The organism is Parabacteroides sp. CAG:2 (assembly GCF_000436315.1).
Taxonomy (GTDB): Bacteria; Bacteroidota; Bacteroidia; order Bacteroidales; family Tannerellaceae; genus Parabacteroides; species Parabacteroides distasonis.
Window position 1 is genome coordinate 1 of the sequence record NZ_FR885323.1, and the last position, 57,537, is coordinate 57,537.

At 43.4% G+C, this 57,537-nt stretch carries 48 protein-coding genes, 1 tRNA gene and 1 pseudogene; 31 read left to right on the forward strand and 19 right to left on the reverse strand.

Features of this window, described 5'->3' with window-relative positions; translation table 11 throughout:
* Positions 1-246 precede the first annotated feature (246 nt).
* Together QVP94_RS15435 and QVP94_RS15440 are read right to left on the reverse strand one after the other, a co-directional pair.
* Positions 247-567 carry a T9SS type A sorting domain-containing protein gene (locus QVP94_RS15435; RefSeq protein ID WP_005861068.1) on the reverse strand — a complete coding sequence of 107 codons (321 nt, stop codon included), beginning with the start codon at positions 565-567 and terminating at the stop codon, positions 247-249.
* 86 nt (positions 568-653) lie between these two features.
* Complete coding sequence (locus tag QVP94_RS15440; RefSeq protein ID WP_005861069.1) at positions 654-1,568, reverse strand: ribonuclease Z; 915 nt, start codon at positions 1,566-1,568, stop codon at positions 654-656.
* Between the two features lie 324 nt (positions 1,569-1,892).
* Between QVP94_RS15440 and QVP94_RS15445 the strand changes: the two genes are divergently transcribed.
* On the forward strand, positions 1,893-3,479 hold the full coding sequence (locus QVP94_RS15445) for a M28 family peptidase (RefSeq protein WP_022192940.1): 1,587 nt from the start codon (positions 1,893-1,895) through the stop codon (positions 3,477-3,479).
* Positions 3,480-3,610: 131 nt separating this feature from the next.
* On the opposite strand, the gene QVP94_RS15450 is transcribed toward QVP94_RS15445, so the two are convergent.
* The 3 genes from QVP94_RS15450 to QVP94_RS15460 are packed head-to-tail and all read right to left on the reverse strand — an operon-like array spanning position 3,611 to position 6,600.
* A complete protein-coding gene (locus tag QVP94_RS15450; protein ID WP_005861074.1) occupies positions 3,611-4,762 on the reverse strand; it encodes a cytochrome d ubiquinol oxidase subunit II in 1,152 nt (383 codons plus the stop codon).
* Between the two features lie 40 nt (positions 4,763-4,802).
* Positions 4,803-6,359 (reverse strand): cytochrome ubiquinol oxidase subunit I, encoded by a 1,557-nt coding sequence (locus QVP94_RS15455; RefSeq protein ID WP_005861076.1) that lies wholly within the window; start codon positions 6,357-6,359, stop codon positions 4,803-4,805.
* Positions 6,360-6,372: 13 nt separating this feature from the next.
* Positions 6,373-6,600, reverse strand: a complete 228-nt coding sequence (locus tag QVP94_RS15460) for a DUF4492 domain-containing protein (protein ID WP_005861078.1) — start codon at positions 6,598-6,600, stop codon at positions 6,373-6,375.
* A gap of 291 nt (positions 6,601-6,891) precedes the next feature.
* Between QVP94_RS15460 and QVP94_RS15465 the strand changes: the two genes are divergently transcribed.
* From QVP94_RS15465 to QVP94_RS15495, 7 genes are all read left to right on the forward strand, one after another.
* Positions 6,892-8,382, forward strand: a complete 1,491-nt coding sequence (locus QVP94_RS15465; RefSeq protein ID WP_005861079.1) for a glycoside 3-dehydrogenase — start codon at positions 6,892-6,894, stop codon at positions 8,380-8,382.
* Between the two features lie 22 nt (positions 8,383-8,404).
* Positions 8,405-9,259, forward strand: a complete 855-nt coding sequence (locus QVP94_RS15470) for a 3-keto-disaccharide hydrolase (protein ID WP_005861081.1) — start codon at positions 8,405-8,407, stop codon at positions 9,257-9,259.
* Between the two features lie 117 nt (positions 9,260-9,376).
* Positions 9,377-9,883 (forward strand): DoxX family membrane protein, encoded by a 507-nt coding sequence (locus QVP94_RS15475; RefSeq protein WP_005861083.1) that lies wholly within the window; start codon positions 9,377-9,379, stop codon positions 9,881-9,883.
* Between the two features lie 5 nt (positions 9,884-9,888).
* On the forward strand, positions 9,889-11,547 hold the full coding sequence (locus QVP94_RS15480; RefSeq protein WP_005861085.1) for a Gfo/Idh/MocA family protein: 1,659 nt from the start codon (positions 9,889-9,891) through the stop codon (positions 11,545-11,547).
* Positions 11,548-11,724: 177 nt separating this feature from the next.
* Positions 11,725-12,132, forward strand: coding sequence for a DUF6249 domain-containing protein (locus tag QVP94_RS15485; RefSeq protein WP_005861087.1), 408 nt, complete (start codon positions 11,725-11,727; stop codon positions 12,130-12,132).
* A gap of 10 nt (positions 12,133-12,142) precedes the next feature.
* On the forward strand, positions 12,143-12,706 hold the full coding sequence (locus QVP94_RS15490; RefSeq protein ID WP_022192941.1) for an RNA polymerase sigma factor: 564 nt from the start codon (positions 12,143-12,145) through the stop codon (positions 12,704-12,706).
* Between the two features lie 2 nt (positions 12,707-12,708).
* Positions 12,709-13,086 carry a hypothetical protein gene (locus tag QVP94_RS15495; RefSeq protein WP_226769929.1) on the forward strand — a complete coding sequence of 126 codons (378 nt, stop codon included), beginning with the start codon at positions 12,709-12,711 and terminating at the stop codon, positions 13,084-13,086.
* A gap of 46 nt (positions 13,087-13,132) precedes the next feature.
* Here QVP94_RS15495 and QVP94_RS15500 read toward each other — a convergent pair whose 3' ends face one another.
* From QVP94_RS15500 to QVP94_RS15530, 7 genes are all read right to left on the reverse strand, one after another.
* Positions 13,133-14,218: a DUF4097 family beta strand repeat-containing protein gene (locus tag QVP94_RS15500; RefSeq protein ID WP_005861094.1), complete on the reverse strand. Its 1,086-nt coding sequence runs from the start codon at positions 14,216-14,218 to the stop codon at positions 13,133-13,135.
* Positions 14,219-14,243: 25 nt separating this feature from the next.
* A complete protein-coding gene (locus QVP94_RS15505) occupies positions 14,244-14,780 on the reverse strand; it encodes a hypothetical protein (RefSeq protein WP_022192942.1) in 537 nt (178 codons plus the stop codon).
* A gap of 2 nt (positions 14,781-14,782) precedes the next feature.
* Entirely contained in the window at positions 14,783-15,313 is a 531-nt protein-coding gene (locus tag QVP94_RS15510; RefSeq protein ID WP_022192943.1) for an RNA polymerase sigma factor, read from the reverse strand.
* Positions 15,314-15,445: 132 nt separating this feature from the next.
* Positions 15,446-16,207: a NigD1/NigD2 family lipoprotein gene (locus tag QVP94_RS15515; protein ID WP_022192944.1), complete on the reverse strand. Its 762-nt coding sequence runs from the start codon at positions 16,205-16,207 to the stop codon at positions 15,446-15,448.
* Between the two features lie 94 nt (positions 16,208-16,301).
* Positions 16,302-17,435 (reverse strand): lipid-A-disaccharide synthase, encoded by a 1,134-nt coding sequence (gene lpxB, locus QVP94_RS15520; RefSeq protein ID WP_022192945.1) that lies wholly within the window; start codon positions 17,433-17,435, stop codon positions 16,302-16,304.
* Between the two features lie 24 nt (positions 17,436-17,459).
* On the reverse strand, positions 17,460-18,227 hold the full coding sequence (gene surE, locus QVP94_RS15525) for a 5'/3'-nucleotidase SurE (RefSeq protein ID WP_022192946.1): 768 nt from the start codon (positions 18,225-18,227) through the stop codon (positions 17,460-17,462).
* Positions 18,228-18,352: 125 nt separating this feature from the next.
* Positions 18,353-19,270 (reverse strand): Rpn family recombination-promoting nuclease/putative transposase, encoded by a 918-nt coding sequence (locus QVP94_RS15530; protein WP_022192947.1) that lies wholly within the window; start codon positions 19,268-19,270, stop codon positions 18,353-18,355.
* Between the two features lie 1,040 nt (positions 19,271-20,310).
* On the opposite strand from QVP94_RS15530, the gene QVP94_RS15535 reads away from it, so the two are divergent.
* The 6 genes from QVP94_RS15535 (at position 20,311) to QVP94_RS15560 (ending at position 27,954) form a co-directional block, all read left to right on the forward strand.
* A complete protein-coding gene (locus tag QVP94_RS15535) occupies positions 20,311-23,832 on the forward strand; it encodes a DUF6383 domain-containing protein (RefSeq protein WP_005861108.1) in 3,522 nt (1,173 codons plus the stop codon).
* 223 nt (positions 23,833-24,055) lie between these two features.
* Positions 24,056-25,315, forward strand: coding sequence for a sialidase family protein (locus tag QVP94_RS15540; RefSeq protein ID WP_009276435.1), 1,260 nt, complete (start codon positions 24,056-24,058; stop codon positions 25,313-25,315).
* An 11-nt stretch (positions 25,316-25,326) separates the two neighbouring features.
* Entirely contained in the window at positions 25,327-26,148 is an 822-nt protein-coding gene (locus tag QVP94_RS15545) for a 3-deoxy-manno-octulosonate cytidylyltransferase family protein (RefSeq protein ID WP_005861112.1), read from the forward strand.
* Positions 26,126-26,794: an AAA family ATPase gene (locus tag QVP94_RS15550; protein WP_005861113.1), complete on the forward strand. Its 669-nt coding sequence runs from the start codon at positions 26,126-26,128 to the stop codon at positions 26,792-26,794. The genes QVP94_RS15545 and QVP94_RS15550 overlap by 23 nt, the downstream gene beginning before the upstream one ends.
* Complete coding sequence (locus QVP94_RS15555; protein WP_005861115.1) at positions 26,770-27,465, forward strand: histidine phosphatase family protein; 696 nt, start codon at positions 26,770-26,772, stop codon at positions 27,463-27,465. Before QVP94_RS15550 ends, QVP94_RS15555 begins: the two co-directional genes overlap by 25 nt.
* Before the next feature lie 6 nt (positions 27,466-27,471).
* Positions 27,472-27,954 (forward strand): hypothetical protein, encoded by a 483-nt coding sequence (locus QVP94_RS15560; RefSeq protein ID WP_005861117.1) that lies wholly within the window; start codon positions 27,472-27,474, stop codon positions 27,952-27,954.
* A gap of 74 nt (positions 27,955-28,028) precedes the next feature.
* On the opposite strand, the gene QVP94_RS15565 is transcribed toward QVP94_RS15560, so the two are convergent.
* A complete protein-coding gene (locus QVP94_RS15565) occupies positions 28,029-28,553 on the reverse strand; it encodes a GNAT family N-acetyltransferase (protein ID WP_005861120.1) in 525 nt (174 codons plus the stop codon).
* 71 nt (positions 28,554-28,624) lie between these two features.
* Here QVP94_RS15565 and QVP94_RS15570 point away from each other — a divergent pair, with 71 nt between their 5' ends.
* The 11 genes and pseudogenes from QVP94_RS15570 (at position 28,625) to QVP94_RS15615 (ending at position 40,421) form a co-directional block, all read left to right on the forward strand.
* On the forward strand, positions 28,625-31,315 hold the full coding sequence (locus QVP94_RS15570) for a LamG-like jellyroll fold domain-containing protein (protein WP_130882454.1): 2,691 nt from the start codon (positions 28,625-28,627) through the stop codon (positions 31,313-31,315).
* Between the two features lie 435 nt (positions 31,316-31,750).
* Positions 31,751-32,053, forward strand: a complete 303-nt coding sequence (locus QVP94_RS15575; protein ID WP_288213296.1) for a hypothetical protein — start codon at positions 31,751-31,753, stop codon at positions 32,051-32,053.
* A pseudogene (locus QVP94_RS19350) lies at positions 32,043-32,195 on the forward strand (DUF6383 domain-containing protein); the annotation flags it as partial. The gene QVP94_RS15575 and the pseudogene QVP94_RS19350, both read left to right, overlap by 11 nt.
* 1,080 nt (positions 32,196-33,275) lie before the next feature.
* A complete protein-coding gene (locus QVP94_RS15580; RefSeq protein ID WP_005861253.1) occupies positions 33,276-33,695 on the forward strand; it encodes a DUF6575 domain-containing protein in 420 nt (139 codons plus the stop codon).
* A gap of 196 nt (positions 33,696-33,891) precedes the next feature.
* Positions 33,892-34,671 carry a ParA family protein gene (locus QVP94_RS15585; protein ID WP_005861254.1) on the forward strand — a complete coding sequence of 260 codons (780 nt, stop codon included), beginning with the start codon at positions 33,892-33,894 and terminating at the stop codon, positions 34,669-34,671.
* Positions 34,659-35,546, forward strand: coding sequence for a ParB/RepB/Spo0J family partition protein (locus QVP94_RS15590; protein ID WP_005861256.1), 888 nt, complete (start codon positions 34,659-34,661; stop codon positions 35,544-35,546). Before QVP94_RS15585 ends, QVP94_RS15590 begins: the two co-directional genes overlap by 13 nt.
* Entirely contained in the window at positions 35,543-36,253 is a 711-nt protein-coding gene (locus tag QVP94_RS15595; RefSeq protein ID WP_005866821.1) for a DUF5683 domain-containing protein, read from the forward strand. The genes QVP94_RS15590 and QVP94_RS15595 overlap by 4 nt, the downstream gene beginning before the upstream one ends.
* A gap of 5 nt (positions 36,254-36,258) precedes the next feature.
* A complete protein-coding gene (locus tag QVP94_RS15600; RefSeq protein ID WP_005861261.1) occupies positions 36,259-37,815 on the forward strand; it encodes a lytic transglycosylase domain-containing protein in 1,557 nt (518 codons plus the stop codon).
* Between the two features lie 67 nt (positions 37,816-37,882).
* Positions 37,883-38,941 carry a sensor histidine kinase gene (locus QVP94_RS15605; RefSeq protein ID WP_008780692.1) on the forward strand — a complete coding sequence of 353 codons (1,059 nt, stop codon included), beginning with the start codon at positions 37,883-37,885 and terminating at the stop codon, positions 38,939-38,941.
* A 6-nt stretch (positions 38,942-38,947) separates the two neighbouring features.
* Complete coding sequence (locus QVP94_RS15610) at positions 38,948-39,703, forward strand: LytR/AlgR family response regulator transcription factor (RefSeq protein WP_005861264.1); 756 nt, start codon at positions 38,948-38,950, stop codon at positions 39,701-39,703.
* Between the two features lie 319 nt (positions 39,704-40,022).
* Complete coding sequence (locus QVP94_RS15615; protein WP_005861266.1) at positions 40,023-40,421, forward strand: hypothetical protein; 399 nt, start codon at positions 40,023-40,025, stop codon at positions 40,419-40,421.
* Positions 40,422-40,523: 102 nt separating this feature from the next.
* On the opposite strand, the gene QVP94_RS15620 is transcribed toward QVP94_RS15615, so the two are convergent.
* On the reverse strand, positions 40,524-41,813 hold the full coding sequence (locus tag QVP94_RS15620) for an O-acetylhomoserine aminocarboxypropyltransferase/cysteine synthase family protein (protein ID WP_005861268.1): 1,290 nt from the start codon (positions 41,811-41,813) through the stop codon (positions 40,524-40,526).
* 168 nt (positions 41,814-41,981) lie between these two features.
* On the opposite strand from QVP94_RS15620, the gene QVP94_RS15625 reads away from it, so the two are divergent.
* Together QVP94_RS15625 and QVP94_RS15630 are read left to right on the forward strand one after the other, a co-directional pair.
* Positions 41,982-42,452, forward strand: a complete 471-nt coding sequence (locus QVP94_RS15625; protein ID WP_005861270.1) for an Lrp/AsnC family transcriptional regulator — start codon at positions 41,982-41,984, stop codon at positions 42,450-42,452.
* A 97-nt stretch (positions 42,453-42,549) separates the two neighbouring features.
* Positions 42,550-44,835 (forward strand): RelA/SpoT family protein, encoded by a 2,286-nt coding sequence (locus QVP94_RS15630; protein ID WP_005861271.1) that lies wholly within the window; start codon positions 42,550-42,552, stop codon positions 44,833-44,835.
* A gap of 45 nt (positions 44,836-44,880) precedes the next feature.
* Here the strand turns inward: QVP94_RS15630 and QVP94_RS15635 are convergent, their stop codons facing one another.
* The 4 genes from QVP94_RS15635 to QVP94_RS15650 form a co-directional block, all read right to left on the reverse strand.
* Positions 44,881-45,831 (reverse strand): calcium/sodium antiporter, encoded by a 951-nt coding sequence (locus QVP94_RS15635; protein WP_005861273.1) that lies wholly within the window; start codon positions 45,829-45,831, stop codon positions 44,881-44,883.
* Positions 45,832-45,837: 6 nt separating this feature from the next.
* Positions 45,838-46,239, reverse strand: a complete 402-nt coding sequence (locus QVP94_RS15640; protein WP_005861275.1) for a DUF3127 domain-containing protein — start codon at positions 46,237-46,239, stop codon at positions 45,838-45,840.
* Between the two features lie 79 nt (positions 46,240-46,318).
* The gene (locus QVP94_RS15645) at positions 46,319-46,675 is read right to left on the reverse strand and encodes a MerR family transcriptional regulator (RefSeq protein WP_005861277.1); all 357 of its coding nucleotides are present in this window, start codon (positions 46,673-46,675) and stop codon (positions 46,319-46,321) included.
* A 14-nt stretch (positions 46,676-46,689) separates the two neighbouring features.
* The gene (locus tag QVP94_RS15650) at positions 46,690-47,673 is read right to left on the reverse strand and encodes a M23 family metallopeptidase (RefSeq protein WP_005861279.1); all 984 of its coding nucleotides are present in this window, start codon (positions 47,671-47,673) and stop codon (positions 46,690-46,692) included.
* A 98-nt stretch (positions 47,674-47,771) separates the two neighbouring features.
* Between QVP94_RS15650 and alaS the strand changes: the two genes are divergently transcribed.
* The 4 genes from alaS (at position 47,772) to QVP94_RS15670 (ending at position 55,646) form a co-directional block, all read left to right on the forward strand.
* The gene (alaS, locus tag QVP94_RS15655) at positions 47,772-50,393 is read left to right on the forward strand and encodes an alanine--tRNA ligase (protein ID WP_005861281.1); all 2,622 of its coding nucleotides are present in this window, start codon (positions 47,772-47,774) and stop codon (positions 50,391-50,393) included.
* A gap of 154 nt (positions 50,394-50,547) precedes the next feature.
* Positions 50,548-51,609 (forward strand): 3-dehydroquinate synthase, encoded by a 1,062-nt coding sequence (gene aroB, locus QVP94_RS15660; protein ID WP_022192950.1) that lies wholly within the window; start codon positions 50,548-50,550, stop codon positions 51,607-51,609.
* Between the two features lie 36 nt (positions 51,610-51,645).
* Positions 51,646-51,720 (forward strand) — tRNA-Pro (locus QVP94_RS15665).
* Positions 51,721-52,586: 866 nt separating this feature from the next.
* Positions 52,587-55,646, forward strand: a complete 3,060-nt coding sequence (locus tag QVP94_RS15670) for a DUF6383 domain-containing protein (protein ID WP_022192951.1) — start codon at positions 52,587-52,589, stop codon at positions 55,644-55,646.
* A 759-nt stretch (positions 55,647-56,405) separates the two neighbouring features.
* On the opposite strand, the gene QVP94_RS15675 is transcribed toward QVP94_RS15670, so the two are convergent.
* A partial coding sequence (locus tag QVP94_RS15675; RefSeq protein ID WP_288213297.1) for an ATP-binding protein occupies positions 56,406-57,537 on the reverse strand: 1,132 nt, incomplete at its 5' end.

The window sequence follows — 57,537 nt, forward strand, 5'->3', positions numbered from 1 at the left end:
GAAGAGGCTGTTAAGGTAGTCGTAAAATAAGACTAACCGATGGACTAAACGAATAGAGGCGGGGAGACCCGCCTTTATGTAATATATAATTAAATAACTATGCCACAAAATAAAGTATCCCGTGACGGGTGAACACGTGGCATATTAATACTAAAGTAATTAAAAGTTCTTCCGCAGGTATCCTCGTGAGAAGAGAAAGCGGATCAAAAAACAAGCCCCGTGGGATTTATCCTATGGGGCTTTTATTTATCGTATCGCCACCTTGCGTACCGTATCGCCAATGCGGATGATATAATATCCCTTTGCGATATCTACGACATATTCGGCGGTGGACTGCTTGACTTCGATTTCTTTCACCTTGATGCCTACGACACTGTAGATTTCCAAGATACTCCCGACAGGAGCGTTCTCTACCTTGATGCGATTCTCGTAGGCCGTGATTTCGATAGGAGAGGGATCTTCTTGCCTAGAAGCAAATGTCTTGACTCCCGATTTATTAGCTTGTGCGTAAACCGGATAACTTGCGGAGAATGCAAGTGCCAAAGCGATGATATGTATAAGCTTCATTTACTTGTCCCTAAATTCGTACAAATGTAGAAAGTTTTCCGCATATTAGAAAGTAATTAGCTTTATTTCGTAAAACGGATGTATGATTATACGCTAAGCCTCATACCTTCCTCTCCTAAGATCGTGCCGGGAAATATCTTGTCTGCTTCTTTCTTTAACGGTGCCATATCCTCGTAACGAGCCGAGTAATGACCGATAACCAATCGCTTCACTTGGGCTTTATAAGCAATCTCGGCCGCTTGGCGGGCGGTAGAGTGGAAGGTCTCTTTCGCACGTGCGGCGTCACATTCAGCGAAAGTCGCCTCGTGGTATAATAAATCCACCCCTTCAATGATGGGGATTATAGATGGGTGAAAAGCTGTATCCGAGCAATAAGCATACCGTTTGGGAGCGACGGCAGGGCGGGTTAAGCGGGCATTCGGGATTACCTCTCCTTCCGGGGTGACGAAATCAGCGCCCCTTTTGATCTCTTGCATCATACGGACGGGAACTTGATAGAAATCTGTCATCTCCCGGATGATATGCGCTTCTTTGGCTTTCTCGGCGAATAAATAGCCACAACAGGGTATACGGTGCTTTAACGGAATGGAATAAACGCTTAAGGAGCGATCTTCCATAACCAACGAATGAGTTGTCGGGTCGATTAAGTTAAAACGGATCTCATAAGGCAACCCTTTACAAAAGATATCAAGTATCGGACGCATATAGCTCTCGATCTCTTTCGGCCCATGAATAACAAGTTCTCCATTACGTCCCAACATACCTAATGTAGAGATCAATCCCGGTAGCCCGAAGCAATGATCTCCGTGTAGGTGGGAGATGAAGATATGATTTAAACGACTGAATTTTATACGCATACGACGCATTTGCACTTGCGTGCCTTCTCCGCAGTCGATCATGTATAGTTTATCTCGTAAATCTACTATTTGAGAGGTCGCCAGATGGCGTGTCGTGGGCAATGCGGAACCGCATCCCAATATGTTTATATCAAAATCAGCCATTTGTTGTCTATGGGAATAATTGAGTGCAAAGATAATACAAAAGCATTTCTGTTCTGTGAAAAATAACAAAAAAACAAAGTGTAATGTATGCAGGATGAGGTGGATTCCATATATTTGTTTGCTGTCCTTCGGGAAAGCGAATATACAGTCGGTAAATAGACTTAAGATATTTTTTTCTAAGCCTTAACTAACTTTTTCTTTTTGTTTAAAACGGTTAAATGTAGAAACGGCCAAGCGTGAGCTTCGCCGTTTCCTTTTTTTATTGTTATTTTGAAATCTAAATACCTATATCTAATAAATTATGTCATTTAACAATCTACGATTATGAACAAGAATTTTATCTCTGTTTTCTTCCTGATGCTCGCTATGGGCGTATCTGTTATGGCCCAGAGTTATGAGGAAGATTTGGCTTTTTTTAAGGAACGAGTAAAGACTTTAGGCTCGGATGAGTTCGGAGGGCGTAAGCCTTTGACCGAGTATGAGACGAAAACAATCCATTACATCGCTGATGAATTTAAGAAACTAGGTCTTCAACCTGCTAATGGCGATAGTTATTTCCAGCCGGTGAAGGAAATATCTACTTTTACCCGTCCGGTAAAGGATAAGATCACGGTGAAATGCGCGAAAGGGTCTATGGATTTGAAGTTCTCGGATGATATTGTCGTTTGGACGAACCGGGGAACTGAGCAGGTAGTTATCCCTACTACGGACTATGTGTTCTGTGGGTTTGGCATTAATGCGCCGGAATATGGATGGAACGATTATGCGAATGTAGACGTGAAGGGGAAAATCGTTATCGCTATGGTGAATGATCCCGGTTTTTATGATACGTCTTTGTTCCGTGGAAAGAACATGACTTATTATGGCCGTTGGACTTATAAGTTCGAGGAGGCGCAACGCCAAGGTGCCGCAGGTTTATTGGTTCTTCATAACGAGGCGGCCGCTTCGTATGGTTGGAAGGTCTGTCAGGCTTCTCACGTGCAGACAAATATCGCTCTTTGCTCGGAGACAATGAATGCGGAAGCTTTGGGCATGAAGGGATGGCTCTCGGAGGAGGCTTGCAAGAAAATGTTCGCCCTTAGCGGATTGAATTTTGATGAGACGATTGCCGCGGCGAAGAAACCGGGTTTCAAGAGTTTTACGATGAAGGCGAAAAGTAAGGTTATATTAAATGTAAAGATGACTGTAGGCGAGTCTCATAACGTGGCGGCTGTTTTACCGGGCACGGACCTGAAAGACGAATACTTGGTTTTTACCGCTCACTGGGATCATTTTGGGATCGGCACGCCGATAGATGGGGACAGTATCTATAATGGCGCTAGCGATAATGCTTCGGGCGTGGCAACCTTAATGTTATTAGCTAAGAAATATCAATCATTGCCTGTTCATTCCCGTCGTTCCATCGTATTCGTGGCGGTGACTTCCGAGGAATGTGGCTTATTAGGTTCTCAGTACTATTGTGAGCATCCTTTGTTCCCTTTATCTAAAACGGCTATTAACTTGAACTTTGACGGCACGGCTCCGCGTGAGCGTACCCATGATATTTCTCTCCGGGCTGCGGGTAAGACGGATACGGATGCCTTGGTGATCGCTATGGCCTCGGCACAAGGACGGACCGTGAAGGTTATTACCGAAGATCCTGCGGGTGGTTATTTCCGTTCCGATCATTTTAATTTCGTGAAAAAAGGCGTACCTACGATTTTAGTTGGTGGCGGTAAGGATTACGTGGATAAAGCACGCCATGAGGCTAAACCGAAAGTTTACCGGTATCACCAACCGAATGATGAGTATGATGAATCTTGGTGGGATTTTGATGGGGCTATGGAAGATATGAACTTAATGTTTAGTATCGGTTTAGTTATCGCCAACAATGATGAGATGCCTAAGTGGACAAAAGAGGCGGACTTCTAAAGGCAATAGATTAATGTGCCAATGTAGCAATATGCCAATATGCTAATGTGTCAATTAAGATACTATCACTTGTATTCTCACTTGACATTGACATATTGGCACATTGGCATATTATTTAATTTGCACATTATTTAATAGGTATGACCTCCTTCTTGCATTTCCTTACTATTGATCTTATGTAGATCAAGCGCTCTCCAAGCATAGAAAATGTAGGCTAATACGAATGGAACGAGAATAGATACATAGCTCATTACTTTCAACGTGAATGGGCTTGAGCAACTATTCTGGATCGTCAATGAACTTTGTAGATCCGCCAAAGATGGGTAGTAAGCCGTATTATTCCATCCTGCGCAAAGTAATAAAGCTAATACGGTCAAGACAGTCCCTGCTCCCGCAAACCAGATGCCTTTTCTCCAAGTCTTCGAGAATATCGTTTTCCCTATGCCGAATAGCACGCCAACCACGCCAATCAATAATACGGCTAACACGATTGGCATCTCGATCAGGTTCATAAAATACTTATACGGTTGCATAAATACTTCTCCGGTATCCGGATTTACGGCAAAACCGTCCACCAACAATAAACGGATCAAGAATGTCAAGAAAAAGACGAGGAACAAGATTGTCTCCGGTATCAATTGTTTCCGGCTTTTAGCGACAATCTCCGGATCATCGATATTGTTGATAAAATAGAGTAGGGCCAGAGCTCGTGCCAAGAAGAAAACTGCCAGTCCTAGGCACAAATTCCAAAATACCAAAGCCGCCTCTAATCCATGCCAAGGATTGGCCCACGTGGAAATGACGGGCATGGCTACATCAGTCAACTGTTCTTTGTTAACAATAAATTCAGCGCCGTTAAAGAAGGTCGCTACAGCGGTTCCGAGTAAGATCGGACCTGCTATACCATTGATCATAAGAAATACTTGATACGTCTTTTTCCCGAGTAGGTTGCCTTTTTTCGCTTGATACTCGTAAGATACAGCTTGTATCACGAAGCAAAGCAAGATCAGCATCCATACCCAATAGGCTCCGCCGAAGCTTGTGGAATAAAATAAAGGGAAAGAGGCGAAGAAAGCACCTCCGAAAGTGACCAACGTAGTGAAAGTAAACTCCCACTTACGCCCGGTCGAGTTCAATAACATTTTTTGCTGTATCTCCGTCTTGCCGATAGTGAAGAGTAGAGATTGGCCTCCTTGTACAAAAAGAAGGAATACTAATAGCGCTCCGAGTAGAGATACCAGAAACCACCAGTAATGTTGTAACAATATATATGTACTATCCATAGGACTTTCTATTTAAGAATTGATATTTGAAAATTGAAAATTAGTGGGCGGCAGCTTCCGGCCCTTTCTTGATGGCCTTAACCATGATTCCAATCTCTGCGATCAGCAGGATCGTAAATAAGATAAGGAACAGGTAGAAAGTGGTCTGTACCGAGGATGGGTTTAACTTGGATATCGAAGCGCTGGTCGGCAAGATATCCTGTATAGCCCAAGGTTGACGTCCTACCTCCGCTACGATCCAACCGGCTTGTCCCGCTATATATCCTAAAGGTATAGACCATAGGCCCACGTATTGCAACCAACGTGTATTAGCGATTTTCCCTTTTTTATCCCATATCAACGTAATAATGAATAGTAAGATGAAGAAACAACCAAGGATCACCATCACACGGAAAGAATAGAATGTCAATCCTACATGCGGGATTAACTCTGCCGGATCCTTAATATAACCATATCCGAAATAGGGGAAATTCTCTTCCAAGGTTACCCTGTATTGTGCGGCTGCTGCGGTATCTTTATCTTTAACCGCTTTGCGATAATCAGCTAACGCTTTGATGGCGGTTTTACCTTTCTCTATTTTTTCTTTGGCGGAGAGCGCTACCGTTCCTTTATTGGTCGTATAACCTCCCTCTATTAAGTTTACGATTCCCGGAACGTATGCGTTCATGTCACGTTCTGCTAAGAAGGAGAGGAGTTTGGGGAACTTAATGTCAAAAATAAATGCGTTCTGGTTATCCAGATAACTCGTCTTTGCCGGATTTAAGATGCCGATACCTACGAGTCCTACTCCGTTGCCACCCTCATAAAGACCTTCCATGGCGGCTAGTTTCATCGGCTGCTTTTGAGCGACTTGGTAAGCGGAGCCATCACCCGTCCAGATAATAAGGATGGAGGCTACCAACCCGAATATAGCGCTGACCTTGATACTTGACAAAGCGAATTCGGTATTCCGTTTCTTTAATAAATACCAGCAGCTGATTCCTAGTACGAACAAGGCGCCTACGATCCAACCGGACAATACCGTATGGAAAAACTTATTAATGGCGACAGGCGATAAGGCTACGGCCCAGAAATCGAACATCTCGTTACGGACCGTATCCGGATTGAAATGCATACCGACCGGATATTGCATCCATGCGTTAGCGATCAAGATCCAGAGAGCGGAAAGAGTAGCGCCGATAATCGTCAGCCAAGTGGAGGCGAGATGAAAGCGTTTGCTAACCTTGTCCCAACCAAAAAACATAACAGCGATAAAGGTAGCTTCCATAAAGAAGGCGAGAATTCCCTCGATAGCCAAAGGTGCCCCGAAGATATCCCCGACAAACCAACTATAGTTAGACCAGTTGGTTCCGAACTCGAACTCGAGGATCAATCCCGTAGCGACACCGATAGCGAAATTGATACCGAATAATTTCATCCAAAATTGGGCGGTCTTTTTCCATGCCTCATTACCTGTCCGATAATAAATCGTCTCCATAATAGCTTGGATAACGCCAAGTCCTAGTGTTAGTGGCACGAAGAGCCAATGATACATGGCAGTAAGGGCAAATTGAGCCCTCGACCAATCGATCAATGAAGTGTCAATGTTTTCAATCATATTTATTAATGTTTTAAGGATTTATTGCCCGTTGTATGAGTTCGTTCGATACGTGGTTCTCCTTCTCACTATCGCTATCGAATTGCCCGAGATAATTAGGAAAGAAGAATAATCTCAGGATAAAAAACATGATAAACAATTTGACTAGAATGATTAGCCAAAGAGTCTTGCCCAGCTTCATCTCCCGGAATCCTTCCAGATAAAAGCGATATATTCGTATGAATGCAGATTCTTTTTTCATATAGTTGTTCTCATTTAAGATAACAGTTGTTAATATGAATATGTTTTCATGTTTTTACAAATATATCCAAACTGCGTTAATAAAATACCCCCAATCCTATAGATAATATTTATGAAATTATAAATAAGATCTATCCTGTCTGTTAAAAAAAACTATTTTAAATAAGAAAGCGGTCTTTTGATCTTGTCAATAATACAGCATTGGCTATATTTGCGACAATTTGTTGCCTGTAAAGGTGTAAAGACACATGAAATATCATTGTTAAGTGCTAATCTATAAAAAATTATTACTATGTCTAACATTTCTAGAAGATCTTTTCTTCAAAAAGGTACGGCTGCCGCAGCAGCTTTGACTATTGTTCCGAGTGCGGTCCTAGGTAAAACCCATGGTCATATCGCTCCAACTGATAAATTGAATATTGCCGGTGTTGGTATCGGAGGTATGGGTAACGCTAACTTAAAGAACATGGAGACTACCGAGAATATCGTAGCTCTTTGTGACATCGACTGGAAGTACTCAAAACCTGTATTCGACCGTCATCCTCAAGCTAAAAAATACTGGGACTATCGTAAGATGTATGATGAGATGGGTAAATCTATTGACGCTGTGTTGGTAGCTACCGCTGACCATACTCATGCGATGATCACAGCTGACGCTATGACGCTTGGCAAACACGTATACACTCAGAAACCGTTGACTCACTCTGTTTATGAGTCCCGTTTGCTTACGAACTTGGCTAAGAAGTATGACGTAGCTACTCAGATGGGTAACCAAGGTTCTTCATTGGCTGAAGGTGTAGATTTGATCTGTGAATGGATTTGGAATGGTGAGATCGGTGAGGTTACTAAAGTAGAATGCGCTACCAACCGTCCTATCTGGCCGCAAGGTTTGAACGCTCCTGAGAAAGTTGATAAGATTCCTTCTACATTGAATTGGGATTTGTTTACGGGTCCTGCTAAATTGAGACCGTTTAATAAGACATATCATCCTTGGAACTGGCGCGGATGGTGGGATTATGGTACAGGTGCGTTGGGTGATATGGCTTGCCACATCTTACATCCGGTATTCAAAGGCTTGAATTTAGGCTATCCGACAAGAGTTCAAGGTTCTTCTACATTGTTATTACAAGACTGTGCTCCTAACGCTCAGCATGTTAAGTTGGTATTCCCGGCTCGTGATAATATGCCAAAGGTAGCTATGCCGGAGGTTGAAGTTCACTGGTATGATGGTGGTATGATGCCGGATCGTCCAGAAGGATTCCCTCAAGGTAAGGAATTGATGGGTGAAGGTGGTGGATTGTGTATCTTCCATGGTACGAAAGATACATTGATCTGCGGTTGCTACGGTGTTAACCCATGGTTGTTATCTGGTCGTAAACCGAACGTTCCTCAAACATTGCGCCGCGTGAAAGACGCTATGAAGGGTGGTCACGAACAAGACTGGATTCGTGCTTGTAAGGAAAGCGCAGGCAGCCGTGTTCAGACGAAGTCTAACTTCTTGGAGGCTGGTCCGTTCAATGAAATGGTTGTAATGGGTGTATTGGCTGTTCGTTTGCAAAGATTGAATAAAGAATTGTTGTGGGATGGCCCTAACATGAGATTTACGAATATCGATCCGAATGAGACAATCAAGATCATCAAGAAAGATACATTCGAGGTTATCGATGGTGACCCGAAATTCAAGACAGAGTGGACGGATCCAATTAATGCTCAAGAATTTGCCGCAGGCTTGATCAAGCACAACTACCGTGAAGGCTGGAAGTTGGTAGATATGCCGAGATAATAGTTTTAACTCAATAAATAAAATGAAAAAGTCAGTATTATTAGCAAGTGCCGCTATCATGATGTGTTATTTCACTTCTTGTGGTGGTGGAAAGAAAACAGAAGAAGCTCCTGCAGCTGCTGAGACTACAACAGAAGCCGCAGCTCCTGAGTACAAGCTCATGACAGATCTTCCTACTGTAGATATCACGACTTTCCCGAAAGATAAAGAGGGTAGATATGTGATCTTCGATGGTAAGACATTCAATGGCTGGAGAGGTTATGACCGTGCTGACGTTCCGGGTGCTTGGACAATCGAGGACGGAGCGATCAAAATCAATGGCTCTGGTGCTGGTGAGGCTGGTGCTTCCAACGGTGGGGACTTGATCTTCGCTCATAAGTTGGGTAACTTCGAGCTTGAGTTCGAATGGAAAGTAGGTAAAGGCTCTAACTCTGGTGTATTCATCATGATTCAAGAGGTAGAGGGACAACCTTCTTACATCTCTGCTCCTGAGTACCAAGTATTGGATAACGAGAACCACCCCGACGCTAAGTTAGGTAAGGATGGCAACCGTAAATCTTCTTCTTTGTATGACATGATTCCTGCTAAACCGCAGAACGCAAAACCGTTCGGTGAGTGGAACAAGGGTAAGATCATGTGCTATAAGGGTACAGTTGTTCACTATTTGAATAGCGATGAACCTGTTGTTGAGTATCACTTGTGGACTCCGCAATGGAAAGAAATGTTGGATAATAGCAAATTTAGCAAAGACAAATGGCCGTTGGCTTATGAGTTGTTGTTGAATTGCGGTGGCGCTAACAAAGAAGGTTTCATCGGATTTCAAGACCACGGGGATGATGTTTGGTTCCGTAACATTACTGTTAAAGTTTTGGATTAATCGTATCAAGCACATTTTAGCATAAATAACGCCCGAGGCCTAAATCTATGATTTTAGCTTCGGGTGTTGTGTTTTTAATAATCGACTTTTTCTAAACCAATTTTTTAGGACCAAGAAATGAAAATAGAACAAGGTTACACGAAAGCGCAGATGACTTGGCTGATGATGCTGCGTCTTTTTATAGGTTGGCACTTTATGTATGAAGGCCTAGTAAAAATCATGAACCCAAAATGGACATCTCTACCCTATCTACTCGATTCAAAGGGTCCCGCTGCTTCATTTTTTATCAAATTGACTCAAGACGACAGTTTGATGACAACCATCAACTTCTTGAATGAGTGGGCTCTGTTATTGATCGGCCTAGGCTTGACTTTAGGCTGTTTGTATCGTTTATCTTCTGTTGGAGGTATGATTCTTCTCGCTATGTACACGTTATCCCACCCCTCTTTCGTGGGAGCGAGCTATATGATGCCGTTTGAAGGCTCTTATTTATGGATTGACAAGAACCTTGTGGAGTTCGCCGCTTTAGGCTTGATGTGCGTATTCCCTACATCACAAATCATAGGATTCGATCGTGTGTTAGGACGTGTGTGTCCGATATTGCATAAACTTAAATTTATTTGATACCCATGGCAACAGAAGATGCAAAGAATACTCCTTCTCAGGAGCAAATGCCCGATAAAGGACGTCGGGACACATTGAAGACATTGGCTACAGTGCCTATCTTAGGTGCTTTGGCATATGGCGTTTACCAAAAAAGGAAAGACGCTTTAAGAGGCCGTAACATATCAGATGTATTTCAGGTAAGTAACAGGCAGGCCTCCTATTTAGAGCCGCAAGGCGATGGTAAGAAGATCCGTATCGGTTTGGTAGGCTTCGGTATTCGTGGAAAGCAATTGATGCGTGCCGCAGGTTTCGCTGAGCCTTCTTGGATCGATAAGATGAAAGAGGCTAATAAGTTGAATAAGAAAGACACGCGTTATCAGCAATATATGGAGCAAGATGATCTGAATATTGAGATAACCGCGGTTTGTGATATATTTGATGTATATGGTGAGGCCGCTGTATTGACCGGTTCCAATATCCATCGTGAGGGTAGCGGCGGTAAGTTCGGGCCTGCTCCGAAACGTTACCGGACTTATCAAGAGCTGGTAACGGCTCCGGATGTGGATGCCGTTATTATCGCTGGTCCGGACCACTGGCATAGCACGATCGCTATGGCTGCGGCACGTGCCGGAAAGCATGTATATTGCGAGAAACCGTTATCATGGACGGTTCCTGAGACGTATATGGTTCGCCAAGTGATCAAAGAGACTGGCGTTGTATTTCAGTTAGGTCACCAAGGACGTCAGACCGATTGCTATCAGAAGGCCGAGGAGATTATCGGTAACGGATTATTAGGCCCTGTTAACTTGATCGAGGTTTGTACGAACCGTAACTCTCCAAATGGTGCTTGGGTATATGATATTATCGAAGGCTCTAATCCGAATACGATCGATTGGAAACAGTTTGAAGGTGATCCTGAGCGTATTAAGGAGTATATGGATTATATGACATCCAATAAGCTTGAAAGATATATCGGTCCGGACGAGCGTAGCAAGTTTAGTCTGGAACGTTTCTTCCGCTGGCGTTGCTGGTGGGATTATAGTACAGGTCTTTCCGGTGACTTGTTGACACATGAGTACGACGCTGTCAACCAGATCATGCATGTAGGTATACCTCATTCCGCTACTTCATCCGGTGGTGTTTATTTCTTCAAGGACGGACGTACGGTACCTGATGTATTGCAGACTACTTTCGAGTGGCCGGATCGTGACTTGACGATGTTGTATAGCGCTACATTGGCAAGTAGCCGTAACCGTGGCAAGGTGTTCATGGGGCATGATGCTTCTATGGAGGTTTCCAATATCTTGGCTATTACGGTTGACCAAGATTCCACTCGTTATGCGGATAAGATCAAGGAAGGTATTATTCCTACAGATACCCCGTTCTATACCTATGTACCGGGACAAAATAGCTCGGATTCCGTTACATCTCCTACGGAGTTGTATTTCGCTAAACGTGGTTTGCTGTATACGTATGTAAATGGTAAACGTTATGATACGACTCACTTGCATATCCGTGAGTGGCTGGAATGTATCCGTCAAGGCAAGACTCCTAGCTGTAATATCGACGCTGCTTTCCAAGAAGCTATGACTGCCCACATGGGTACTCGCGCTTATCTGGAAGGACGTACGATGTACTGGGATAAGGACAAAGAAGAGATCGTAAGAGGTGAACTTGCGTAAGTATCTAAAAAGACGATAAATAACTTTCCCAAGAAGCGAACTTCATAAATGGATGGAGTTCGCTTCTTTTATTTGTGCATGTATAAAATTTCTTCTCTTTTTTGTAACCGATTTGTGATTACTCATGTCTTATTGATAAAAGCGAATAATTTATTAAACCTTTAAAGAATAAAAGATATGAACGAGTTGTGGATTCCTATTTTAGGTGTTATTTGTGCGGTAGGTATGCCGGTATTGTTAGGTATTATCGCTAGTTACATGACCATTAAAAGTAAGCATGAGGAAAAGATGGCGATGATCGAGAAAGGAATTGTGTTGGAAGAGGCTATGCGCCCCGAGAGAAGGCCTAATCGTTATAATACCCTGCGTAACGGTATTTTTATGATCGGTTTGTCATTGGGTGTGATTGTCGGTATGATGCTCGACTCTGCTTTCACTTACGATAGCGATTGGTTCTTTTTGTTAGTTCCGGCTATTACGATTATGTTCGGTGGAGTAGCTTTTATAATTTATTTCTTTCTTTCCCGTTCTTTAATGGAGAAGGAGAGATTGGAGGACGAGAAGAAAATGCGTCTGGAAGAATAAACGATACCGGATGGATGAGCGAAAGTGGATAGAACGTATTTTGGCAGGGGACACGCAAAGTTTCTCCTGCCTTGTCGCGAAGTATGAGAAGATGGCTTATACCATCGCTTTTCGTATCTTGGAAAATCGCGAGGAGGCAGAAGAGGCCGTACAGGATGCGTTCGTGAAGATGTATCGTGCTCTTTCCGATTTTCATTTCGATAGTAAGTTCTCAACATGGTTTTATAGGATCGTGTATCGTACGGCGTTGATGGCCTTGAGACAACAGCGTATGTTCGTGAGTTATGAGGAGGCGGGCCCTGTAGACCTTTCGAATGACGAAGTTGAATCGGCTACGGCTTTATTAGAGCGTGAGGACCGGAAAGAGATGATCGCACGTACGCTGAAAAAGCTTCCGGCTGATGAGGCCTTGTTGCTTACTCTTTATTATTTGGAGGAATGCTCGGTGGAAGAGATCTGTCAGATCACTGAATTGAGCGCTTCTAATGTGAAAGTAAAACTATTCCGTGGGCGGAAACGGTTTTATGAAGTGTTGCAAGATAAAATGAAATTAGAGACAGCTGATTTGTTATGAATATGAATGAGAAAGATATTGATCATTTGACACGTAAGTTGATGCGAGGGACGGCGGAACAACCTTCGGCCTCATTAAACTCCCGTATTATGGCATTGATTATACAAGAGAAGAAGCGGGTATATAAGTACTATATCAAGAAACGATTTACACCTGTAGGCATTTTTAGCATATTTGTCGCTTATATGCTTGTGTTAGTAGGCATCTTGTATTTGGTTAAGCTTTCTCCGGGCGGGGCGGAAACGGTTTTAGGCTCTTTGCGAGCCTATTTCCCGATTGTTTTAACGATTGCTTCCGGGATCTCTTGTTTCTTCCTGTTTACACAACTCGATAACTGGTTGAAGAGAGAAGAGATACGCCGGCAAAACACCTCAAAATAAAAATATCCGGTTGTAGAGACGGGGCACGCCCCGTCTCTACAACTGATTAATTGGCCTTGACTTTTAGATTTCCGTAACGATTTCCTTCGAAGTGAATCGTCGGTTGCTTTCCACCATTAATCTCATAGGTGTAATTCTTGTCACGATCCTCATCGTCAAAATGCTTGCGGGTGATATTGAAACCGTTCACGTCGCAGCTTGAATACTTCATGTTCTCCGCTACTATCCGGAAAGAAGTTTTTGCGGGAAGCGCTACCTCTAAATTCCCATAATGGGATTCTACGTTCACCTTCGAGAAAGAGGGAGACAAGTTCCGTATCTTTAAGTTACTATAGCTAAGGCTACTTACATTCAATGCATCCTTAAGGGTCCCGATTTTAGCGTCGCTGTACTTAATCTCCATGTCTAGTCTGCTTACGCTTTCAATGGTGAGATTACCATATTTAATCTCCATGCGTAAAGATTGTATATCCTGTATATCCAGATTGGAATATTTGCTGTCTATCGTTAAATCTTTAGCGTTGCGAATCTTGGCGGTTCCTACGTAGCCCAGATCCAGTTGGGCGTCCTGCAGATTTCCTACCTCGATGTTACCATATTTGGCCTCTATCATTGCGTTGGCTGTGAAATTACCCGCATTCAGGTTGCCGTATTTTACATGGATATCCATGTTGCCGTTATTATCGCTTGGCAAGTTGATGTTTCCGTATTTCTGGTTCAAGTCTGCGGCGAGCTTAGGAGGCATCTGGATATAATAATTGATCGTCATGGACTCATTATTCGAATTGCTATTCATCTCCTTCTTTATCGTAGTGACCGCTGAGACAATACCACCTATCTTCTTGGTCTCGATTTGGATACGGTCCAAGTTCTCTTGAGCACGTTCCTCGCTGCGAGCCTTACATTCTACCTCAACCCGTATAGCTACCGTATTCTGATTCCAGTGGGTAACGGTGATGTTTCCATAACGGTTTTCTACTTGGAGACGATCACCGGCGCTTACGCTGTAGGATTGGGATATCTCTTTTTTCTTGATCTTCTCTTGTGGCCTAGCTATTGCCGATAGATTGCATAGCAGCAATACGAAAGTCAGCAATACGGCGGGACTCAATTTTACGTGTGTCGTGTTCATGATTGATATGTATTAATTGTTATTACTATTTCTGGTTATCCGTGACTTGTTCCATTTGCTTAAGCATCAGCGTGAGGCCCTCCAAGCTATTGCTGTAATGTTGGGTCATGGCGAAGAGACCGTCGTTGGAACAAGGCAAGGTAGGGAGTATCGTTTCCTCGAACATATAATTATCCGTGAGGATCCGTTTGCTCTCTTGCAATAACTCCTCCGCTCCCGGTGTCCGGTCCTGTTTATACAACTTCTTCATTTGCGCCAATACGTCGTTCATTTGCATATTGTAATATAGGCGTAGTTCCTCGATCTCCTCTTGGGTCTCGCAGGTCTGGGCCGTGGTCTTTTGCGCGGGTTCCGGCAGACCGGTCCCTTCCGGCAAGCGGAATAAGAGCAACAAAGCGATAGAGGCAGCTATGACAAAGGCCGATAGGCTGTATAGGGCCGCACGGTTTTTCCGTGGCTTCGGCAGTTTTTGCTCGAAACGTTCGAAGTGACCTTCGGGAAGCATCTCATCTTCCTCGAATGCGTCACGGTTTGCGTCTATGAAATTCTTTAGTTTATCCATGTTTAATTGGCTGCTATAATGTCTAACAATTTCCGCTTAGCGCGTAGGTACTGGCTACGGACGCTTGGCGGTTGAATTTTCAGGATAGAGGCGATCTCTTCCATATCATATCCCTCAAAGAGGTAAAGCGAGAGGATTATGCGGTAGCCTGCCGGCAACTTCTTGGTAGCTTCCTTTATCTGTGCCACGGAATATTGGATTTCTTCCTCGTCCGGTCCGTCCGTTTCCGGTTCGGCCAGATTGTCGGAAAGCTCCTCTTGGTCCGGTGCTTGGCGGCGTACATAATCGATGGCCGTATGGATGGCGATGCGATGCATCCATGCCTCAAAGCATTGCCCGTCATGATATTGGTCCAAGCGTGTGAAGATCTTGAGGAACGAGTCCTGCATGGCTTCTTCCGCCTCGGATGAGTTGCCTACGATACGCGAGCAGGCTATATACAATCGCTGTGCGTATTGTTTGTACAACTTCAGTTGCGAGCTCCGGTCTCCCCGGCGGCAACCCTCGATCAGATGTTCGGTTACTTTGTCCATTTGTTTATATAAACGAGAGTGATGCCTTGACCGTTGCATCTTGTAGCGTAAAAATACAAAAAAAAGAAAGGCATCATCTCGACGCCTCTCCTCCTGAACTAAATGATAAAAATAAAAGTTATGTGGGAAGGTTTATTTCATGTCTGTTATATTGGAGATACTATCGTTCGTATAGCCTTGCGAAGTATCCTCCATTTTGGTCTTATCCGAATTATATTTTAATTTATAAGCCTGTTTCCCTTCGGAAGTCCAATAGTTTACGACAAGATCGACCGTCTCTCCTTTGGTATCCGGCAAGGAAGACAAATTGAACGCCACACGTCCGGCCCCGATCGTATATTGGGGATCATCGTAAGCGTTATGCCTAAACTCCAGCGTATAAGGATCATTCTCGGCATCCGGTTGGATCAGGTTGATAAAGTGGGCGGTCTTGCCTCCCCAGAGTGTCTCGAAATAGATATTCAAATATCCGTCTCCGATCCACATATTATTGTTATAAATACTTACCGGGTCCGTACCATAGATAGAATCATTAGCCGCTCCCTCGTTCTTAGCGATGGATTTCGTAAGGATGTTATGGATCGCATTCACCTTGATATAGTGGGAGAAACCTCCTAGGTTACTTTGGGTGGAATCCGCCAATATCGTGAAGTTAACCAAGGCACGTTGGTTAGGCTTCGGCTGATAGTTCGGATAGTTGGTGGCGGCGGGCCATAGCTTATCACCGTCATCCAGCCGTAAGTAATATACGTTATTGCCTTCCGGTATTACGGTAGCGACCGCTATCCAGATATCACCTAAAGAATACGAGTTATCGTCATCTAAGCAAGAGGGTAGGGTGAGGGATACTAAAGCGATCCCGATAACCAATAAAAAAGCTCTCAACGTCTTCATTCCTTTTGTTTCTTAAAAAGTTCACATTTCATCGTTCTATGAAGAAAGATGTAAGTTCGGGGTGAAATGCTGCAAAAGACGTTAATAAAAGATGTTAAGAACCAAGGGATTCAACGATTAGCCGTGCCGTACGCTTTGAAGCCCCGGGCATTCCTAGCGTATGGATAATCTTGTCGTATCCGTCTAGCATTCGTTTTCGATAGGCTGGATCTTGTAGGATGCGTCCTAGCTCGTCTTGTATTTGCGATTCGGAGAAGCGGGCTCCGAATAGTTCTTGTACGATCTCCCGTCCCCCGATCAGGTTCACGAGGGATATGTATTTCGTATGGAAGAAATGCTTGAAAATAAAGCTGGCCAACTGTCCGGCTACGACGTAGTAGCAAACGACTTGCGGAACCCGGAACAGGGCGGTTTCCAAGGTTGCCGTGCCGGAGGTTACCAAGGCGGCGGCACTATGTTGTAGCAAGGGATAGGTTTTACCGAACACGATCTTGGCAGGATAAGAGCCTATGTATTCTTGATAGTAGGCAGGATCGATGCCTGGTGCTCCGGCTATTACCGGCTGGTAGTCGGGGTATGCGGAGGCTACTTTCAGCATGGTCGGTAAATTATCCTTGATCTCTTGTTTGCGGCTACCGGATAGCAAGGCGAGGATAGGCTTGTCGGCCAATCCTTCCTCTTTGATAAATGCATCTTTGGGAATCGCTTGATGCTCCTTGTAATAGGCGACGGAGTCTACGGAAGGGTTTCCTACGTAATCTACCGAATAATTAAGCTTCCGGAAAAACTCGGTCTCAAACGGCAGGATGCAGAACATACGATCTACATAACGCCGGAAGTCCTTGATGCGGTATTGCTTCCAGGCCCATATCTTGGGGGATATGTAGTAATATACCGGGAGTCCCAACTGGGTTTTCACGTATTTGGCGATCTTCAGGTTGAATCCCGGATAGTCAATTAAAATGACGACATCTGGCTGATAGCGGCGGATATCCTCTTGGCACGTCCTCATGTTATTTAAGATGGTGCGCAAGTTCAGCAATACCGGGATAAAGCCCATGAACGCCATCTCCCGGTAATGTTTGACAAGAGTTCCTCCGACGGCTCTCATCAGATCGCCGCCCAGAAAGCGGAACTCGGCCTTCGGGTCATTCTCTTTCAAGGCTGCCATCAAATTCGAGGCGTGCAGGTCTCCGGAGGCTTCTCCGGCTATCAGGTAATACTTCATGAATTGAAAATTGAGAATTGAAAATTAAAGGATCCAGTTGTTTAGGGTGGCCATGAAGTCGTAGTCCGTAACGTCAATCTTGCAGGGGACTAGGGAGGCGTATCCGCTGTCCAGCGCAAGCATATCATTGTCCGGGTGGATGGGTTTGGCGCTTTCGAAAGCTCCTGTCAACCAGAATACGGGCTCTCCGCTGGCGTTCTCGGAACGCTTGAATTCACGTACCCAACGGCCATCCGCTTGGCGACAAACTTTCAACCCTTTCACTTGCGGTAGCTTCGGCACGTTGAGGTTTAAGTAGGTTCCGTGCGGTAAGCCTTCTTTTAATACCCGGCGTGCCAGCATACGTCCAAGACGGCAGCATTCGGAGAAGTCGGCATCGGCCGCATGGTCCAGTAAGGATACACCCATGGAAGGGACGTTGAAAATACATCCCTCGGCGGCGGCACCCATCGTTCCGGAATAATTTACGCAGATAGCCATATTCCCCCCGTGGTTGATACCGGAGACTAACAGATTGGGCTTGCGCTCCAAAACCTCATTAATCGCTAATTTAACGCAATCAACCGGTGTCCCGGTGCAACTATAGATGGTAAGTCCTTCCTCCTTTTTCAACAAGGTATACTTGATAGGAACTAAAGATGTAATGGCACTACCCATCCCGGAACGAGGTCCATCGGGAGCGAATACCACCAAATCGCCTAGATCTTTCAGGCACTCAATCAATTCGTTAATACCTTTGGCCCATACGCCATCATCATTCGTGATCAGAATCAACGGTCTCTCGTTTGTCATATCGTTTTATCCTTATAGTTGTCGTACAAAGGTAACAATAATTTGCGAACAATGGTTGGGGTGTGAGGGATGGGAGTTGTCCTTTCGCCTAATCAGTTGTTGATCAGGCGAAAGGTCTCAGATTATTATAGTTTCTCTATTTCTTCTATGGAGAGGCCGGTGGCAAAGGTGATTTGCTCTATACTAACTCCTAATTTCTTAAGATTAAGTGCTATGGAGTGTTTCTCTTCCTGTCGTCCTTCAGCTTTTCCTTCGGCTTTTCCTTTTTGCAATCCTTTTTCCATGCCTTCTTCCATCCCTTTTTTCATGCCTTTCTCAACGGCGAAGTCCAAGGTGTTATAATAATCATTATACATCTTCCACTCCGCCTCGTACTGCGCCCGTTGTTTGGGGGTGAGGTTTGCCATCGATCCGATGCGCTCCAGTCGCTCGAATATGGCCTTGCGTGCCTTGAATGGCATTCTGTCTAATGTGTCCATATGCTTTAGTACATAAATCCAACGTTCAAAATCAGTCTCGCATTCTTCCTCCTCTTTGTTGAATCGAGGAAGCTCAATATAGATCTGGCGGAACTTGGGGTTGAATACCTGTCCGGTCTCTCGGTCCGCCAGCACGATGTCCCTTCGGAACTTTCCTTCGTTCCTGTTATTGTTTGGCCTGTTCTTCTCATCCAGCGTGAAGTTCAAGAAGAAGACACCGTACACGGCCGCCAGCTCATAGTCCCATGTTCCCTTTATCCCCTGTTCCACCACCGAGTGCGAGAGGTAATACAAGGCCCTGTCTTTGAAGTGGGGCTGTTCCCTGTTCTGCATCTCGATTATGATCCGCTCGCCTTTGTCGGTCTCGCAATGGATGTCAAAGATGACTTTCCTACCTTGCTCTGTCTCGGGCAATCGCTCATTGTTCATGATTCTCAAGTCCTTGATCGTATGCTCCCCTTCGAGGAGGTCGTTCAGGAACTCAATTAAAATGTCCTTGTCCATTTCCCTACCGAATATATGCTTGAAGCCGAAATCGGTGAAGGGATTGATAAATTTTCCCATAGTGTTTATAGGTTTTAGTGATTAATAATGAATAATAGTATAATAAGACGGGGCACCCTGTCTTCCGGTTGTAAAGATACTACTTTTTTAATAGGATAGGCTTCGTTTTAGCTTTTAAGAAAACACGTACGAGTTTTTTCGGAAACACGTACATGTTTTTCGAAAAACTCGTACGTGTTTTTTGAGAGGCATAATGTAACTACTTTAAATACCGGATCAGCCGATAAATCGTGGGGATAATTTTCTTGAATGTATATTCTACCAAGGGATAGTATGGCTAGGCACTACACGATCTGATCATTTCATATTCGTGAAGAGATCTTTTCACCTACGTGATACAATCGTTTCGCATAGGTGAAAAGATTGTATCACAACCGTGAAACGATTTCATGGGCAGATAGAGCAAGCTACTGCCGATAATGTTTGTATTAAATAGAAAGGCTCAACGGTAACAACTCTTCGTAGGCATCTCTGCGCTCCCTTTCACATCCTTCACAACATATCACTGACATAAAGCAAGTTGGCCGACGTGAAACGTGTGATAAACAAATTGAAGTGTAGATAAAAGTACATTGCGAGATTATCCTCACTATTTATCGGGTGAGCCTGAAAAAGTCGATTCTCCGGGAGTTAAGAATACAAAATGTCAAAGTGTTACTTTGATATAGATATACAATGTACGCATGTACATTAGTATATGATAGTAAAGTTTGTATGATTAATAAATGCTTTTCTAGTATAGAAACGACTAGTTTAAACGATCGATTCTTTTAGTCATTTGCAAAGGTACGCGTTTCTTCGATACTTGCAACCCTTCCAGACGATTTTTTTATCGCTTATTCTCTTTCTTATCAATAGGATAGGTTATCCTTCACGAAACAAGCGATTCCTTCAACAAACCTCCCGTTTCGACGCTCAAAAAACGCAAGATTTAGACGATCGTTTAGACTAGTCGTTTTTAATGGCAAACGACGATTTTCAATTAGTCTAACAAGTTGATTATCTTAATAAACACTAGTATTAATATTAATTTATTTATTATGAACAAAAAGATTTCTACGCTTCTTGCCGGTGTAATGCTGGCATCTGCGTTCTCTGTCAATGCTGCGATGGAGAATGGCAAATCTTATTTGCTGAAGAGCGGAAGTAGTTATTTGTCCGCTGAGACAGATAAGACTTCTGCTGATTATGGCAAACTTGTGTACGGCTCACTTAACACTAGCGATTTGAATGAAGTTGTTGCCGGTACTTGGAAAGTTTCAACAAAGACTACTTCTGGAGCTGTTGTCTACACCTTCGTAAATAAGGTGACAGGAATGACATTGGCTGTTGATCCTACTTTGGCGAAAACCGCGACCAACGGTCTTTCTGGTGATGTGACATTAGGCAGTGGTACGGTTTCTGAATGGGCATTCGATGCTAGTAACCACATGTATTCTTACTTCAAATCGGACTCAATCGTTTTCTTTGATAATACGGGTGCCCTGAACAAAGGTAAGATTGCGGACTTGTCTGCTGCTTTGGCTGTTACAGAAGATGTAATAAGCACTCCTATTCCAATAAGTGCAGATGATTTAAATACATTGATGTGGTCTGTTGATTCTAAAGACAATTATTTTGCGTTGAATATGGACCCTGAAGTGTCAAAAGGCAAGGCGAATCATTTGACAGCGACAGGACTTCAAGCGGTTAGTGCTGGTAGTGGTTATGTTCAATTGAAAGCTAAGGACAAAAAGGCGGATGACAAACAATTGTATGTAGTTGTCGATACGGCTTATTATGAAGGAACTGAGACTAGCGGTCAGTTGTTGAAATATACCTATGACGTATTAAACGCAGACAATCGCTTGACTGGTTCTTATAAGTTCAAGTTCACTTATAATGTGAAAGAAGACAAACTCTATGTTCAAGTAGCGGAAGTTGCGGATAAATTAGTGAAAGCATCGGGTCAAACTGACGAGCAGTTTGCGAAGGATATCAAAGACAATAATAATAATTCTTATTGGTCTAATCAAGGAAAAACTGTAACGACAAGATCTGACAAGTACATCTACATGGCTAAATTGGACGGTACGAATGTGTTGACACTGAATACGAATGAGACGGATGGTGGTACTCCTACCTTTGCTTCACAGAATATTACGGTTAAGACTTCTGCTGACTATAGTAGCCTTACATTAACTACGATTCCTTCTGGTGTATACTTGATCCAGTATAAGGCTGGTGGTTCTTACAATACAGAAAAGGTAGGTTCTTATGTATTCGCTAATTTGGCTGGTTATTTCGGTTGGGCTGCTCAAGCTCGTAACCAAGAGTTCAAGCATATGCCGGCTGCTCAATGGGTAGTAGAGAAGAAAGGTACATCTTCTATTGCGCCGATCTCAATTACGAACCGTGAGTTCTCTGATGATAGCTATAAGACTTCTTATCAAATTCCTTCTGATATGCAATTATTCGCAGTAGAGGGTAGTGCTAATGAGGTATTCTATTTTAATGGAAACCAAAAGGATACGGTTAGCTTTATTAAAGTTGACGAGGATCTTGTAAAGGATGCTAAACTGGGATATAAGTATGTATCAGAAAATGAAGCTAAGGTTCAAACTTATCTGTTTAACTATTTGCATGGATTGGCATTAGATAAATATCTTAATGTTCCGTCAGGGAAGGATTCTATTGTACGTGTAGATGAGACTGGAGCTAAAGCAAGTTTCCGCTTACAAGTGGTTGTTAAAGACGATAAGTATGGTTATGGCGATGGTTTGGTAAGAAATGTTTACCGTATCACGGACGGAAAAGGCCGTTATTTGACTTATGACGGGACAACGAAGAAGTATATGATGAAGACTTATCCTACTGATTATTTCTTGAAAGAGAATAATGATATCGAAGGAAAAGAATATTATACTTTGGTTGAGGCTAATTTGCTTAATACATCTATGACACAGGCGCAAGCACAGGCATGGTATCCAGAATGGTGTAAGGGTATGGCTGTCGCAGATGCAATGACTATCGAGGAGCAATATACTCCGGAGGGAGGATCTGCTACTTATGTGACTGTTGGCGGAACCTCTTATTTGGCTTATCCGGGTTCTTCTGATATTGTTGCTGTAGCGATGTATGATAAAGACGGCCAACGATTGGTAGATGATAATAGTAAGGTAGACTACTATACTTATCAGAATGTTAATGGTAAGATTGCGTTGAAGAAAGTAGGAGCTGCTCAATATGCCTCTAGAAATTACGCTTCAGTGAAGGTCTCTGTTGACGACAATACGTTGGATTTGACTCGTGGCTCTTTGGATGATAAATTCTATAGCAATCAAGAGATTCGTACATCTGCTTTTGCCGTAGCAATGGATGATTCTCCTTTGTATCGTCGCTTCAACAACGCCGCTCTAGGTGAGAATGTAAATGACGGTCCTGATAGCTTGACATTCGTTGAGAGCGTTCGTAATGAGTACTTAATGGATGAGTGGAACCCGAACTTGACTACGGAAACTGTTGATTACGCTGGTATCTGGAATAAGGATAAGGCTGAGGGTAAATTAGCGTTCCGTATTGATACGGCTTGGTTGAATCGTGGTCTTGGAAATATCAAACCTCAATATTTGATCTCCGTGGCTCGTGACGACCAAGAGGGTGTTGAGACAGTTCCTTGTACAGAGGCTGGTCCTCACGTTGACGCTAACGGTAACATTACAACAGATCCTTCTAAGTGTGTTCATGCTCAACATGGTCGTGCTGGCTTCGCTTATGGCAAATACTTGGTTAACTTCTCAGACTCTGCCCAAGCGTTCATCGATAGAGAGGCTAAGGTTAATCCTTATATGTTCACAACGAATTCTAGTGCTAATAGCAGCTATACCCGTGTAGGTTTTGTTAAGGCTATCCATGCTGGTGACAGCTTGTTCGTATTGACAAATGGTTTCGAGAATGTAGAACCGGCTAAGTTAGATACGGCGACAATCATCGCTAACTATAAGAAAGCTAAGCTGGAAAACTTCATCGTAGACTTGGTTGGTGACAAACATAAGAATGTAACTTGGTCATTCCGTTATATTAACCCGGATAAGGCTGGTGCCGTAACAGAAGAAGGTGCAGAGAACGCATTCTTGTTCGAGTCTAATGTTTATGGCGAGAAAGATCAAAATTATAGAACCGTAAATGGTGACGCTGATCGTGCTATCGCTCCGACATATGCTGCCGCATGGTTGAAAATGCATAATGGTTGTTTGGTACTGACAGATATCAATTCACAGTTCTCTTCCGCAAAGACCAATGGTGATGGCGCATTAATCTTTAATGTCGCTCAGAAGGATGAAGAAGATATGGTTACATCTAATGATAACATCAACAATGTTGAAGGTGTATCTGTAGTAGCTGGTAATGGTACTGTAACTATCCAAGGCGCCGCTGGTAAATCAGTAGTTATCTCTAACATCTTAGGTAAGGTAGTCGCTGAGACGGTTCTTACATCTGATAACGCAACAATTACCGTACCTGCCGGTATCGTAGCTGTAGCTGTTGATGGTGAGGAAGCTGTTAAAGTGGTTGTTAAATAATTAAACAAATAGATAGGTCAAGAGATGGGGATTCCCCCATCTCTTCCTTTAAGAAGATATTTATAATTCTGAAATTCCCGTGTGGAGATAGATTCTTCAAGTACACCGCGATGGTAGAACATGCGGGAGTATTAATACTAAAGTAATAAATTAAAAGCTCAGGTCACGAGAACTTCTGTGAAGAAATGTCGTGACCTTTTTTTGTACTCTTAAATCTCGTGCTATGCTTATATCTACTCAAGAAACATTGATCTATAAATCAATTAGTCCGGAAGACATTTATTGTTATACTCCCGGAATCACCGTGACTTCGACGGGACGCTTGGTCGTGACTTTCGACTTGGGCGGCAAGGGGGTAAAAGAAATCTATGCTTCTTCGCAGCTGTATACGGAAAGGACAAGACGGTTAGGTATCGGTAAGATTTTTGTATCGGACGACCAAGGCGCTAGTTGGTGTTTTATCTCGGATTTTAATTTTTGGCATGCCCGCCCTTTTTGTATAGGGGAAAAGATATATATCATAGGAAACGCAGGCGATTTATGTATTATATGCTCGGAAGATGATGGGAATACGTGGAGCGTTCCCTCGTTTCTCTCCCAAGGTGAGAAATGGCATTCTTCTGCCTGTAATGTTCTTTTCGCTAACGAGCGGGTTTACTTGGCGATGGAACAGCGTTTTTATAACTCGGAGATAGAAGGCTGGAATGTGGCGGGTTTGAGCCCTACCTTGCTATCTTGCTATATTCACGATGATTTACTGGATGCGTCTTCTTGGCGACGTTCCGATCCTTTTGTTTTCAGGGATAAAGTACATTTCCCGGAAGGGGTTGGCATTCCTTTTTACGAGTCATTGACCAATAAGCCGCTAGAATTGGCTCCCGGTCGTTTTAATGCGCCCACTGGATGGCTGGAGGCTCAAGTGGTTCAAATAAAGGATAAACATCATATTTGGTATGATCCGGAAGGGAAAACGTTCCATATGTTTCTTCGTGCGCATACCGGAGGGATTGGATACGCTTGTTTATTAAAAGTGAGGGAAGATAAGAACGGCCAGATGGTAACCGGCTTTCAAGAGACTCCTTCCGGACAGACCTTGCTTTTCTTGCCCTTTCCCGGTGGCCATTTGAAATTCTTTATAGTGTATGATGAGATATCCCGGTTGTATTGGATGGCATCCAATCAATCTTTCGATTCTATGCGGACGATAAGCTCATTACCTGAGACTTCCCGGTATGGACTCCCGAATAATGAGAGGCATCGTTTACAATTATTATTCTCGAAGAATTGTGTGGACTGGTGTATGGCTGGGATGATCGCTTGCCAAGGGAATGAATTATATTCAAGAAATTATCCTTCGTTATGTATCGTAGGTGAGGATATGCACGTGGTTTGCCGTGCGGCGGATGATCATACAAAGGACCCTCAATACTCTGATTGTATTACATATTATAAAATTAAACGGTTTAGAATGTTAATCTATTAAATGAAGTGATTATGGAAAAAGTACTGATTGTAATACCGGCTCGATATGGTTCAAGCCGGTTGCCGGGTAAGCCTTTGGTTAAGATTAAAGGTATAGAGATGATAAAACGGGTCTCGGATATAGCGGATTTTGTATGTCGCAAAAATGAGTCTTGTTCTTATTTGGTAGCTACGGATGATGAGCGCATCGTCTTGTTTTGCGAATCCCGGGAGATTCCGGTGATGATGACTTCCACGAATTGTAAAAGTGGTACGGAACGTTGCTATGAGGCGGTAAGGAAACAGGACACCAATCCCGGACTGATAATAAATCTGCAAGGCGATAATCCCACGTGTCCTCCTTGGATATTGCAAGATCTGATCGATACATGGAGAAAGGAGAAGGCGGATGTCCTTACCGCCTCGGTCTTGTTGGGATGGAGCGAATACGATCAATTACTGGCGATGAAAAAGGAAACCCCTTATTCCGGCACGACGGTATTGGTGGATCGGCTGGGATATGCCTTAGCTTTCTCGAAACAAACCATACCCGCTATCCGTAAGGAGGATCAGGCTAGGGATCTTTTGCCTAAAAGCCCTGTCAGGCGGCATGTGGGTTTATATGCGTATAGCGGTCGAGCCTTCGAGTCTTATTTCTCATTACCTCCGTCTGTGTATGAACGCTCTTATATAGAAGGATTGGAACAGATGCGTTTCTTAGAGAATGGCATCAAAATGAGGGTCGTAGACGTTGATTATCGGGGACGTGAGACAACAAGCGGGGTTGATTCCCCGGAAGATGTCAAACGGGTTGAGGAAATACTTGAGAAATATGGAGAGTTCGATCTTTCGTGACTTAGATGGAATCGTAGATTCTATTTTATTTCCTTACCATACTTTGGAGGAAGTTCTACCTCCTGGCTGTGAGGCTGGTCCGGTATGGATGGAATTTGCCTGTTGGGTAGACAGCCAAAAGGTGGATATACGGGCATCGGAATCACCCTTATTCTTGAATATATGTGGTATACCCGCATCCGGTAAATCGTATTGGGCGGAGAAATGGCTATCAGAGAATGGACCTTGTTTGCATATCGCTTTCGACGCTATCATGGAGGCATTATCCGGGTATCAAGCGGATTACTCGCTAGATAGGGAGAATGCGTTCTTACGTTGGGAACTTCCTGCTCGTTTTTTAGGTTACCGTCTTCTTTTGTTGGGATTGAGGAATGGGTGGCCTATTTTATTTGAACATAGTAATGCATTGAGAGAACATGTGGATTTGTATAAGAAGATAAAGAGTCTTGGATATCGGATTCATATGGTGTGCATCGATGCGACACCAGAAATGGTTATCAAAAGATTGGCTCGGAGGAATCGTTTTTTCCCGGAGGAGCAAGTAAAAAAACGTTGGGATTGCTTGATAGATTTGTTACCTGAATATCAAAAAATAGTAGATGACTTTAAATTAATACAACCATGGAAAAATGTAGAAAACTTGTGATCGTACGGCATGGTAATACGTTTCGTGCGGGAGAGACTCCGACTCGGGTTGGAGCTAGAACTGATTTGCCTCTGGTAGAGGAGGAACGAGCTAGATCTGCGGGACGTTATTTACGTGAAAAGGGGATTGTGATTGACAAGGTGATTTCGGCCCCCTTAAAACGTACATTGGAGACCGCTAACTATATCTTGGAGGAAATGAATGTGGATTTGCCTATCATTCAAGACTTACGTCTTAAAGAGATTGATTATGGGCCGGATGAGAATATGGTAGAAGATCATGTAATAAAACGTTTGGGATCTCTCTATTTAGAAAAGGAGGGAATGGAGCGGAAAGACCTAACAGAAGATCGGATCGTGGAGAGGGGACTTTCCGTGATCGCCCAATGGAATGAGAAGGCCGTGGTACCGTTAGGATGGAACGTAGATGTAGAGAAACTGATAAGCGGTTGGCTGGATTTGGCGGCTAGTATACCTGATGGTGAGACTTGGCTGCTAGTATCTTCCAATGGAGTGATGCGTTTCTCCCCCTATATTCTGGGGAATTATGAGGATTTCTGTGCGACTCATGATATTAAGGTTCCGACAGGTGGGGTTTGTATATTCGATTGTGTGGGTGATCATTGGAGGTGTACGGATTGGGGAATAAAGGCTTATAAACTTTTTAAATGATAAATCATGGAAGATATATGGAATATAACAGCTTTGGTAGTTAGTGTATTAAGTGTGCTTTTGTCTCTTTATGCTTTAAGACAGGCTACCACTAAAAATACCTCGGATATGTATCTGTTCTTTATCTCGCAATATGCGAAGGAGGACATGAAATTGGCTTTACGTAAATTGAAAGATATAAAGCGGGGGGTATATCGGTTGGAACAATGGGAGAGTGATATGAAAAATAATTTGCCGAAAGCCTTTGAGTATGACGAGGCGAGACGTTTGGTGAAATATTTTTATGATACTTTAGCCTATATGAAGTTGGAGAAACTAATAGAGGCTCGTTTTGTAAGATTGATTTGCTTGAAGAAAGGGGCATGGCTTTATCTGGACACAGTCGAAGCCATGGAAAAATTTTTTGACAGTGGCTATGATAAAAAGCCATATGCGGTTATTCGGGATGTATGCGAAAATTTACGAAAGGAAGGGTGTTGTCCTCCTTAGTTCATTATTTTCGGCTTTTGGTGATTTAATAAAGCCTTGATCGAAGAAACGATCGGGGCTTTTATATTTATTTCTTAATTTGCCATGACAATATTCCGCAAGTCGAAACCGAATTGAATATACTCATCCTCAGTGATTTGCCTCTCTGTAGTCAGGATGATTAACGCATGCCCTCGATAGTTGTTTCTGTAAGGGGGATGGAAATGGTTGTAACGGTTTTCGAAGAAGCCGCATTTTTTATAGAACTTTAATCGCTTGGAGGAAATTTCATCCGTAATAGGATCGATCTCTAATAAGATGATCTTATTCAGGCGTTTATTAAAATCCTCCAGCAATAAACCGCCGTATCCTTGTCCCCTAAAGTTCTCATGAATGGCGAAATGTTCGATATATACATAGGTGCTAAAATCCCAGTATGAGATAAAGCCGATAAAGAGGTTATCTTTCAGATAAACCACTAGATGATAGTTGGGAGATTGGAAGGCCTGTTCTTGTTGTTCTTCTGTTCGTTGCTCAAATAGAGGGAAACTTGCCGTATATATTTGCTCAAAGGTAGGATAGAGAGGATCTTGCTTTCGCGTTATTTCTAGTATGTCCATATGACTTCGCTTTATTTTGATGCGAAGATAATAATCTAAAAACATTGTCATGTCATATTAAAGCTTTATTTTTGGATGATCTTATAATTAAGATATTGTATACGATGATAGCGTGGTTTCGTTATATATGTTTAATTGTTAGCCTTATAATCACTATGCCGGAATTACTTTCGGCACAACGTCTGGTTTCTCAACGTCAAGAGGATGTAGAGGCCGGTCTTTTATATAACGAGAGCGTCTACATCCTATCTAATTATTCTTGTCTATCCTCCAATTCCCCGGAAAAACTTTCTTTGGACGAGTTGCTTCGGAAGCAGATCGAAGGCTTTTATTTCTATTTGAAGCGGGATACGGAGACAAATGTATTGTTACTGAGGAAACCTGATGGTACGTTTACCCCTTTTAGTGAGTCATTGGAAGCTATTAAGACGGCCTTGGATGCGGACCCGGATAAGGTTATGACGCTTTTCCTCGATTTCTATGTAGAGACGGAGCTGGAATCCTCTTTTAAGGAAATAGGCTTGATGGAGTATGTGCTTGAATATGATACGAAAAACGGATGGCCATCCCTGAAGGATATGTTGAGTTCCGGAAAGCGACTGGTCGTTTTCGAGGTTCAGAAACATTTGAACAGTCCTTCATGGTTGCATAATATGAGGGATTTCGTGGAGCATACGGACGCTGATTGGGGAAACCAACCGGAAGGGGTTGAGAGTTTTGATGAGCGGCTGAAAAAGAATTTGTCTTTATTTACCGGATATAAGTTCTTGGAGACTTCCCGGGGAAATAGTAATGATATCTCGGCTTTAGCCCGGCAGACACCTTATTTAATAGAATCGTTTAAAAGAGCGTGGATCCGGGATGGAAGGGTTCCTAATTTTGTCTTGGTAGATAAGTATTACGCATGGTTGGATGTCTCGTTGGTTACTTTCCGGAATTTCGATATCATTTACGGCGTGGTTACGAATAACAATGAGTTGCTTAACTACGTGAATTGGGATGGGATGTCTAATTATACGACGGGTAAATATTGCTTTCCGCTAGAGCCCGGAGCCGAGTTGATGCTTTCGCCGATCTCTCCGGGCTATAGGATAGAGCCGGCTACGGTTTATGTCTCCGGTACCCAAAGGAAGGCTTTCGTCGGCGATTTTAAGGCTAGACCTTTGCGGATTGACGAGGATATAGAGATTTATTTACCGTTTGAGGGCGATGAGAAAGATGGTTCGTCCAATCATAATCTCACGGTATCTAGGAATGTCGAGTTTATTCAGGACCCTATACGGGGACAGGTCGCTTCCTTGGAGAATCAGGCCCGTGTGGATTTACCGACCGCTTCGGAACTTCATATGCGGGATCATGATTTCACTGTCGGCGTTTGGTTGAAAATACCTAAGTACCTGCCGGAGAAGGAGGATTATTGTATTCTGGGAGCTAAGAACAGTACTTATCAACAAGCGTTGCATCTGTTGATACGGAACCGGAAACCGTATATGGGATTCTTTAACAACGATCTGGTTGGTAACACGGAGATCGAGCCGGGCAAATGGTACAATGTCGTATGGCGGTATAATAAAAGGAATGGGGAGCAGGCTATATTCGTGAATGGAAAACTGGACGCGATCTCTTTTGATCGTCCGGCTTATCTGGGTAGTGATAGCTTATATGTCGGTTTCGTGAATTTCAGCCAGTCCTCGAATTTCGTGGGTGTGCTGGATAATCTTTGTATTTGGTCTCGTGTGTTGAGCGATAAGGAGATATTGGGATTGAGCAACCAGTTATTAGATTTACATATATCGAATGCGATTACTTGGTTGGATGTCCTTGGTATTGGGTTGATTTTGATGGCTCTGGTCTCGATAGCTTATCTAGGCTATCGGAAGGTGAAAGAAAAGCCAAGGCAGGATGAGGCTGATGCGGGAATGGTCGCGGAGGAGGGAATCGAGGAAGGAATCGAGGAGCCGGATCGTTCTTCGCGAGAGATGCCGGAGGAGATTGAGGAGGTTCCGGTTCTGCGCAATTATATCCGATTGTTTGGAGAGTTCTATGTGTTGGACCGGGATGGAAATGATATAACCTCTCTATTTACCCCCAAATTAAAACAGCTGTTTATCTTGATTATGCTTCACTCTTCCCGTGGAGGTTTCGGGATATCGAGCAAGGACTTGACACGGATGATTTGGGGGAATGACAACCCCTCGAAAAGTACGAAGAGCCTTCGAAGCGTATCTATATTGAAACTCCGGAAGATATTGGAACGTATCGATACGGTCGAGGTCCTATTTAACGCGAATCGATATATTCTCCAGCTTTCGGAAGATGTCTATTGCGATTATTTGGCTTGTTTGGATTGGCTGAAAGATAAACGGGTACGGACTCAGCCGGACTTTGAATATTTCTATGATATTATCAGCAAAGGAGAAGTGTTCAAAGGGGAATCGTTTGATTGGATGGATGATTTTAAAAGTTATATCTGTAATAGTACGGTGGATGTCTTGTCTCGCTTTATCGACACTTACTCGATCGAGGATGAGGCGGATCGGGTGATCCAGATAGCAGACCAGATCCTTCTGAACGATCCTTGCAACGAGGAGGCTTTGCTCTATAAGATCAAAGCCTTGATTTACCAGAACAACTTTAAATTGGCCCGTTATGTGTACGACCGCTTTTGCGCTTTATACCAAGAGATGTATGGCGAGGCTTTCCCCTCTTCTTTTGAGCAGGTCGTACCGTCTCCGCTGATGAGTCAGCAATCTCCCCAGTAAGTATTATAGTATGCCTGCTCATTGGCATGCCTGTGCCATCGCTATTGTCACACCTGTGCCATCGTTGTGGCAAGACCGTGCCACCGTTATGGCATGCCTGTGCCATCCGTGTGGCACTCCTCTGCCATTACAGTGGCAAATGTATGCGCCCCACTGATAGCGATCCTTTCGAATAGAGAGGCAGGTGCTATGCCTCTGACTTATCGAAGATTTTTATAAATATTTCTTGATTGATTTATGTCGCTGTTATTGCGTGAATTATGCTTTGTGCGGATATGAAATTTGCCTTAAATTAGCCCTAGGTTAATGCCTTGTTTAGCGTTCGTTAACTCATGGTTTACTGCTCCTCCCTATATTCGCTCTCGTTGTTTCGCACGAGGAAGCGAAGTTGTGTTTTACTATATATATTTTTTTTTCGACTTTAAATTTAATACTATGAGTAACACTATGTCTGACAAGAATTCGGTGAACTTCACACGTAGGGAGTTCTTAGGTACAGTAGCTGCAGCGGCGGCGTTTACAATCGTACCTCGTTCCGTTTTGGGTGGACCGGGCTATACGGCACCTAGCGATATGGTCAATTTGGCCGGTATCGGTGTGGGTAGCCAAGGTGGTGGCGATATACAGAATATCGCTACTCCGGATGTACCAATTAAAAGGAGACCTTTTGGTGGAGGCGGTATGCTGATGCAACCTTATGCGGGCATCCAGCCACCCAGACGGGAACGCTGCTGGTAAGTCTGTAGTTATCACTAACATCTTAGGTAAGGTTGTTGCTGAGACAGTTCTTACTTCAGACAACGCAACTATCGCTGTACCTGCTGGTATCGTAGCTGTAGCTGTTGAGGGTGAAGAGGCTGTTAAGACAATCGTTAAATAAGTAGAAAACTGATCGAATTTCCGTAAGGAAAGACACAGTTCATAAGATAGAGCTCCGTCGATGTACTTCGGCGGGGCTTTTGTGCGTTCCCCTACGAGTGTTTCATATTTAAATACAAAAACAAGGTATCTTAGTTTCATTGAGCAAGTATCCTAAGTTCATTGGCGAAGTATCTTAGGCGTATGGGGCGATGAAACTAAGATACTTTTCTCATGAGCACCTTGTGTGAGTATCGGTGTCGTCATATGCGACTACCGGCGTGGATTGTAAGGACTACTCGTGCAGGTTCTAGGCTCTACTGCCCTGTTATTCTTTCTTTTTGATAGATAAATGTCTATATGTGTGACATCCCTTTTCGGTGGAGAGCGTAAAATAGCAGAGGCTGGATGACTGTAAACGGCATTTTTCATTGAAAAAGCCCCCTTTTTGTACGTGATAAGTGGTGAAAGCCTATGCGATAGGTCGCGTTGGGCAACGCCGGTAGTGCCGATGGGCATCGTGAATAGTCAAGAATAGGGTTGTTGATACTTGTGGATGGGCATCATAACCTTGTTACGACCCAGTTCTAACCCCATAAACCCCCTCAAGCAACCCACTAAATATGAATTACAATGAATGAATTCCGCTAGAATGAAAGGCCGTTTTTCGATAAGACGCTGTCATGTAAATGATTGCTGAAATTTTTTCTCGTATTTGAGAATGAACTGTCCATCAGCCCGGAAAAATCGATTCTCCGGGACTTGATATTACAAATTGTCAAAATGGTAAACGTGGTTTAGCTATGGTTTCTCGTTAGTCATATTTATGGAATTCTTGATATGGTATATTGTTTATTCTGCTTATATTTGCGATATCATGGAAGAAAGGAAATGGTTTGAGGAGCTACCGGACTTATGTCCACCTTCGGATGCTATGGCGTGTAGTGGGGTATTTTATAGAATTGCGGAAGGAGATCCTGTGAAATCATTGGATTTCTTCTCGCAAAGAAGATGGCATGATTAAAAAGACATTCGGTGTGGCTCATTATTCTTGGTGGCGATCTTATTGTTTTGATGTAAATAAGGCAAAGGTAATGATGTTATGACTAATTTGTTTTTAGATAGGATCCTAGAGTTTTATGGTGTGCCTCAAATCCTTGTGGCTAAAGATTCTTTTGGTACGCAATACTTATGCCTGCTTTTCGATGATGGGGCTGGATGCAGGTATACGGGTATTAAGATTTCATCCTCTAGGCTGGATGATTATTGGGGAGGAAGGATCGATTTAAGGACTCTTTATCTGAATCCGGAGAATGACAATGAATATTTCAATGTGTCTTATAATGATAATCATTATGAGCTACAGTCTTTTGAGGGAAAGGCCTTGCCGGAGGAAAGGCTTCCGGAAAAGGGATATTTTCATGTGGAATCACGGTCTGAGATCTATACGATAAAGGTTCCTTCCTGCGATAAAAATATATTCCAAGACATTGCCCGGAGGATGGGATGGGTCTGTATGTAACTTAAAACTTCGTTATCATTTCCAAAAAAACACCTATATACCAGCCTTATAACCCCCTATTTGATTTATTCTGCTTATATTTGCGAGTTATCAACAGTTAGGGCGATTTATCAACAAAACAAGCATTGTTTTGATTGAACCCTGTTTGGTTCAGTTTTTAATGTTTAGTTTTGCCCTCGAATTAATTAGGTATAGTATGGGAAAGATTATCGCTTTAGCAAATCAGAAAGGTGGAGTCGGGAAGACAACCACCACGATTAATCTGGCTGCGTCATTGGCCGCTCTTGAGAAAAAGGTGCTGGTCGTAGACGCTGATCCGCAGGCGAATGCCTCATCCGGTCTGGGTGTGGACATACGTAATGTAGAACTTTCTATCTATGAATGTCTGGTGAACGGTGAGGATGCGAGCGGCGCTATCACACAGACTGAAGTGGAAGGACTGGATATCATCCCCTCTCATATCGATTTGGTGGGAGCGGAGATCGAGATGCTAAACTTGGAGAATCGTGAACGGATCTTGAAGCAGATATTGACACCGCTGAAAGAGAAGTACGATTTTATCCTGATCGACTGCTCTCCTTCTTTGGGATTGATAACCGTGAATGCCTTGACAGCCGCCGATTCGGTGATCATCCCGGTACAATGCGAGTATTTCGCCTTGGAAGGTATCAGTAAGCTGTTGAACACGATCAAGATTATCAAATCAAAGCTGAACCCGGCACTGGAGATAGAGGGATTCCTCTTGACTATGTATGATTCCCGCCTGCGTTTGGCGAACCAGATTTATGAGGAAGTGAAACGTCCGTTCCGTGATTTGGTATTTACTACCGTGATCCAACGAAACGTGAAGTTGAGCGAGGCTTCCAGTTACGGTAAACCTGTCTTATTGTATGACGCGGATTCGAAAGGATCTATCAACCATATGCAGTTGGCACAGGAGATTGTTGAAAAAAATAAAGGATTATGGCAGCATTAAAAAGATCGGCGTTAGGCCGTGGATTAGACGCGTTAATTACGATGGATGACCTGAAGACAGGTGGTTCATCGTCTATTAGTGAGATCGAGTTAAGCAAGATCCAGCCTAATCCGGAACAACCTCGATCCATCTTTGAGGAAGAGACCTTGGAGGAGTTGGCTACCTCTATCCGCTCGTTAGGCGTGATACAGCCGATTACGTTGAAGGAAATCGGCCCCGAGCAATATATGATCATCTCTGGCGAACGCCGTTATCGTGCGTCGCTAAAAGCAGGTTTGGAGCGTATTCCCGCTTATATTAAGACGGCGGCCGACGAAAACGTGGTGGAGATGGCTTTGATAGAGAATATCCAACGAGAGGACTTGAACTCTATCGAAATCGCGTTAGCTTATCAAAAATTAATCGATAATTACGGCTTGACCCAAGAGGGGCTGAGCGAAAGGGTTGGAAAGAAACGTGCTACGATCGCTAATTACCTTCGTTTATTGAAACTTCCCGCCGAGATCCAAGTAGGATTGAAGGACAAGAAGATCGATATGGGACATGCCCGGGCATTGATCCCGGTGGATGATCCGGAGGTTCAATTAGCTTTATATGAGCAGATATTGGCTCAAGGACTCTCCGTTCGTAACGTGGAGGAGATGGTGCGTAATATAGCCGAGGGAATACAACCGGAATTGCCGGAAAAGAAAAAATCGGATCGTAAGCCGATACTTCCGGAAGAGTTTAAATTGCTGAAAGATCATTTGTCCCGTTACTTCAATACGAAAGTCCAGTTGACTTGCAATGAGAAGGGAAAAGGTAAAATTACGATTCCTTTCGCCACGGAAGAAGAGTTGGAGCAATTGATCGGGTTACTGGATAAATTGAAATGAGAAATCGAATCATACTCCTTTTGATCGGATTCATGTGCTATGCCGGGATGGGTAACGCACAGGAGGATAAGACGGAGAAAGCCGTTCCTGCTATAGTTTCCGATTCCGTGGAGGTAGCTGCCCCGGATTCTACCGTGCAAGCCGTCTTGATGGCGGCCGATTCGGTGGGTGTACCGGAAGTGAAGATGAAGCTGGCTTTTAAGCCGAATCCGACAAAAGCGGTCTTGTTCGCCTTGGTACCGGGTCTGGGACAGATCTATAACCGGAAATATTGGAAATTACCGATCGTTTACGGTGGCTTGATGGGATGTATGTATGCCGTGACTTGGAACAACAAGAACTATAAGGATTATTCGACGGCTTATAAGGATATCATGTATGATGCCGCTAAGAATCTGGAAAATCCGGATGCTTGGAGTAAAAGTTGGCAAGACTTGACTTCCATGGCTCCTGAGGATGCGATTAATAATTCAAATTTCAAGGATCAATTGAAAAGACAGAAGGATTATTTTCGTCGATATAGAGACTTGAGTATAATTATTACGGTCGGGGTGTATGCGTTGAGTATCGTGGATGCCTACGTGGATGCCCAGTTATTCGATTTTGATATATCACCGGATTTATCCTTGCATTTGGAGCCGGTTGTTAGTCCGAAGACGAGTGTCACGCCTCGTACTTACGGATTAAATTGCAGTCTAAAATTCTGATATACATGAAAAGATACCTGCTAGCACTCATTTGTTTAAATTGTTTGGTCTCATTGGTCTATGCGCAGGAAGAGACCCGAATTGAGGAAAAAGATACCTTAAGCTCGCTGGAGTCTGAGGTCGGATTGATTCCGGAAAGCTTGGATGCGAACGTGGATAGTTTGCTCCGTACTTGGCATGTGCAATATTTCTCAAAAAGAGAGGACTTTTGCCATGATGACGACGAGAATGTCTATTTCCCGGATTCGGTCTATATCGACCGCCTGTCTAGGCTTCCCAGCGTGATCGCTTTGCCCTATAATAATATAGTGCGTGATTGTATTGACTTATATGCGGAGCGTAAACGAAATTTAGTGCGTTATATGCTGGGGATGGCGGACTTTTATTTTCCGATAATCGAGCAGGTGTTGGATGAGCATGACCTGCCTATTGAATTGAAATATCTCGCCGTCGTGGAAAGTGCCTTGAATCCGGTAGCCCTCTCTCGTGTGGGCGCTTGTGGTTTATGGCAATTCATGCTTCCTACGGGTAAGAGCTATGGCTTGGAGATTAATAGCTTGGTGGACGAGCGCCGGGACCCCTTGAAAGCGACCGAGGCCGCTTGTAAGTATTTCAAGGATATGTACGCTATCTATGGGGATTGGAATTTAGTGTTGGCATCTTATAACTGCGGGCCGGGCAACGTGAATAAAGCGATCCGTCGTTCGGGGGGCAAGACGGACTTCTGGGATATCTTCCCTTATTTACCGAAAGAGACTCGTTCATACGTCCCCTTATTTATCGCCGCCAATTACGTCATGAATTATTATTGCGAGCATAACATCTGTCCGATGCAAACCAGCTTGCCGCTAGCCACGGATACGGTCATGGTGAATAATGCCCTACATTTGCAGCAGGTATCGGATCTATTGCAAGTAGATATTGAGACGTTGCGTGCGTTAAATCCACAATATAAAAGAGACATCGTTCCGGGTAATACCCGCCCTTCGGTTTTGAAACTACCTGCGGCGGAAACCTATGCTTTTATCGATAAAGAAGATACGGTCTATACGCATCGGATCGAGGAACTGTTGGCGAATTGCATTTCTGCGAATAACTCTAATGGCTCTTTACCAAGTGGTGCGACCCGGGAAAAAATCACCCACGTGGTATTGAGTGGTGAGAATCTTTATACGATCGCTAATCGCTATGGAGTGACAGCGAAAGATATCCGTAAATGGAACGGGCTAGGCTCCAACCGGGTAGCGAAAGGAAAACGGTTAAGATTATATGTAGATAATGGGGGTGTCGCTTTTGCCTCGGCTACCAAGACTCCGGTGAAATCAACTACCGTGACTGCGAAATCAACTGCGACAACAACGAAAAAGTCGGCTTCCGCCGCTACAAAACAGATCGCTTCCGCTAATAAAGATTTTGTCTCTTATAAGGTTAAATCGGGAGATTCGCTTTATTCGATTTCCAAGAAATACCCTGGGGTTACCGCCTCTTCCTTACAAAAGGTGAATGGGCTGTCAAGTCCGGATATCCGTCCGGGTCAAGTACTGAAGATACCGGTAGGATGATCATTCGGGGATAATTCGTCTTTAACTCTTTTTTTTCGCTTTCTTCCTGCACTGGAGAAGGATGTGAATGATTTTTTATTCCTTTGTATACGAAAAAAGATACAATCGTATGGGTTCATTGGATGAAAAGATATCAGTGGTCAAGGCTAAACCTTGGTTGGTCAGTTTGGTTTGCGCGGTGTTTATCGCCTACCCGAATTTGGCATGGATCTTTTGTGACATGAGCTATCTGGCTCCGAACGATCATCAAGGATTTTTACTCTTCTTTGGGTTCCGTTTTCTTTACTTCTGGGGACTTATTTGGTTTTTGCTGAAAAGTAACTTGAGGCATGAGGATTGTACCTCCTTCTTCGAGCGGTTGCTCTGGAATGCCCTGTACGTTTCCGGAGGCTTTGTTGTCTATAAATTGATCTCCTTCCTGACTATTAGTTATGATCGTTTTTTGAGTATCATTATCTTCCAGTTTATCGTGTTGGCGTTGTTATGTACCTTGATCGGCTATATACAAATGCTATATCACAATCAACGGGAAAAGGATCAATTGATCGAGAATCTGCGTGTCGAGAATTTGCAGAGCCGCTGCGATGCATTGGTGAACCAGATCAATCCGCATTTCTTTTTCAATTCATTGAATGGAATCTCCTCCTTGATACGGAAGAAAAACGATGAGAATACCTTGTTGTATGTTACGAAATTGTCCGATATATTCCGTTATATCCTTCAGAGTGATAAAAAGAATTTGGTACCACTGTCGGAGGAGCTTGCGTTTATAGAGGCTTTTCAGCATGTAATGGTAGTCCGTTTCGCCAATAAGCTTACTTTTACGATCGAAGTTCCCGAAGATAAGCGGAACTTGCGAATTCCCGTATTATCTTTGCTTCCGTTGGTAGAGAACGTGACGGTACATAATATTATAGACAGCGAGCACCGGATGGATATCTTGATCCGGCTGAACGAGCGAATGGAACTGGTTGTTTCTAATCCAATCTATCCGAAATTGACCTTACCGGATACGAATGGAACCGGGCTTAAGAATCTGGAGAATCGTTTCTTGCTATTAATGAATAAACAAATACGGGTAGAATCTGATGAGGATGAGTTTCAGGTATACCTACCCCTAAAATGATGCTATATGAGAATACTGATCGTAGAGGACGAGACCGCCGCCTATGAGAACTTAGCGGATATGTTGGTTACAATAGATCCCACGCTTGAGATCATGGGAAATACGGAGAGTGTCCAGCAAACGGTACGTTGGCTGCAAGCCAATCCGAGGCCGGATTTGATTTTTATGGATATTCATTTATCGGACGGTTCCGCTTTCGCTATTTTTGACCAGATAGAGGTGGAGGCACCGATTATCTTTACTACGGCGTACGATCAATATGCGATCGACGCTTTCAAAGTAAACAGCATAGACTATATCTTGAAGCCGATTAAGTCGGAAGAATTGAAAAGGGCCTTAGATAAGTTTAGCCGATGGAATCATCAAGATATCATCCATTATTTATCCCAATTAACACAGTTGTCTACTACTCCTAAATACAAGGATAAACTACTGATTCCTATTAAGGATAAATTGTTGCCTATTAGCTTGAAAGATGTGTCTTGTTTCTATACGGCTGATAAGAATACATATGTTTATTTAAAGAGTGGTAATTCGTATCCATATGCTAAAACATTGGAACAGATAATTTCTTCTTTAAGTCCTGCTGATTTTATTCGTGCGAATAAACAATTCATCATTTCTCGTGATAGCGTGAAGGACATAACAATTTGGTTTGATAGCCGTTTGCTCGTTACTTTGGATATAGAAGTGCCTGAGCGTATATATATTAGTAAAAATAAAGCATCCGAGTTTAAGTCTTGGATAGTAAGTCTGGAATAATAATTAAATAGAAATGCCGGTTCTCTTAAAGCCGGTATTTTTTTGCCCTTTTCGTGTTCAATCCCCATTTTTTCCTTTTCGTCAACAATCGGAAACTTCCTATCCGATAATTCTTCATCTTTGCAATATAAACAAGGAGATACATCAATAAGATGTAAGTTGAAATTTTGATGTTAATCCGAGTTTTATCATACACATTAGATAGGTTAATAGGTTTGTAAAAAAGGATTAGTCCGAAACAAAAGAATGTTTAGGCTATCTTCTCTAAAATGAGTGTTTGTTTTGTAAATGGTTTTGTAATAGGTAAATTGTAGGTATTATGAGAAAGTTAATTATGGCGGTAGCGGTTTTGGGAATGAGTGCTACAATGAATTTTGCGAAAGCGCAATGTGTGAATGAATATGGGAATAAAGAACCGTTTGCGGTAGAGTTTAGCCGATTGAGTTCTTATCTAGGATTGGCTCCTTACCAAATGGAGGAGGTACTTAACATTAATGATTATTTTGTACAAGAACAAAGAAAGAGTTTGAGCAAAGACCTGAAGCGTCAGGATGAACGATTGCAAAAAGCCGTGTACGGCAATTTGAAGCTGATGAAAGAGGCGTTGACTGCCGATCAGTATCGCAAGTATGTCATATTGTTAAATGTAACTAACAACAATAACCGATTAACCGGAGCTGTGACATTTACGGATATCTATTTGGCTGAGAATAAATGAGTGTAACCTTGGCTCGATGTGATGTTGATTAGAAAGGCGATCCTTGTGTCGAACAGGGATCGCCTTCTTTGCTTCTGTCCTTTTCCTTTTGGAAGTGCGCTATCAGATTTTAGCGAAAGCTTGATCCAGATCATCTATAATATCATCTATATATTCGGTTCCGATGCTCAAGCGTACGGTGGATGGTGTTATGTGCTGTTGGGCAAGTTCTTCCGGGCTCATCTGGGAATGAGTGGTCGTGTATGGATGAATGACAAGGCTCTTTACATCGGCGACATTCGCTAGTAGGGAAAATATCTCCAGTGAGTCGATGAATTTCCAAGCGGCTTCCTGCCCGCCTTTGATCTCGAAGGTGAAGATACTGCCGGCACCATTCGGGAAATATTTATTGTAAAGTTCATGGTCCGGATGGGTAGGAAGTGATGGATGATTCACTTTTTCTACTTTCGGATGTTTTGATAAATAATCCACGACTTTCAATGCGTTTGCTACATGGCGCTCCACGCGTAGGGATAAGGTCTCTAATCCTTGCAACAATATAAAAGCATTGAAAGGAGAGATCGTTGCCCCGGTATCGCGAAGAATGACCGCACGGATACGGGTGACAAAGGCGGCGGAACCTGCTACGTCCGCAAATATGGCTCCATGATAACTTGGGTCTGGTTTAGCTAATGTAGGGAACTTATCTGCATTCGCCTTCCAGTCGAAAGTACCTCCGTCTACAATTACACCTCCTAGGCTACTGCCGTGTCCTCCTATGAACTTTGTGGCGGAATGGATGACAATGTCAGCTCCATGTTCGATCGGACGAATCAAGTAGGGGGTTCCGAACGTATTGTCTACGATTAATGGAACATGGTATCGGTGAGCGACTTCCGCTACCGCATCCAGATTCGTTACGTCAGAGTTAGGATTCCCGAATGTCTCTACATAAATGGCTTTCGTGTTTTCCCGGATGGCTGCTTCTAATGCGTTTAGGTCATTTACATTGATAATCGTATTAGTAATGCCTTGGGAGGCCAGTGTATGGGTGATCAGGTTGAAGGAACCGCCATACAAATTATCGGCCGCGATAATATGATCTCCTGCCCTCACTATGTTCTGTAACGCATAGGTGACAGCCGCTGCTCCTGAAGCCACGGCCAAACCTGCCACACCTCCTTCTAAGGCAGCTACACGTGCCTCGAAAACGCCTTGCGTGGAGTTTGTCAAACGTCCGTAAATATTCCCTGCGTCACGTAGGCCGAAACGGTCTGCCGCATGTTGTGCGTTATGGAATACATAGGAAGTTGTTTGATAAATGGGTACTGCACGTGCGTCGGTTGCGGGATCCGGTTGTTCTTGTCCTACATGAAGTTGTAATGTCTCGAAATGTAACTTCTTTGTTGCCATAGTCATCTTGTTTATTTAGTTCTTATTCTGTTGGCAAATGTATGATGTGTGTGCTTTTTGGACAAGATTCGTTGAGAATATAGAAAATAATACTATTTTTAGGGCTATAAATAGAATACATCTTCGGCGAAGGACGCTGGGGAATCAATCCGATAGAATTTTTTTCTTATGAATGTTTCAGATAAGTTAGACAAGGTGGATCTGCAAATCCTCCGAACGTTACAAGATAATGCCCGGTTGACTACGAAAGAGTTGGCGGCAAGGGTCAGTCTCTCGTCAACCCCGGTGTTCGAGCGTTTAAAACGTCTTGAGAATAGTGGATATATAAAGAAGTATATAGCGGTACTAGATGCGGAGAAGCTGAATCAAGGCTTTGTTGTCTTTTGTAGCGTGAAATTGGTTCGGCTGAATAAGGATATAGCTTTTGAGTTTACCCGGATTATTCAAGAAATCCCCGAGGTAACGGAGTGCTATAATATTTCAGGCGATTATGATTACTTATTGAAGATACACGCTCCCAATATGAAATATTATCAAGAGTTTATTTTAAATGTGTTAGGAACGATCGATAGTTTGGGCTCGTTGAGAAGTACTTTTGTCATGGACGAGGTTAAACACGACTATGGGATCCATATTTAAGCAGTAGATATTCTATTTTTGTCTTTTGTTAGGGTTTCCTTCCAAATATTTGTATATATTTGTGGCTATACAGTATAAAAATGGGAGGTGTAAAACCATGGACGATACAAAGGACACAAAAGATATAAAAGAAACGGGCGAGGCTGCGTCCGTTCTCTCTGCGGACGAACAGATGATACAAGATGGGTTCAATGCGTTGTTGAACGATTATTTGAAGTCAAACCACCGCCGTAAGGTCGAACGAATCACGAAAGCTTTTAATTTCGCCAATCAAGCGCACGCCGGAGTGAAACGGCGTTCCGGCGAACCTTATATAATGCATCCTATCGCCGTGGCTCGTATCGTATGCCGGGAGATGGGTTTGGGCTCTACCTCTATTTGCTCTGCGTTATTGCATGATGTCGTGGAAGATACCGAGTATACGGTGGAGGATATCCGGGATATGTTCGGAGACAAGATCGCCCAGATCGTGGATGGCTTGACGAAGATATCCGGTGGCATTTTTGGGGAACAGGCCTCGGCTCAAGCCGAGAACTTCCGTAAGTTGCTGCTGACTATGAGTGACGATATACGGGTGATTCTAATCAAGATCGCAGACCGTCTTCATAATATGAGGACTTTGGGTTCCATGCTTCCCGCCAAGCAATTTAAGATCGCGGGTGAGACTCTTTATCTGTATGCTCCTCTGGCGCATCGTCTGGGTCTCTTCTCGATCAAGACGGAACTGGAGGATTTGAGTTTTAAATATGAGCATCCGCAAGAATATGACTTCATCAGCGCTAAGTTGAAAGCGACAGAAGAGAGCCGTAATAAATTATTCGAACGTTTCGCCGCCCCTGTGGACGAGAAGCTGAAATCGATGGGACTTCAGTATGAGATGCGTGCCCGTGTGAAATCGGTCTATTCCATTTGGAATAAGATGGAAAGCAAGGGTGTCGCTTTCGAGGATATTTATGATATTTATGCGGTCCGCATTATTTTTGACCCGCTTCCCGGTGTGGACGAGAAAAACCAATGTTGGGATATCTACTCGGCTATTACGGATATTTACCGGATTCGTCCCGACCGTATCCGTGATTGGGTGAGCCGTCCGAAAGCGAACGGTTATCAAGCGCTTCATCTGACCGTTATGGGACCGGATGGACAATGGGTAGAGATCCAGATCCGTAGCCGCCGTATGGATGATATCGCAGAGAAAGGCTTCGCTGCCCATTGGAAATACAAGGAATCCAACGTGGAGGAGGATACGGAATTGGATAAATGGATACAAACCATTACCGAGATATTGGAGAGTCCGGACCCGAATGCGCTGGATTTCTTGGATACGATCAAACTGAACTTATTTACTTCCGAGATATTTGTTTTCACTCCGAAAGGAGATATAAAGACATTGCCCCAAGGGGCTACCGCCTTGGATTTCGCTTATGCGCTTCACTCCGATATCGGTAATAAATGTATTGGCGCTAAGGTAAACCATCGTTTGGTGCCATTGAGTCATCCGCTGTCCAGTGGAGATCAGGTGGAGGTCTTGACTTCCCGCTCTCAGGAGCCGCAACCGGAGTGGTTGAATTTCGTGACTACCGCTAAGGCTCGTGCGAAGATCGATGCCGTATTAAAGCGTGTCCGTAAAGAGGTCGCTAAGTATGGAGAGATAAAAGTTCTTGATGCCTTCAAGCGTTCGGAGCTTGAGGCGAGTACATCCAATCTGGATAAATTAGGCATGTATTTTGGATTCTCGAAACGCGAGGAATTCTTTTATGCGGTAGAGAAGGGGGATGTGGTTTTGCCCGAGAATTTAAAGAAGCTGTTGAAGGAGAAGACGGATAATGTCTTGTTTAAGTATGTGAAACAGGCGTTGGGTGTCGCTTCCAAGAAGGTGAAACAACCCGAAGAGGAGGAAGCCAAGAAAGAGAAGCCTAAATATGATAAGAAAAAGCCTTATTTATTGAAAGAGGAGGCTTTTGAGCGTAATTATGTAATTGCCGAATGTTGTAAGCCGATTCCGGGAGATGACTCTTTAGGTTTTATCAATGATGATGGAAATGTAGTAGTTCATAAACGTTCCTGCCCGATCGCCATGCGCTTGAAAAGTAGCTTTGGCGAACGTATCTTGAATACGGTTTGGAGCAGCCATATGAACGCTTCTTTTGAGGCCACGCTAGAGGTGAAAGGTATAGACTCGATAGGCGTACTGAATACGATCACGAAAACGATTTCCGAGGATTTCAACGTGAACATCATGCGCTTGCTGATCGAGGCGAAAGACGGCGTGTTTGAAGGTAAGATAAAGATGAAAGTTCATGACGTAGAAGATATCCAGAAAATGTGCGTGACTTTGTCGAAGATACAGAATATTAAATCTGTCGGACGTGTAGCGGATTAAGTGTAGCGAAGTGCTTCGCTACACTTTTGTTTTATAAAAGCTTTATCAGCCGACAATCAAATAAGTTATATAAGCTATATAACAAGCGATCAATAGGATTCCCTCCGGCCTAGTGATGGTCCGTTTCTTGAAGAAAAGGCCAAAAATATAAAGCAATACGCATGAACCGATCATGACGCCCAAATCCAGATTGGTAATGCCTTGTATGTTCATCGGCGTGATTGTCGCGCTACAACCTAATACGAAGAATATATTGAAGAGGTTGGAACCGATAACATTTCCGATCGCCATCTCCGGGTTCTTCTTTAATGCGGCCACGACGGAAGTCGCTAACTCAGGAAGAGAGGTTCCTCCGGCCACTAAAGTCAAACCGATAATAGATTCGCTAACACCCAGTCCACGGGCGATACCAGAAGCTCCATCCACGAAAAATTGTCCTCCGTAAATCAAACCAGCCAATCCACCAATGATGAATAAACTCGCTTTCCAAATGGGCATTATTTTAATCGTGCTCTCTCCATTTTCCTCTCTATTATGTGCGATCGCGAATGTATAGCCAAGGAAAATGGCGAAGAAGCATAATAGTAACATTCCATCGCTACTACTGATACTATTGTGCGATGCGCCGTTGATCAAAACGTCATTCGCACAAATAAATAATACGATTGAGGCAAGCACGCAAAGAGGGATCTCTTTGCTCAACGTACCTTTCGTGACGCTGATCGGTACGATAGCGGCCGTACAGCCGACAATCATCAAGGCGTTAAATATATTGCTTCCTACTACATTACCAATAGCGATATCCGAGCTTCCTTTCAAGGCGGATACGACACTGACCGTTAATTCCGGTGCGGAAGTCCCAAACGCCACAATAGTTAGCCCGATTACTAAGCTGGAAATATTGAAGCGTTTGGCTACCGAGGCGGCACCATCTGTCAAGGCGTTAGCCCCGACTAAAATTAGTAGTAAACCGCCAATTAGTAATACGATATCCATTAGTCTTTAGAATGGCAAATCATCGATTGGATTGGCCGGTCCGAAATCAGGAGCGGATGAGGCTGGAGCCGTAGGAGCGGAAGCCGGAGCGAAATTATCCGGAGTTACTCCCATCGGAGCGGCTTGAGGAGCTGCCGCCATCGGACGGTCTACTTTCCATGCGTTGATACTGGTGAACCAGCGGCCTTGGTACTCACGGCTGTCAATGTCGAAAGAGACTGTCAATTCCTCGCCCGGCTGAATGGCCGCTTGAGCGATCTTATCCGCTCCGAATATCTGGAAGCATACTTTCTTGGGATATTGATCGTGTGTCTCTAATACGTACTCTTGTTTTTTCCATTCGTTTCCGGCTTTGCTGACACCGCCTACTTCCGGTAGGACTTGAATAATTTTTCCTGTAATTTCCATGTCTTGTATTTTATTTGCTTATGTTTTATTTAATTGGGGACGAAGGTACGGTTTTGTTCTGGTTTTATCAACAGAATAATCACACTTTCGGGGCAAAAGCATCGAATGCGTCTTTCATAGCTAACAGCTCTTCTTTGATCTGTTTCAGGCGGTTTACGATCTCTTCTTGCCGGATCGTCGTCTCTTTATTGTCCTTCAGTTTTTGCCGTGCGCCGGCCAAGGTCATCCCTCTCTCTTTAACCAGATGGTAGATGAGGCGTACCGCGTCGATATCCTCCTGCTTGTAAAAACGGGTACCTTTGCTCGTCTTCCTTGGATTGATGATATCGAACTCCTTCTCCCAAAAGCGAAGGGTGGACTCGTTCACGTCGAACATCTGCGCCACCTCGCTGATGGAAAAATAGAGTTTGAGATCTTTATTCTTTTTTAGACTCATACTGCTAATGAAGTTTAATCCATAACCTGACCATGATTCTCGGCAATCTGGATCATACGGTCGTATTCCTCAGGTGAGAGATCCATGTAATAGTATTTAGATGGGTTATCATACTTCCCTCGTACGATTACCTCATAATGCAAGTGAGGGCCGGTAGATTTCCCGGTATTTCCAACCTCGCCAATCACCTCTCCACGAGTAACCTTTTGTCCGACACGTTTCTTGAACTTACTCATATGACCGTATAAAGTCTGATAGCCGTAGCCATGATCGATAATCAAACAATTTCCGTATCCCTGTTTCCAAGCGGCGAAAGTGACAACGCCATTACCTGTCGCATAGATCTCCGTTCCCACTTTAGCCGAGAAATCCATTCCGGAATGGAAACGAGGTGTACGGTAAATCGGGTCGATACGTACGCCATAGCCGGAAGCGGTACGACGCAGATCCTTATTGGAAATCGGCTGGATCGCCGGGATACATTTACTTCTCTCTTCTTGGTTCTTTCCTAGAGAGATCAGTTCTTCCAAGGAATTGGATTGGATATATAATTGCTTACGTAGCATATCCATCTTTTGGGTCGTGGAGACAACAAGCTCCGGATTGGACAGGCTCATCAAATGCTCGTAACGGTTTGTCCCTCCAAACCCGGCTTTCCGAACGGACTCGGGTATAGACTCAGCTTGGAAGATAGCCCGGTACAGATTCTCGTCACGCTGTTGGATATCATCCAATACGTCCAACGCGTTATTTAAGCGAAGGGAAAGCACCTCGTATTGAGTTTGCAATAGGCGGTTCTCCTTACGTAACTGAGATTCCATCGGAGAGTCCACCAAATGCATCATGACGAAAAAAGTGGCTACGCCGAATGCTATTCCGGTGCTTAAATGGCGGAGAACGGTGAACAGCCGGTCTTTGCTAGATGGGTATACACGCTCATAATTGAGAGTGTTCGGATTGTATAAATAGTATGTTTTGCGACTTTTAAAGAGTTTCATCTACATTTTTTGTTATCTGAATGCACGCAAAAATAATAATTTGCAGTACTTTTGCAAATTGTTTTTCAGAATATTAACGAGAACTATATAAATAGATTATGTTGACAGCAAAAGAAATCCGTGAATCCTTCAAGCAATTCTTCGCTTCTAAGGAACACCAGATCGTGCCTTCCGCTCCAATGGTGGTAAAGGGTGACCCCACGTTGATGTTTACGAACGCGGGAATGAATCAGTTTAAAGATATTATCTTGGGCAACGTGCCCCGTAAGTATCCTCGTGTCGCGGACTCTCAGAAATGTCTTCGTGTTAGCGGTAAGCATAACGATTTAGAGGAGGTAGGACATGATACCTATCATCATACGATGTTTGAGATGCTCGGAAACTGGTCGTTCGGAGATTATTTTAAGAAAGAGGCGATCAACTGGGCTTGGGAATACTTGGTAGAGGTATTGAAGCTGAATCCGGAGCGTTTATATGCCACCGTATTCGAGGGAAGCCCCGCTGAAGGCTTAGATCGTGATAACGAAGCTGCTGGTTATTGGGAGCAATATTTACCGAAAGATCATATTCTGAACGGTAACAAACATGATAACTTCTGGGAAATGGGGGATACGGGTCCTTGCGGTCCCTGTTCCGAGATCCATATCGATCTTCGTTCGGACGAGGAGCGTGCGGCGGTCAGCGGCGCCGATATGGTAAATAAGGATCATCCGCAGGTAATCGAGATCTGGAATCTTGTATTTATGCAATTCAACCGTAAGGCCGATGGTTCTTTGGAACCGCTGCCGGCTAAGGTGATCGATACCGGTATGGGATTCGAGCGTCTGTGTATGGCATTGCAGGGTAAGACCTCAAATTATGATACGGACGTATTCCAACCGATTATCAAGGTAATTGCGGGAATGGCGGGTACGACTTACGGTACGGATAAACAGCAAGACATCGCCATGCGTGTGATCGCCGACCACATCCGTACGATCGCTTTCGCTATCACGGACGGACAGTTGCCTTCCAACGCTAAGGCCGGTTATGTAATCCGTCGTATCTTGCGGCGTGCTGTTCGTTACGGTTATACGTTCTTGGATCGCAAGGAAGCGTTTATGTATAAGCTTTTGCCCGTATTGATCGAGACGATGGGCGACGCTTATCCGGAATTGATCGCTCAGAAAACCTTGATTGAGAAGGTTATCAAGGAGGAGGAAGAATCTTTCCTTCGTACCTTGGAAACCGGTATCCGTTTGCTGGATAAGAAAATGGAGGAGACGAAGGCTGCGGGCAAGACGGTCTTGAATGGCGTAGATGCCTTTACATTATATGATACCTACGGATTCCCGTTGGACTTGACGGAATTGATTCTTCGTGAGAACGGCATGGAAGCCGATATCGAGGAGTTCAATAAGGCTATGCAGAAGCAGAAAGAGCGTGCCCGTAACGCCGCCGCTATCGAGACAGGCGACTGGATCACGCTGAAAGACGGTGAATGTAAGTTCGTGGGTTATGATTTGTTCGAATGCGAGGCAGAGATCTTGCGTTATCGCCAGATCAAACAAAAGAATAAAGTATTATACCAGATCGTTCTGGATCAAACCCCGTTCTATGCGGAAATGGGTGGACAGGTCGGTGATACGGGTTGGTTGATCGCCGACGACGAGAAGATCGACGTGATCGATACGAAACGAGAGAATAATTTGCCGGTTCATTTGGTTACTAAACTACCGAAGGACGTAACGGCTACATTTACCGCGAAGATCAACGTGAAAAAGCGTATCCAGTGTGAGTGTAACCACTCTGCCACGCACCTTTTGCATGAGGCGTTGCGTGAGGTATTAGGTACGCACGTAGAGCAGAAAGGTTCGTATGTTTCGCCTGATTCTTTACGTTTCGACTTCTCTCATTTCCAGAAAGTGACGGACGAGGAAATCCGTAAGGTGGAAATATTGGTTGGAGAGAAGATCCGTGCGAACTTCCCGTTGGAAGAGCATCGCAATATGCCGATCGCCGAAGCAAAGGCGCTAGGGGCTATGGCTTTGTTCGGTGAGAAATATGGCGATGAGGTACGTGTCGTGAAATACGGAAGCTCCGTGGAGCTATGTGGTGGTACGCATATCCCGGCAACCGGTATGATCGGTTCTTTGCGCGTGATAGGAGAGAGCTCTATCGCCGCAGGAGTCCGTCGTATAGAGGCGGTTACGGCCGAGGGCGCCGAGCAATTCGTATATGCCCAGCAAGATCTGATCCGTGAGTTGCGTGCGTTGATGAACCATATGCCGAATTTGGCGCAAGCGATGAAAAAGTCTATCGAGGAGAACGCCGAGATGAAGAAACAGATCGAGGATTATATCCGTGAGAAGTCTATGCGTTTGAAAGAGGAGATCGTGGCGAAAGCTTCGGAGAGCAATGGTATTAAGGTTATGCAGTTCGTTGGTAAGGCAAATGCGGACGCTATGAAGAACGTGGCTTTCCAGATCAAGGCGGAGACAACCGATAGCTTTGTCTTTGTTGCCGGTATCATAGACGATAACAAATGCACGCTCATGCTTATGTTAAGCGATGATTTGGTGAAAGAGGGCTTGCATGCCGGTAAGATCGTAAAAGAGGCCGCTAAGCATATCCAAGGCGGTGGTGGTGGACAACCCCATTTCGCTACGGCCGGCGGTAAGAACATGGAGGGCCTTTCCATTGCGGTTGGCGCTGTGAAAGAGGCTGTTGGAGTACAGTAAAATCGGTTCGGAAGAAATTGACTTTTCTTTCGGACGCAATGATAGATTCCTTCGGATCGAATAAGAATTCCATCCGAAGGAATTTTTTTATGTCGTTTTGATAATCGGAATACATGTTTTACCTTTGTGGTCTAAGGTTTTAAATAAAAAAGATATGTCAGAGCAAAAAGTGGTTATTTGCAAGGACCTGAAATCGGAACTGCAAGATTTTCTCTTCTCTCTAAAATACGATAAGTTGTTCATCCTTATGGATACGAATACCAAAGAGAAATGTTTTCCCTTGGTAGAGGATATACCGGCCTTTCAAAAGGCGCCGATTCTCGTGATGGAAGCGGGTGATATGAATAAGGGTTTTGTCTCATTAGCCCAGATATGGACAGCTTTGTCGAATGAGGGGGCTTCCCGTAACTCCTTGCTGGTGAATTTGGGCGGCGGTATGATTACGGATATGGGTGGTTTTGCCGGCGCTACTTTCAAGCGGGGCATCCGTACGATCAATATCCCTACGACCTTGATGGCGTCCGTCGATGCTGCGGTTGGCGGTAAGACGGGTATAAACTTCAATGGGTTGAAGAACGAGGTCGGTTCTTTTTATCCCCCCTTGTGTGTATTCATCGATTGCGATTTCTTGCGCACGTTGGATCGCGATAATATCCTTTCCGGTTATGCGGAGATGATCAAGCACGGGTTGATTAGTTCGATGGAGAATTATGCGTCTGTCATGCTTTTTGATATCGACACCATGAATTATTCGTATTTGAATAGTTTGGTAGGCCAGTCGGTCGCCGTGAAAGAGCGGATCGTAGAGGAAGATCCCAAGGAACAAGGTATTCGTAAGGCATTGAATTTCGGTCATACGATCGGCCACGCTTTCGAGAGCTTGTCTTTCCTGAAAATGCGTCCGATCTTGCATGGTCATGCGGTAGCGGCGGGTATCGTGAGCGAGCTTTACCTCTCGCATAAGCTGTGTGGCTTCCCGATGGAGAAATTGAGTCAAGTCGTTTATTATATAAAAGAGTATTATCCGGCGCTCTTCTTTGACTGCACGGACTACGATACCTTATATGAGTTAATGACACATGATAAAAAGAATGAGGGCGGTATCATCAACTTCACTTTACTGAAAAATGTAGGAGATGTCCGTATCAACCAATCGGTCACCAAGGAAAAAATCTTGGAGTCTCTTGATTTTTATCGTGAAAGTTTTGGCATTTAACAGAAAAAAACTACCTTTGCACCCGTAAAATAAAAGCGGGATGTAGCTCAGCCCGGTTAGAGTACGCGTCTGGGGGGCGTGTGGTCGCTGGTTCGAATCCAGTCATCCCGACTAAAGCTGAGAGAAAAGGAGTTAAGTCTATGGCTTAACTCCTTTTTTTGCTCTTTATCACTTTCCTAAAACAATAAGGCAGTAGAAATTCCGACTCATCCGATATTCATGGGGGATAGCCTTAAATCATGACAATAGATTAAAATTGATATATTTCCGTTTGAATTTAGTGCGGTCATTCCAGCCTATTTTAGCCATTATTTCTGTTAATGGTTGCTTAGTGCCGACTTATCGGTGCATGCTCTGTGAGTTCAAAGTCTTTTGGGGCACGATTGTTTATCGGAGTAGGGAGGCCTAGCTGTTTGATAGAGTGCCATTGGCTCCTGAAGTGAATAACTAACGGCTTGTCGAATGAATAACTAGCGGCTATATATAGCCGCTAACTAACGGCTCGGGAAGTGAATAACTGATCACTTGGAAAGCCTTCTACGGCCTGCGAAATCAAGTATGCGTTAACCTAGAGGAGGATTCTTGGAAATTATATTATATATGTACACGTACATTAAAGAATATGATGTATATGAATAGGCTTTAGTAATACATACCAATAATATCAAGGACTGATTTATCTGATAAAACGGCTAGTCTAAACGATCGTTTTAATTTGTCATTTGCAAAGGTACGCGTTTCTTTGATACCTGCAACCCTTCCGAGCTATTTTTTTTATCCCTTATTCGCTTTCTTATCAATAGGATAGCCTATCCTTTACGAAACAACCGATTCCGTAAACGAACCTCCCGTTTTCCCTCTTCAAAAACGCAAGATCTAAACGATGGTCTAGACTAGTCGTTTTGGTATGGCGAAGGATAATTAAAGAGTTGAGAGATATTTAATTAACACTATTATTAATATTTAAATTAGAGATTATGAACAAGAAGTTTTTTACTTTGGCGGTTAGTGTCCTGCTAACCTCGGCGTTTACCTCTGTCTCTGCTATTAATACAACTACATCTCCGGATAAAGTTGTAGCTGCAAATGGCACGAAGGATGATGGCCATGAATTCAAATCAGGCAAGAAGTATTATGTAGCGATGACTGCTGCTGATGGTACTTTAACTGATGGAGAATTTGTATTAGGAATAAAGAATACGGATGGAACATTAAGTGCCACAACAGCTGCCGCGGAAAATGTTAAGTTTGATGACGAGAATATTGCTCAATATCTGTGGGTGGTAGAGAAAGCTGTAGGTACGGATGGTAAGACGTATTATACATTTAAGAATCCGGAAGCCGGGGCTTATTTGAGCTTTGATAAGAGCGGTAGCATGGTGACAAAAAAAACGGAAGCGGTAGCAGGTAAGGCTGATAAGTCTATTTATTTTTATTTTGCTTCAAATGCTAGTTATGACGGAAAGGGACAATCGCTTAACTCTGCGGCTAAGACTTCGGATAATGAATTAACTTTATCTGAAAATAGAATCGCTGTTGGCGCAAGTGGTAATAATAAAATCGTTCTGTTTGAGGCCGCTGAAAATACAATGACTGCTAAAGAGTTGAATAGTCAATATCTAGGAGATGGCTTCTCTTTGAAGTTCGCTAAGGAACCGACAGAAAATATTTTCAGCCAGACAGTAAAGGCATACAATTTAGCGGCGACTGTGGCTCCCAAGGCTGGTACTTATTTTGCGATATCAACACCTGCGGAAGGTATCAATACACCCGATGACTTTGAGGCTTCTACATTCATAGCGATTAACTTGGAGAAGAATTATGGCTTTAACGCCCTAGATCCTAAGGCTGGACAAGGTTATGAGTTTACGATAGTTGGTGGTAATGTGTTGAAGAAGGATGCTGACATTGAGAAAGATGAATTACCGGTAGAGAATGCGATGTTCACGGTGACAGAGAAATATCCTACAAATGATCCGGGTAAATATACTTTGACAATGTCCGCTACGGTTATTAAGGATGGAAAATATGATGCTGGACAGAATGTTGCTGTAGGTGTCGTAACGAATGCAGGCACTAATTATTTAACGACAACCTCGGTAAATGGTGCCACGGTAGCTCAGTTTGGCGCCTCTAATATTATTAAACCGGAATCGTTATTGAAGGCTGATGCTCCAGCTGTTTATCAGATCATGTTCACAAGTGGAGCAGATAAGGTAAGTGGTAACAATAGCTCAGAGTATGGTAAATATTTGCGAGTTAGTACGACTACCACCGGTGGTTCTACCACTTGGAGTTTGTTAGCTGATGGATCAGACTATACGATGATGAACGCTCCGATCGCTCAATGGACAATCGTTGGCGTAGATGAGAATGGATCATTTATCTTCCGTAACCGTGAGACAAATGTTGAGATCAAGCTAGGTTTGTATGATCAAAATAACGCTATCCTTGTTCATGGTGCTAAGATTTGTACAGGTAAATGGGATACTCCTGCAGATGTTACAGATGCGAAATTCATATATGGATATGTGAATAGAGCAAATGAGCATGTTTATTCCTCAACTCATGGCGAGATTAATGCTAAGAATATCCAATTAATCCCTGTAGAGAGTGTTGATCCGATGGCCGGTTTCTTGAATCTATCCGATGAGGCTATCGCTTATGGTCCGGTTAAATTGAATTTCAAGAAACAAGATTCCCGAATCGCCGATGATTTACTTTTGACAGTTGTTGATAATGATAAGGTTGAAGCTCATAAGCAAGAGGCCGGCTTTACTTTGTGGAATATCACTAAATTTGACAAAAGTGCAGCCGAGTTGAAAGCTGCTAAATCTGATACGATCCTGAACGTTAAGGGTTATGCTTATTGGGATGCCACTAAGAAATTAGTGAAGACTGTTGCTTCTGGTGATACGGTAGCCGTATTGTCTTATGCTTTCAATCCGGTTAATTCAGATAAATATTTGAAGGCTGATGCCTCTGCTATCGCTACCGTTACTAATTCTACTCCTATGGGTAAGTTTATATTCAAGCAGAACTTGGATGGTTCTTATTCCATGTTGAAGTCTGATAAGAAATATACCGATATGATTAAGGCTGATGGTAATGTCGCTAGCTTGAATACAGGAACAGGAAAGGTAGAGTTTAATTCTTCTACAATCTATGCTGATAAAGACAGTTATCGTGCAGTCTCCTTATTGCGTGAGGATATGGTATCCTTGAAAGGGGAGTTACGTCATGCGGCTTTCCAAGCTGTAAATGGTGGATTCATGGCTGTAGGTAAGGATATGCAGGCAGTGGTAGCTCCGGCTGACGCATCTGCGGAGAACTTGACATTCTGGTTGGATACCGCTGATGTCAATACTTACTTACCTTCGTTCTTCATCTCCAAAGGTATAGCGGAAAAGACGGAGAGAGCCTTCTTGTACAATGCGTATGACTCTGCTTATTATTATAGCACAGGTGCCGCAAGTGAGGTTAAGGATTTCAACTATATCATGAAAAACCAAGGCGAAGAAATAGTGAAAGCTATTTTCCGTCCTGCTACTTTGGTGAATGCAGATACACTGACTACTCAAGTGAAAGGTGAGACTGTGACTGTTGCGGCTGTCGCAAGTAAAGGCGTTTTGGCTGGCTTGAACAACTATAAGTTCAACATTGTATTGAAAGATGCCGCTACAGAAGGTGACTATGTGATTAGAAGCTTGTCTAATGCGCAGTATCTGTATAGTTTGAATGGAAAAATCGGTTTGACTAGCAATTTAAATGAAGCTTTGGTCGTAACCGTTGAAGATGGTATCATTCCGACCGGTAACGAGTCTATTGACAACGCTACTTCTTCTATCGTAGTAACAGGCAACGCCGGTTCTGTAACGATCCAAGGCGCTCAAGGCGAGACCGCTTATGTTCGCAACTTATTGGGTATGCCGTTGGCAGAGACAGTTGTCACTTCCGATAACGCTACGATCGCTGTTCCTGCCGGAATCGTTCTTGTAACGGTTGGCGACGAGACTGTAAAGGTTGTCGTTAAATAAGACATGTAAAGGAATAATGAAAAGATAAATCGAAAATCATTCCCGTGCGGATTATCCAAGTACCCCGAGAGGGCGAACAAGCGGGAATGGATTAATATTAATACTAAAGTAATAAATTAAAGTTCATCCGTAAGTACTTCCGTGAGGATGGAAACGGATCAAAGGCAAGGGGAGACAGTATTGCGCTGTTTCCCCTTATTTGTTGATAAGGGTAGATAAGGGTTTTGTTAGTGAAATGGACGGTATTCGATCTTTTTGATCGATATAAGGGGGATATCGTGACATACCCTTTTTGAGAGAGGTATGAAGTAGGGGAGATCGGAGGGGTATAAATAGCTTTTTTCATGCAAAAGGACCACTTTTTACACACGATAGGCGGTAAAAGGCAGTGCGACTAGTCGTGTTTGGCAACGCCAGTAGTGCCGTTGGGCATCGTAAACAGTCATGAATAGGGTTGTTAGTACTCATGAATGGGCATCGTAACCCTGTTATATCCCTGTCGTAACTCAATGAGATAGCCCGGATAAGCTATAGGATATGAATTAGGATGAATTAAATTCGCTAGGATAAAAGGCTGTTTTTAACTAATGCGGTATAAGACAAATGATTGCTAATATTTTTTCTCGTATTTGGGGATAAGCTGTACGTTTGCCCGAAAAAAGTGATTCTCCGGCAGTTGAGTTTACAAATTGACAAAATGCCAAGGTGCTTTTTTTGTGAGCTTATAGGAAGGGCTAGATCCGAAAACAAACCTTGATTTTAGAGAATGGCATGGGATAAATTCCATGCTTGTACGTGCTTTATTCCTTCTTTGGAAGGAAGCGGCAAATCATCGAGCGAGACAACGATCTTCTCGTAATTATCCTCAATGGCCTCTAACGAGGCATATTCCCGTTCGATGGTTTCTTTGTCGATTAGTAAATAAGTGGATTGGAGATAGATAACCCTCTCTCCTTTGATAGCGACGAAATCCACCTCTTTGTTCTTTATGCTGCCTACGTATATTTGATAGCCGGCCCTTAATAAATCTAGATAAATGAGGTTTTCTAGTTTATACCCAATGCCGTAGCCAAAGCCTTGATATAAATAATTGTTGAAACCTAGGTCATTGATGTAATACTTACAATTCCCGGCGATGGTCTCCTTTCCCTTGATTTGGTATTTCTCGACTTTATGTACCAAAAAAGTGTCCTCTATGTAACTAATGTAGGAGGCGATCGTATCATAGCTGGTCTTCCTTCCCGAGCTCTTGAAATAATTGGTGATATTCCGAATTGATATTAAATTAGATGCGTTATTTACCAGATAGACAAAAATGTCCTCAAGCAACTTAGCGTCTTTTATGTTTTGTCTTTGTATGATATCACGTAGTAATACGGTGTCTTTTAATGCGGATATATAATTTCTTTGTACTTCTGGTTGAGATAGATGGTATAATTCAGGCATACCACTACTTTGCATATATTCTAGGTAGTGTACCTTGTTGTTTTCTTTTTGGGTGATTCCAAGAAACTCTGTGTATGAAAAAGGATAGATGGCAAATTCCACATAACGTCCGGCTAATAACGTGGCGAGTTCTCCAGATAGCATTTTAGAGTTGGAACCACTGATGAATAACTCATATTCGGCGGTATAGTCTTGTGAGTATGAGTTGGCGAAGCGTTCCCATCCCTCTACATTTTGGATTTCGTCAATGAACAGATAGATACGACCTTGAGGATTTATTTGTTTTAAGTAGAGATTAAACAGGGAATCAAGATCTTCATTGGTTTTCAAAAAATAGAAGGCGGATAGCTCACAGTTAATGAAGAATATATTTCGGGGATTTACTCCACTATTGGCGAGATGGCTAGCTAACTGACGAAGGAGATAGCTTTTCCCTACGCGTCGC

What these genes read in the sequence shown, in the direction of transcription:
- QVP94_RS15485 (WP_005861087.1), top strand. Translation starts at nt 11,725, where the DNA reads ATGAACGAGTTGTGGATTCCTATTTTAGGTGTTATTTGTGCGGTAGGT.
- QVP94_RS15645 (WP_005861277.1), bottom strand. Translation starts at nt 46,675, where the DNA reads ATGAGTCTAAAAAAGAATAAAGATCTCAAACTCTATTTTTCCATCAGC.
- QVP94_RS15500 (WP_005861094.1), bottom strand. Translation starts at nt 14,218, where the DNA reads ATGAACACGACACACGTAAAATTGAGTCCCGCCGTATTGCTGACTTTC.
- QVP94_RS15640 (WP_005861275.1), bottom strand. Translation starts at nt 46,239, where the DNA reads ATGGAAATTACAGGAAAAATTATTCAAGTCCTACCGGAAGTAGGCGGT.
- QVP94_RS15615 (WP_005861266.1), top strand. Translation starts at nt 40,023, where the DNA reads ATGAGAAAGTTAATTATGGCGGTAGCGGTTTTGGGAATGAGTGCTACA.
- QVP94_RS15480 (WP_005861085.1), top strand. Translation starts at nt 9,889, where the DNA reads ATGGCAACAGAAGATGCAAAGAATACTCCTTCTCAGGAGCAAATGCCC.
- QVP94_RS15510 (WP_022192943.1), bottom strand. Translation starts at nt 15,313, where the DNA reads ATGGACAAAGTAACCGAACATCTGATCGAGGGTTGCCGCCGGGGAGAC.
- QVP94_RS15610 (WP_005861264.1), top strand. Translation starts at nt 38,948, where the DNA reads ATGAGAATACTGATCGTAGAGGACGAGACCGCCGCCTATGAGAACTTA.
- QVP94_RS15575 (WP_288213296.1), top strand. Translation starts at nt 31,751, where the DNA reads ATGAGTAACACTATGTCTGACAAGAATTCGGTGAACTTCACACGTAGG.
- QVP94_RS15435 (WP_005861068.1), bottom strand. Translation starts at nt 567, where the DNA reads ATGAAGCTTATACATATCATCGCTTTGGCACTTGCATTCTCCGCAAGT.
- QVP94_RS15635 (WP_005861273.1), bottom strand. Translation starts at nt 45,831, where the DNA reads ATGGATATCGTATTACTAATTGGCGGTTTACTACTAATTTTAGTCGGG.
- QVP94_RS15630 (WP_005861271.1), top strand. Translation starts at nt 42,550, where the DNA reads ATGGACGATACAAAGGACACAAAAGATATAAAAGAAACGGGCGAGGCT.
- QVP94_RS15540 (WP_009276435.1), top strand. Translation starts at nt 24,056, where the DNA reads ATGCTTATATCTACTCAAGAAACATTGATCTATAAATCAATTAGTCCG.
- QVP94_RS15470 (WP_005861081.1), top strand. Translation starts at nt 8,405, where the DNA reads ATGAAAAAGTCAGTATTATTAGCAAGTGCCGCTATCATGATGTGTTAT.
- QVP94_RS15505 (WP_022192942.1), bottom strand. Translation starts at nt 14,780, where the DNA reads ATGGATAAACTAAAGAATTTCATAGACGCAAACCGTGACGCATTCGAG.
- QVP94_RS15585 (WP_005861254.1), top strand. Translation starts at nt 33,892, where the DNA reads ATGGGAAAGATTATCGCTTTAGCAAATCAGAAAGGTGGAGTCGGGAAG.
- aroB (WP_022192950.1), top strand. Translation starts at nt 50,548, where the DNA reads ATGTCAGAGCAAAAAGTGGTTATTTGCAAGGACCTGAAATCGGAACTG.
- QVP94_RS15445 (WP_022192940.1), top strand. Translation starts at nt 1,893, where the DNA reads ATGAACAAGAATTTTATCTCTGTTTTCTTCCTGATGCTCGCTATGGGC.
- QVP94_RS15515 (WP_022192944.1), bottom strand. Translation starts at nt 16,207, where the DNA reads ATGAAGACGTTGAGAGCTTTTTTATTGGTTATCGGGATCGCTTTAGTA.
- QVP94_RS15495 (WP_226769929.1), top strand. Translation starts at nt 12,709, where the DNA reads ATGAATGAGAAAGATATTGATCATTTGACACGTAAGTTGATGCGAGGG.
- QVP94_RS15650 (WP_005861279.1), bottom strand. Translation starts at nt 47,673, where the DNA reads ATGAAACTCTTTAAAAGTCGCAAAACATACTATTTATACAATCCGAAC.
- QVP94_RS15545 (WP_005861112.1), top strand. Translation starts at nt 25,327, where the DNA reads ATGGAAAAAGTACTGATTGTAATACCGGCTCGATATGGTTCAAGCCGG.
- QVP94_RS15465 (WP_005861079.1), top strand. Translation starts at nt 6,892, where the DNA reads ATGTCTAACATTTCTAGAAGATCTTTTCTTCAAAAAGGTACGGCTGCC.
- QVP94_RS15555 (WP_005861115.1), top strand. Translation starts at nt 26,770, where the DNA reads ATGGAAAAATGTAGAAAACTTGTGATCGTACGGCATGGTAATACGTTT.
- QVP94_RS15530 (WP_022192947.1), bottom strand. Translation starts at nt 19,270, where the DNA reads ATGGGAAAATTTATCAATCCCTTCACCGATTTCGGCTTCAAGCATATA.
- QVP94_RS15440 (WP_005861069.1), bottom strand. Translation starts at nt 1,568, where the DNA reads ATGGCTGATTTTGATATAAACATATTGGGATGCGGTTCCGCATTGCCC.
- QVP94_RS15450 (WP_005861074.1), bottom strand. Translation starts at nt 4,762, where the DNA reads ATGGATAGTACATATATATTGTTACAACATTACTGGTGGTTTCTGGTA.
- lpxB (WP_022192945.1), bottom strand. Translation starts at nt 17,435, where the DNA reads ATGAAGTATTACCTGATAGCCGGAGAAGCCTCCGGAGACCTGCACGCC.
- QVP94_RS15490 (WP_022192941.1), top strand. Translation starts at nt 12,143, where the DNA reads ATGGATGAGCGAAAGTGGATAGAACGTATTTTGGCAGGGGACACGCAA.
- QVP94_RS15605 (WP_008780692.1), top strand. Translation starts at nt 37,883, where the DNA reads ATGATTTTTTATTCCTTTGTATACGAAAAAAGATACAATCGTATGGGT.
- QVP94_RS15455 (WP_005861076.1), bottom strand. Translation starts at nt 6,359, where the DNA reads ATGATTGAAAACATTGACACTTCATTGATCGATTGGTCGAGGGCTCAA.
- QVP94_RS15600 (WP_005861261.1), top strand. Translation starts at nt 36,259, where the DNA reads ATGAAAAGATACCTGCTAGCACTCATTTGTTTAAATTGTTTGGTCTCA.
- QVP94_RS15560 (WP_005861117.1), top strand. Translation starts at nt 27,472, where the DNA reads ATGGAAGATATATGGAATATAACAGCTTTGGTAGTTAGTGTATTAAGT.
- QVP94_RS15625 (WP_005861270.1), top strand. Translation starts at nt 41,982, where the DNA reads ATGAATGTTTCAGATAAGTTAGACAAGGTGGATCTGCAAATCCTCCGA.
- QVP94_RS15595 (WP_005866821.1), top strand. Translation starts at nt 35,543, where the DNA reads ATGAGAAATCGAATCATACTCCTTTTGATCGGATTCATGTGCTATGCC.
- QVP94_RS15590 (WP_005861256.1), top strand. Translation starts at nt 34,659, where the DNA reads ATGGCAGCATTAAAAAGATCGGCGTTAGGCCGTGGATTAGACGCGTTA.
- alaS (WP_005861281.1), top strand. Translation starts at nt 47,772, where the DNA reads ATGTTGACAGCAAAAGAAATCCGTGAATCCTTCAAGCAATTCTTCGCT.
- QVP94_RS15535 (WP_005861108.1), top strand. Translation starts at nt 20,311, where the DNA reads ATGAACAAAAAGATTTCTACGCTTCTTGCCGGTGTAATGCTGGCATCT.
- QVP94_RS15460 (WP_005861078.1), bottom strand. Translation starts at nt 6,600, where the DNA reads ATGAAAAAAGAATCTGCATTCATACGAATATATCGCTTTTATCTGGAA.
- QVP94_RS15475 (WP_005861083.1), top strand. Translation starts at nt 9,377, where the DNA reads ATGAAAATAGAACAAGGTTACACGAAAGCGCAGATGACTTGGCTGATG.
- surE (WP_022192946.1), bottom strand. Translation starts at nt 18,227, where the DNA reads ATGACAAACGAGAGACCGTTGATTCTGATCACGAATGATGATGGCGTA.
- QVP94_RS15550 (WP_005861113.1), top strand. Translation starts at nt 26,126, where the DNA reads ATGGAGAGTTCGATCTTTCGTGACTTAGATGGAATCGTAGATTCTATT.
- QVP94_RS15565 (WP_005861120.1), bottom strand. Translation starts at nt 28,553, where the DNA reads ATGGACATACTAGAAATAACGCGAAAGCAAGATCCTCTCTATCCTACC.
- QVP94_RS15670 (WP_022192951.1), top strand. Translation starts at nt 52,587, where the DNA reads ATGAACAAGAAGTTTTTTACTTTGGCGGTTAGTGTCCTGCTAACCTCG.
- QVP94_RS15580 (WP_005861253.1), top strand. Translation starts at nt 33,276, where the DNA reads ATGACTAATTTGTTTTTAGATAGGATCCTAGAGTTTTATGGTGTGCCT.
- QVP94_RS15620 (WP_005861268.1), bottom strand. Translation starts at nt 41,813, where the DNA reads ATGGCAACAAAGAAGTTACATTTCGAGACATTACAACTTCATGTAGGA.